At 36.7% G+C, this 57,671-nt stretch carries 54 protein-coding genes, 1 other RNA gene, 3 pseudogenes and 1 riboswitch (1 of these 59 running past the window's edge); of the genes and pseudogenes, 42 read left to right on the top strand and 16 right to left on the bottom strand.

Annotated elements, in window-relative coordinates; translation table 11 throughout:
- Positions 1–221, top strand: the 3' portion of a protein-coding gene (locus AB3I42_RS07930; RefSeq protein ID WP_010737168.1) for a hypothetical protein. 244 nt of this gene lie to the left of the window's left edge; 221 of the gene's 465 nt are visible here — the last part of the coding sequence; its start codon lies beyond the left edge, outside the window; its stop codon occupies positions 219–221.
- A gap of 706 nt (positions 222–927) precedes the next feature.
- Positions 928–1,554: a hypothetical protein gene (locus tag AB3I42_RS07925; RefSeq protein ID WP_010720766.1), complete on the top strand. Its 627-nt coding sequence runs from the start codon at positions 928–930 to the stop codon at positions 1,552–1,554.
- A gap of 171 nt (positions 1,555–1,725) precedes the next feature.
- Here AB3I42_RS07925 and AB3I42_RS07920 read toward each other — a convergent pair whose 3' ends face one another.
- Positions 1,726–2,835 carry an ABC transporter ATP-binding protein gene (locus AB3I42_RS07920; RefSeq protein ID WP_010720765.1) on the bottom strand — a complete coding sequence of 370 codons (1,110 nt, stop codon included), beginning with the start codon at positions 2,833–2,835 and terminating at the stop codon, positions 1,726–1,728.
- Between the two features lie 173 nt (positions 2,836–3,008).
- Between AB3I42_RS07920 and mgsA the strand changes: the two genes are divergently transcribed.
- Together mgsA and AB3I42_RS07910 are read left to right on the top strand one after the other, a co-directional pair.
- Positions 3,009–3,434: a methylglyoxal synthase gene (gene mgsA / locus AB3I42_RS07915; protein ID WP_014834468.1), complete on the top strand. Its 426-nt coding sequence runs from the start codon at positions 3,009–3,011 to the stop codon at positions 3,432–3,434.
- Positions 3,435–3,590: 156 nt separating this feature from the next.
- Positions 3,591–3,689, top strand: a riboswitch (THF riboswitch).
- 37 nt (positions 3,690–3,726) lie between these two features.
- Complete coding sequence (locus AB3I42_RS07910) at positions 3,727–4,263, top strand: folate family ECF transporter S component (RefSeq protein ID WP_010737169.1); 537 nt, start codon at positions 3,727–3,729, stop codon at positions 4,261–4,263.
- 330 nt (positions 4,264–4,593) lie between these two features.
- Here AB3I42_RS07910 and AB3I42_RS07905 read toward each other — a convergent pair whose 3' ends face one another.
- Both AB3I42_RS07905 and AB3I42_RS07900 read right to left on the bottom strand, forming a co-directional pair.
- Complete coding sequence (locus AB3I42_RS07905; RefSeq protein ID WP_010737171.1) at positions 4,594–5,025, bottom strand: thioredoxin family protein; 432 nt, start codon at positions 5,023–5,025, stop codon at positions 4,594–4,596.
- 13 nt (positions 5,026–5,038) lie between these two features.
- Positions 5,039–5,761: a hypothetical protein gene (locus tag AB3I42_RS07900; protein ID WP_228012216.1), complete on the bottom strand. Its 723-nt coding sequence runs from the start codon at positions 5,759–5,761 to the stop codon at positions 5,039–5,041.
- Positions 5,762–6,181: 420 nt separating this feature from the next.
- On the opposite strand from AB3I42_RS07900, the gene AB3I42_RS07895 reads away from it, so the two are divergent.
- Positions 6,182–7,072 carry a helix-turn-helix domain-containing protein gene (locus tag AB3I42_RS07895; RefSeq protein WP_010737173.1) on the top strand — a complete coding sequence of 297 codons (891 nt, stop codon included), beginning with the start codon at positions 6,182–6,184 and terminating at the stop codon, positions 7,070–7,072.
- 283 nt (positions 7,073–7,355) lie between these two features.
- Here the strand turns inward: AB3I42_RS07895 and AB3I42_RS07890 are convergent, their stop codons facing one another.
- Together AB3I42_RS07890 and AB3I42_RS07885 are read right to left on the bottom strand one after the other, a co-directional pair.
- A complete protein-coding gene (locus tag AB3I42_RS07890; RefSeq protein ID WP_010737174.1) occupies positions 7,356–9,122 on the bottom strand; it encodes an ABC transporter ATP-binding protein in 1,767 nt (588 codons plus the stop codon).
- Between the two features lies 1 nt (position 9,123).
- Positions 9,124–10,839, bottom strand: a complete 1,716-nt coding sequence (locus AB3I42_RS07885; protein WP_010737175.1) for an ABC transporter ATP-binding protein — start codon at positions 10,837–10,839, stop codon at positions 9,124–9,126.
- Positions 10,840–11,225: 386 nt separating this feature from the next.
- Between AB3I42_RS07885 and AB3I42_RS07880 the strand changes: the two genes are divergently transcribed.
- From AB3I42_RS07880 to AB3I42_RS07850, 7 genes are all read left to right on the top strand, one after another.
- Positions 11,226–13,994, top strand: a complete 2,769-nt coding sequence (locus tag AB3I42_RS07880) for a sigma 54-interacting transcriptional regulator (protein ID WP_010737176.1) — start codon at positions 11,226–11,228, stop codon at positions 13,992–13,994.
- A 76-nt stretch (positions 13,995–14,070) separates the two neighbouring features.
- Positions 14,071–14,490 (top strand): PTS sugar transporter subunit IIA, encoded by a 420-nt coding sequence (locus AB3I42_RS07875; RefSeq protein ID WP_010720759.1) that lies wholly within the window; start codon positions 14,071–14,073, stop codon positions 14,488–14,490.
- A gap of 12 nt (positions 14,491–14,502) precedes the next feature.
- Positions 14,503–14,973 (top strand): PTS sugar transporter subunit IIB, encoded by a 471-nt coding sequence (locus AB3I42_RS07870; RefSeq protein WP_010737177.1) that lies wholly within the window; start codon positions 14,503–14,505, stop codon positions 14,971–14,973.
- A 17-nt stretch (positions 14,974–14,990) separates the two neighbouring features.
- The gene (locus AB3I42_RS07865) at positions 14,991–15,770 is read left to right on the top strand and encodes a PTS mannose/fructose/sorbose/N-acetylgalactosamine transporter subunit IIC (protein WP_081123357.1); all 780 of its coding nucleotides are present in this window, start codon (positions 14,991–14,993) and stop codon (positions 15,768–15,770) included.
- A complete protein-coding gene (locus AB3I42_RS07860) occupies positions 15,757–16,578 on the top strand; it encodes a PTS system mannose/fructose/sorbose family transporter subunit IID (RefSeq protein WP_010737178.1) in 822 nt (273 codons plus the stop codon). The genes AB3I42_RS07865 and AB3I42_RS07860 overlap by 14 nt, the downstream gene beginning before the upstream one ends.
- A 16-nt stretch (positions 16,579–16,594) precedes the next feature.
- The gene (locus AB3I42_RS07855) at positions 16,595–17,644 is read left to right on the top strand and encodes an SIS domain-containing protein (protein ID WP_010737179.1); all 1,050 of its coding nucleotides are present in this window, start codon (positions 16,595–16,597) and stop codon (positions 17,642–17,644) included.
- 12 nt (positions 17,645–17,656) lie between these two features.
- Positions 17,657–18,658, top strand: coding sequence for an SIS domain-containing protein (locus tag AB3I42_RS07850; RefSeq protein ID WP_010737180.1), 1,002 nt, complete (start codon positions 17,657–17,659; stop codon positions 18,656–18,658).
- Between the two features lie 170 nt (positions 18,659–18,828).
- Here AB3I42_RS07850 and AB3I42_RS07845 read toward each other — a convergent pair whose 3' ends face one another.
- The 3 genes from AB3I42_RS07845 to AB3I42_RS07835 form a co-directional block, all read right to left on the bottom strand.
- Positions 18,829–19,473, bottom strand: a complete 645-nt coding sequence (locus AB3I42_RS07845) for a lytic polysaccharide monooxygenase (RefSeq protein ID WP_010737181.1) — start codon at positions 19,471–19,473, stop codon at positions 18,829–18,831.
- Positions 19,474–19,816: 343 nt separating this feature from the next.
- Positions 19,817–20,464: a lytic polysaccharide monooxygenase gene (locus tag AB3I42_RS07840; protein WP_010737182.1), complete on the bottom strand. Its 648-nt coding sequence runs from the start codon at positions 20,462–20,464 to the stop codon at positions 19,817–19,819.
- A 132-nt stretch (positions 20,465–20,596) separates the two neighbouring features.
- On the bottom strand, positions 20,597–21,469 hold the full coding sequence (locus AB3I42_RS07835; protein WP_368022420.1) for a helix-turn-helix domain-containing protein: 873 nt from the start codon (positions 21,467–21,469) through the stop codon (positions 20,597–20,599).
- Positions 21,470–21,686: 217 nt separating this feature from the next.
- On the opposite strand from AB3I42_RS07835, the gene AB3I42_RS07830 reads away from it, so the two are divergent.
- The 15 genes from AB3I42_RS07830 to AB3I42_RS07760 all read left to right on the top strand — a co-directional run bounded on the left by AB3I42_RS07830 (position 21,687) and on the right by AB3I42_RS07760 (position 39,442).
- Entirely contained in the window at positions 21,687–23,420 is a 1,734-nt protein-coding gene (locus AB3I42_RS07830; RefSeq protein WP_063627460.1) for a glycosyl hydrolase family 18 protein, read from the top strand.
- Positions 23,421–23,981: 561 nt separating this feature from the next.
- Positions 23,982–25,001: an NAD(P)H-dependent glycerol-3-phosphate dehydrogenase gene (locus tag AB3I42_RS07825; protein ID WP_010737185.1), complete on the top strand. Its 1,020-nt coding sequence runs from the start codon at positions 23,982–23,984 to the stop codon at positions 24,999–25,001.
- 31 nt (positions 25,002–25,032) lie between these two features.
- On the top strand, positions 25,033–25,902 hold the full coding sequence (galU, locus tag AB3I42_RS07820) for a UTP--glucose-1-phosphate uridylyltransferase GalU (RefSeq protein WP_010737186.1): 870 nt from the start codon (positions 25,033–25,035) through the stop codon (positions 25,900–25,902).
- A 169-nt stretch (positions 25,903–26,071) separates the two neighbouring features.
- Positions 26,072–26,428: a hypothetical protein gene (locus tag AB3I42_RS07815; RefSeq protein WP_010720747.1), complete on the top strand. Its 357-nt coding sequence runs from the start codon at positions 26,072–26,074 to the stop codon at positions 26,426–26,428.
- A gap of 781 nt (positions 26,429–27,209) precedes the next feature.
- Positions 27,210–27,809, top strand: coding sequence for an SIS domain-containing protein (locus tag AB3I42_RS07810; protein WP_081125232.1), 600 nt, complete (start codon positions 27,210–27,212; stop codon positions 27,807–27,809).
- A 679-nt stretch (positions 27,810–28,488) separates the two neighbouring features.
- Entirely contained in the window at positions 28,489–30,228 is a 1,740-nt protein-coding gene (gene yfcC, locus AB3I42_RS07805) for a putative basic amino acid antiporter YfcC (protein WP_368022419.1), read from the top strand.
- Between the two features lie 244 nt (positions 30,229–30,472).
- Positions 30,473–31,657 carry a beta-aspartyl-peptidase gene (gene iadA / locus AB3I42_RS07800; RefSeq protein ID WP_034867459.1) on the top strand — a complete coding sequence of 395 codons (1,185 nt, stop codon included), beginning with the start codon at positions 30,473–30,475 and terminating at the stop codon, positions 31,655–31,657.
- Positions 31,658–31,753: 96 nt separating this feature from the next.
- Entirely contained in the window at positions 31,754–31,978 is a 225-nt protein-coding gene (locus tag AB3I42_RS07795) for a CsbD family protein (protein ID WP_010720743.1), read from the top strand.
- Between the two features lie 758 nt (positions 31,979–32,736).
- The gene (locus AB3I42_RS07790; protein WP_010720742.1) at positions 32,737–34,416 is read left to right on the top strand and encodes a ribonuclease J; all 1,680 of its coding nucleotides are present in this window, start codon (positions 32,737–32,739) and stop codon (positions 34,414–34,416) included.
- 154 nt (positions 34,417–34,570) lie between these two features.
- On the top strand, positions 34,571–35,044 hold the full coding sequence (locus AB3I42_RS07785) for a YbaK/EbsC family protein (RefSeq protein WP_010737189.1): 474 nt from the start codon (positions 34,571–34,573) through the stop codon (positions 35,042–35,044).
- Between the two features lie 153 nt (positions 35,045–35,197).
- The gene (locus tag AB3I42_RS07780; RefSeq protein WP_010720740.1) at positions 35,198–35,878 is read left to right on the top strand and encodes a metal-dependent hydrolase; all 681 of its coding nucleotides are present in this window, start codon (positions 35,198–35,200) and stop codon (positions 35,876–35,878) included.
- A gap of 9 nt (positions 35,879–35,887) precedes the next feature.
- Positions 35,888–37,219 (top strand): DRTGG domain-containing protein, encoded by a 1,332-nt coding sequence (locus AB3I42_RS07775; protein ID WP_081123351.1) that lies wholly within the window; start codon positions 35,888–35,890, stop codon positions 37,217–37,219.
- 14 nt (positions 37,220–37,233) lie between these two features.
- Complete coding sequence (locus tag AB3I42_RS07770; RefSeq protein ID WP_081123350.1) at positions 37,234–38,184, top strand: bifunctional oligoribonuclease/PAP phosphatase NrnA; 951 nt, start codon at positions 37,234–37,236, stop codon at positions 38,182–38,184.
- A 140-nt stretch (positions 38,185–38,324) separates the two neighbouring features.
- Positions 38,325–38,657 carry a zinc ribbon domain-containing protein YjdM gene (locus AB3I42_RS07765; protein WP_010720737.1) on the top strand — a complete coding sequence of 111 codons (333 nt, stop codon included), beginning with the start codon at positions 38,325–38,327 and terminating at the stop codon, positions 38,655–38,657.
- Between the two features lie 77 nt (positions 38,658–38,734).
- The gene (locus AB3I42_RS07760; RefSeq protein ID WP_010720736.1) at positions 38,735–39,442 is read left to right on the top strand and encodes a zinc metallopeptidase; all 708 of its coding nucleotides are present in this window, start codon (positions 38,735–38,737) and stop codon (positions 39,440–39,442) included.
- 201 nt (positions 39,443–39,643) lie between these two features.
- Here the strand turns inward: AB3I42_RS07760 and AB3I42_RS07755 are convergent, their stop codons facing one another.
- The 4 genes and pseudogenes from AB3I42_RS07755 to AB3I42_RS07740 all read right to left on the bottom strand — a co-directional run bounded on the left by AB3I42_RS07755 (position 39,644) and on the right by AB3I42_RS07740 (position 41,105).
- A complete protein-coding gene (locus AB3I42_RS07755; protein ID WP_306690457.1) occupies positions 39,644–40,207 on the bottom strand; it encodes a hypothetical protein in 564 nt (187 codons plus the stop codon).
- Positions 40,174–40,518 carry a hypothetical protein gene (locus AB3I42_RS07750; RefSeq protein ID WP_306690459.1) on the bottom strand — a complete coding sequence of 115 codons (345 nt, stop codon included), beginning with the start codon at positions 40,516–40,518 and terminating at the stop codon, positions 40,174–40,176. The genes AB3I42_RS07755 and AB3I42_RS07750 overlap by 34 nt, the downstream gene beginning before the upstream one ends.
- Before the next feature lie 147 nt (positions 40,519–40,665).
- Positions 40,666–40,755, bottom strand: a pseudogene (locus AB3I42_RS07745) (M protein trans-acting positive regulator); the annotation flags it as partial.
- Positions 40,731–41,105 carry a hypothetical protein gene (locus tag AB3I42_RS07740; protein WP_258924812.1) on the bottom strand — a complete coding sequence of 125 codons (375 nt, stop codon included), beginning with the start codon at positions 41,103–41,105 and terminating at the stop codon, positions 40,731–40,733. The pseudogene AB3I42_RS07745 and the gene AB3I42_RS07740, both read right to left, overlap by 25 nt.
- Positions 41,106–41,550: 445 nt before the next feature.
- Here AB3I42_RS07740 and AB3I42_RS07735 point away from each other — a divergent pair, with 445 nt between their 5' ends.
- Together AB3I42_RS07735 and AB3I42_RS07730 are read left to right on the top strand one after the other, a co-directional pair.
- The gene (locus tag AB3I42_RS07735) at positions 41,551–42,093 is read left to right on the top strand and encodes a hypothetical protein (protein ID WP_010720734.1); all 543 of its coding nucleotides are present in this window, start codon (positions 41,551–41,553) and stop codon (positions 42,091–42,093) included.
- Positions 42,094–42,252: 159 nt separating this feature from the next.
- On the top strand, positions 42,253–42,588 hold the full coding sequence (locus AB3I42_RS07730) for a hypothetical protein (RefSeq protein WP_010737193.1): 336 nt from the start codon (positions 42,253–42,255) through the stop codon (positions 42,586–42,588).
- 106 nt (positions 42,589–42,694) lie between these two features.
- Here the strand turns inward: AB3I42_RS07730 and AB3I42_RS07725 are convergent, their stop codons facing one another.
- Positions 42,695–43,555: a helix-turn-helix domain-containing protein gene (locus tag AB3I42_RS07725; RefSeq protein WP_010737194.1), complete on the bottom strand. Its 861-nt coding sequence runs from the start codon at positions 43,553–43,555 to the stop codon at positions 42,695–42,697.
- Between the two features lie 108 nt (positions 43,556–43,663).
- On the opposite strand from AB3I42_RS07725, the gene tadA reads away from it, so the two are divergent.
- The 10 genes and pseudogenes from tadA (at position 43,664) to AB3I42_RS07675 (ending at position 51,806) form a co-directional block, all read left to right on the top strand.
- On the top strand, positions 43,664–44,155 hold the full coding sequence (gene tadA / locus AB3I42_RS07720) for a tRNA adenosine(34) deaminase TadA (protein WP_181914335.1): 492 nt from the start codon (positions 43,664–43,666) through the stop codon (positions 44,153–44,155).
- Between the two features lie 40 nt (positions 44,156–44,195).
- An RNA gene (gene ffs / locus AB3I42_RS07715) (signal recognition particle sRNA small type) lies at positions 44,196–44,280 on the top strand.
- 431 nt (positions 44,281–44,711) lie between these two features.
- On the top strand, positions 44,712–44,834 hold the full coding sequence (locus AB3I42_RS07710; RefSeq protein WP_256734524.1) for a hypothetical protein: 123 nt from the start codon (positions 44,712–44,714) through the stop codon (positions 44,832–44,834).
- 444 nt (positions 44,835–45,278) lie between these two features.
- Positions 45,279–45,650 (top strand): phage holin family protein, encoded by a 372-nt coding sequence (locus tag AB3I42_RS07705; RefSeq protein ID WP_010737197.1) that lies wholly within the window; start codon positions 45,279–45,281, stop codon positions 45,648–45,650.
- Positions 45,651–45,913: 263 nt separating this feature from the next.
- Positions 45,914–46,747: pseudogene (locus tag AB3I42_RS07700) on the top strand (phage tail tip lysozyme); the annotation flags it as partial.
- A gap of 660 nt (positions 46,748–47,407) precedes the next feature.
- A pseudogene (locus tag AB3I42_RS07695) lies at positions 47,408–47,875 on the top strand (hypothetical protein); the annotation flags it as partial.
- 439 nt (positions 47,876–48,314) lie between these two features.
- Positions 48,315–49,700 (top strand): bifunctional UDP-sugar hydrolase/5'-nucleotidase, encoded by a 1,386-nt coding sequence (locus AB3I42_RS07690; RefSeq protein ID WP_010737199.1) that lies wholly within the window; start codon positions 48,315–48,317, stop codon positions 49,698–49,700.
- A gap of 36 nt (positions 49,701–49,736) precedes the next feature.
- On the top strand, positions 49,737–50,396 hold the full coding sequence (locus AB3I42_RS07685) for a YutD family protein (protein WP_010720726.1): 660 nt from the start codon (positions 49,737–49,739) through the stop codon (positions 50,394–50,396).
- Positions 50,397–50,398: 2 nt separating this feature from the next.
- A complete protein-coding gene (locus tag AB3I42_RS07680) occupies positions 50,399–51,163 on the top strand; it encodes a TIGR01457 family HAD-type hydrolase (protein WP_010720725.1) in 765 nt (254 codons plus the stop codon).
- 1 nt (position 51,164) lies between these two features.
- Positions 51,165–51,806, top strand: coding sequence for a TIGR01906 family membrane protein (locus AB3I42_RS07675; RefSeq protein ID WP_010737201.1), 642 nt, complete (start codon positions 51,165–51,167; stop codon positions 51,804–51,806).
- Between the two features lie 578 nt (positions 51,807–52,384).
- Here the strand turns inward: AB3I42_RS07675 and AB3I42_RS07670 are convergent.
- A complete protein-coding gene (locus tag AB3I42_RS07670) occupies positions 52,385–52,894 on the bottom strand; it encodes a phosphatidylglycerophosphatase A (protein ID WP_010720723.1) in 510 nt (169 codons plus the stop codon).
- Positions 52,895–53,014: 120 nt separating this feature from the next.
- On the bottom strand, positions 53,015–54,013 hold the full coding sequence (locus AB3I42_RS07665) for an NAD(P)/FAD-dependent oxidoreductase (RefSeq protein ID WP_181914337.1): 999 nt from the start codon (positions 54,011–54,013) through the stop codon (positions 53,015–53,017).
- A 327-nt stretch (positions 54,014–54,340) separates the two neighbouring features.
- Between AB3I42_RS07665 and AB3I42_RS07660 the strand changes: the two genes are divergently transcribed.
- Positions 54,341–54,925, top strand: coding sequence for a peptidylprolyl isomerase (locus AB3I42_RS07660; protein ID WP_010720721.1), 585 nt, complete (start codon positions 54,341–54,343; stop codon positions 54,923–54,925).
- Positions 54,926–55,066: 141 nt separating this feature from the next.
- On the opposite strand, the gene AB3I42_RS07655 is transcribed toward AB3I42_RS07660, so the two are convergent.
- Positions 55,067–56,233 (bottom strand): MalY/PatB family protein, encoded by a 1,167-nt coding sequence (locus tag AB3I42_RS07655; RefSeq protein WP_010737204.1) that lies wholly within the window; start codon positions 56,231–56,233, stop codon positions 55,067–55,069.
- Positions 56,234–56,324: 91 nt separating this feature from the next.
- Here AB3I42_RS07655 and AB3I42_RS07650 point away from each other — a divergent pair, with 91 nt between their 5' ends.
- Complete coding sequence (locus AB3I42_RS07650) at positions 56,325–56,705, top strand: CvfD/Ygs/GSP13 family RNA-binding post-transcriptional regulator (protein WP_010720719.1); 381 nt, start codon at positions 56,325–56,327, stop codon at positions 56,703–56,705.
- Positions 56,706–56,778: 73 nt separating this feature from the next.
- Positions 56,779–57,141, top strand: coding sequence for a hypothetical protein (locus tag AB3I42_RS07645; RefSeq protein ID WP_010720718.1), 363 nt, complete (start codon positions 56,779–56,781; stop codon positions 57,139–57,141).
- The last annotated feature ends 530 nt before the right edge of the window (positions 57,142–57,671 follow it).

Here is a 57,671-nt window from a genome sequence, read left to right as displayed (position 1 = left end):
ATAGACAACCAACTCCTCGCTGGAAAATTGCCGTCATTAAAAAGATAGCCAAATGGTTAGTAGCTAAAACAGGTGAAAAAACGGTAAGTGATGTTACTAATTACTTATTCGAATGGCAAGATAATTTAGAACAAGGTGCAGAAAATTGGTTAGTGAATCATGGATGGAATAGAACCGCAGCTCATTGGATTGTTAAGACTGCTAGCTTCATTTTCTTATAGGATGAGTGTAAGAAAATGAAAGGAACAAAGAGACTGATTTTTTGGGGACTGACACTATTTTTTTGTGTATCTAATTTCATTAGATTATTCATTCATGATGATTTTGGAAAAACAATAAGAGTTTATTTCAGGGATGTTCCTGTCTATTTAAAAGTAATTTTTTTTATCGTGTTCATACTGTTGTTTTGGTGGAGCTATCCTTATAAAAAAGAAAAAAATTTTTTTGATTGAAGTAAAACAACCAAAAATAAACCTGTCATAAACTTCAGTGAGGGTGGACGGGTTTATTTTTGTATTAAAATCAGCAACCATTAAAATGGACTATACTTCAAGAGGGTGAGCCCAGTGTATCTCGTTGTTTTAGTGTGTATACCTTAGGGTAGGGAATTAGAATGATACTGGGGCTAAATAGGGTTCCAGGAAATATTGTTGTTGATATGTACATAGGGCGTACTTCTTTTTTGTATTTATCTTTCATCTATATAGACAAAAATTGAAGGAGAGGATGTAGCTAGCAGAGACTGTAGTTTAAAACATATTTCTTGTATAAGCTTCATTCAAAATTTACTTTATCTGGTGTCGGATAATTGAATACATGAAAAAGGCTCATTCAACATTTTTCTGATTGATGTGTCTTGACACATCTTGTTGTTAAAGTTAAAATAAGACATCATAAAGGTGTCAAGACACATTAGGAGAGAAAAAAATGAAAAAAAAATCAGTACGATCCCTGACTATTTCTGCCTTGTTGATAGCTATGGGGGTTATTATTCCAATGGTTATGCCAAAAATCATGATTCCACCTGCTTCTTTTACTTTGGCTTCTCATGTACCAATATTTATTGCGATGTTTTTTTCACCAGGAATTGCGATTACCGTTGCTTTGGGTACAACATTTGGCTTCTTTTTGACCACACCAGTAATTATTGCGCTGCGTGCATTATCTCATTTGATTTTTGCTGTGATTGGTTCTTGGTATTTGCAAAAGAAACCAGAAATCGTTTTAAAAAATGGCCAATTTACTTTAGCCAACTGGCGCTTCCAAAGTTTCAATTTTGTGATAGGTATCATTCATTCGATTGCGGAAATGTTAGTGGTTAGTGTCTTTTTCTTTGTAGGGAACATGCCAGAAACTTATTATTCTGAAGGCTATTTTTATACAGTCTTTATCCTAATGGGAATTGGTGGATTGATCCATAGTTTAGTCGATTACAATATTGCTTATTTTGTAGCCGGAACATTGAGCAAATACTTTGATATTCCAGTTTTCACTAAAGCTAAGCAAGTAAGTCAGAAGACACCTTCAACGAAATCAATCAAGAAAATGGCTTGAAAAAAGTACCATTATCAATCAGTTTTTCCTCTTTAACTAGAGATAACTCCTTTAAAATGAATAAGCCGAAAGTGCTGTGTATGAACACAGCATTTTCGGCTTATTTGTTATAGTTCTAGCTTTTGGCATAGTTTCTGCCAAAATTTACATCAAAAGCTGATTTTTTAATTTTTATGGCAATCCGATCACTTCTTCAGTTGATTTGTCAAAGAAATGTCCTTTGCTGATATTGAATGCTAAGTCGACCATTTCCCCTGGTTTATGGAAGTCACGTGCATCGACTTTTGAAATAAATTCAGTTGTACCTGTTCGGGTATAAAGCATGGTTTCTGCACCTAACAATTCTGATACAACAACTTCTGAATGAACAACTGCTTCGGGTTGTGCTTCTAACACCACTTGTTCACTGTGGATATCTTCTGGGCGAATACCAAAAACAACTTCTTTTCCTTCATAGCCTTTTTCAACTAAGACTTTGTTTTTTCCTTCAGGGATTTTTAATTTTAAGCCATGACCGTCACTGATTACCCCATTGTTTAAAGTGACATTGAAGAAGTTCATTGCGGGTGAACCGATAAAGCCTGCGACGAACATATTGACTGGTGTGTCATACACTTCTTTTGGCGTACCGATCTGTTGGATAAAGCCATCTTTCATGATAACGATACGATCTGCCATCGTCATTGCTTCTGTTTGGTCATGGGTTACATAGATGGTTGTCGTTTCTAAACGTTGATGGAGTTTGGCAATCTCAGCACGCATCGCTACCCGTAATTTTGCATCTAAGTTTGATAATGGTTCATCCATCAAGAAAACTTTTGCATCACGAACGATGGCACGTCCTAAAGCAACCCGTTGACGTTGGCCACCTGAGAGAGCAGCAGGTTTACGTTTCAAATATTCAGTAAGCCCTAAAATTTCAGCAGCATTTTCTACCCGTTTTTTGATATCTGCTTTGTCATACTTTCTCAACTTCAACCCAAAAGCCATATTGTCAAATACAGTCATGTGTGGGTATAACGCATAGTTCTGGAATACCATAGCGATATCACGATCTTTTGGTGCTACATCGTTCATTACTTTACCGCCGATGCTTAATTCTCCTTCCGAGATATCTTCTAGCCCAGCAATCATTCTTAATGTAGTTGATTTTCCACAACCAGAAGGTCCAACAAAGACAATAAATTCACGATCATCGATTGCTAAGTTAAAATCCGTTACGGAATAATTTTCTGCGTTGTCATATTGTTTGTATACATGTTTCAGTGCCATTTCTACCATGATTCATTCCACGCTTTCTGTTTAGTTTTAATGTTGAATTAAGTATAAATGAAAGCGTTATCTATGATCAATGGCAACTTGAACAAGAATTGATTGTCTTTTTGGGCAATATGCTACACCTTGAGGTAGAATAGAGTAGGAACAAGATGTTGAGAGAGGAAAGGATGATCAATATGAAAATTGCTTTAATTGCTCATGACCGCAAAAAGCCCTTGATGATCAAGTTGACAACCGCCTATAAGGCAATCCTGGAAAAACATGAATTATTCGCAACTGGGACAACAGGTGGTAAAATCACCGAAGCAACTGGCTTAAAAGTCCATCGCTTTAAATCCGGTCCTTTAGGTGGTGACCAACAAATTGGTGCAATGATCTCAGAAGATCAATTAGACCTCGTGATTTTTCTGCGAGATCCGTTGGCTGCACAGCCTCATGAACCGGATGTGACTGCACTGATCCGCTTATCGGATGTTTACGAAATTCCTTTAGCGACCAATATTGGAACAGCAGAAGTACTGTTGCGAGGACTAGAAGCTGGCTTTCTGGATTTCCGTACTGTAGTTCATGAGTTAGAAAATCGACCGTTGTCTCTGGAATAAAATTCGTTATTTGCTATTGATCGTCCATTTATGTTCGTTGAATGTGTGATTTTTCACGAACATGAATTACTTTTTATTCGGGAATGTATGTTTTTTTTATTTACAGTCGTGTGTGATCTATGCTATAGTTTTGCTGGGAATGACTTCCCAAAAATAAACAGAGTAGAAAATAAAGCGTTAAGTGCTGAGAGGATAGGATGTTGCCTCTTTGACGAAGGACAAGTTGTTCGCGGTTTTATTTTCGCATTCGCTGCATGTAGGATGTAGCAGCTCTTAAAGGAGATGCTAAGAAATGAAGAAAAATCGGTTAGACGCACGCATGATCGCTATCATGGGATTGTTGATTGCTTTGATGGTCACTTTATCCCGTTTGGTATCGATCGAAACCCCTTTTGTGAAGATCAGTGTCACATTTATTCCACAAATGATCATGGGGATTTTATTTGGCCCGTTTTGGTCTGGAATTGGGGGTGTATTAGCTGACTTAGTAGGAATGGCGTTATTTTCAAAAACAGCTTTCTTCATTGGTTTTACTTTGAATGCCTTTATTGAAGGAGCAATTTATGGTTTCTTTTTTTATCGAAAAGAGATTACTTGGAAAAATTCGCTATTAGCTACACTTTCGGTCACGCTGATCATTAATTTGCTATTGACTCCTTTGTGGCTAGCGATGATGTATCACGTTCCATTATTTAGTTGGATCGTCTGGGCACCAAGGTTATTAAAAACAGTCGTTTGGATTCCTATTCAAACCATTGCGATGTATTACGTCGGACGTAGTATTCCATACAAAAAGATTTTAAGAAGTATGACTCTTTACGCAAAATAGTCAACTCAGAAACCAAAGAAGCAACCTTCCCATCCCAGAAGGTTGCTTCTTTTGCTTATTTATTGTAAAAAAGGAGACGTTTATTTCTATAAAATAGTGAACAACGATTGAAAGAGATGATATATGGCCATACCACCTAGAATACTACTGATGATGGTCAAAAGGATTGTGACACTTTTAGAGGGCTTTGTTAATGAAAGATAGTAATAGGCAAGCCCAATTTGAAGATTGAAGTAGAAAATAGCACTTCCAGATCTAAAATTAGGGAAAAGTGTCATAATAATATTTATACACAGTGATATCTTTAACAATTATTTGTACCAATTCTTTTTAGCCATTTAGGATAAACTCCTCGATTGCTTTTTCATTTTTTAGGCCAATTATTCGATCAATAACTTTCCCATCCACAATTTTTATTATGGCCGGGATAGAATTAATTCCTAAGCTGTCAGCCATTATTTCCAACTTATCCTCATTCTCTTTACGAGCGTGATCTGTATTATAATATCCCATAGATTGGTGCTGGTTGTTTAGTACTTTTCGCAAAATAGGCTCAAATTCTTTACATTGGGGGCATGTAGGTCTCCCTACATAAACAAATAAAGTATCCTTTCCATTCATTATTTTTTCTAAAGAAATACTATCCACTTCATATAAACCCTCTTTAGATGTTGCCATTTGAGTATAGACATATAAAATAGTAGGTAAACTACAAATAATTAAAATGAAACACATCAATTTTTTTGGATTAATATTTATCATAAACACAACCAGTTTATAATTTAAAACATGCGACTACTCCACCGATGGCACCACCAGCAAGAGCGACAAAACCTGTTATACAAGCAGCACATACTAATGGAACTGCAAGACAAGCAGCAGCACATGTAGGGGCAATGATGTTAGCAACTGCACGGCTTATTCCTAAAACAATTGCTAGACAGGCTGCTTTTTCAGCCATTCCACGGGCTTGCTTCAAATGAAGAAACTCCCTTTGAACTTCTTGTAACTGTTTTTTCAATTCATTATTTGGTATAAATTTATCTTCAAGAATTTGGTGAGTCATTTCTTCGCCATTGGAAAATGTTCTAATCTCGAAAGTATCTTTTTCTGATTGAGTGATCAAAGATTCTTGGACTCCCTTAATGTTGTACATCATATCAAAGATTACCGTAACACTGCTGAATAGATTATAGTGTTCATTTGTGATTGGTACAGTCAATGAATAATAATCTTTATTTTCTCCATTTTCACTTATAATTTGTAACGCTGTAGCATTGTCCAATGTTAAATATTTTTCTGAAACATGTAATTGAATAGTAGAGTCAAGTTTAGATGAAAATACGTCCATTAGTTTGTTTTTTTCTTTCGAGCTAATTTCTTTTGCTGTTTCAGACAAAATGACCATATTTTTAACGATTGATGTAGCTTCTTTCGAATTTATACCAGGAACCGTCACTGGATTACTTTCAAAATAGGTACTAATCGTTTGTGTCATTGGCACATAGTCAGTCTCTTGAATCATCTCTGTATTGACAATCATAGAAAAGTTAGGAATGATAAAGGAAGCTAGAGTTATAACAGCAATAAGACTTATAATGAATTTGTTTTTTTAACATATTTTTTTAATTCCTTTCGATGATCCAGTTTAAGTAAAAAATAGTTACTCTTAGTCGTGTGAATTCTTACATAACATTTCTTTTTTGTACTTTGCAGTAAAAATAAGCACTTTATAACAATTTAGTGAATAAAACATAATCACCAAATAACTATATTCACAAATCTCCTGATATTTTCTCCTTTACTATTATTTAAAGCGCTTTTATTACTTGTATCCATAGTATAGAATGAAAACGAGTAAATTATTTTATATGGTATCAATAGTCACATTGAATTTAAAAAAGGAAGTGAACGACGAATGGAAATTCATGAATTACTACGTAAATTTCGAAAGGAAAGGGGGTTATCTCAAAAAGAGTTAGCACATAAAATAACTTCTAGAGAATCTTTAGTAAAATACGAAAGTGGTAAAAATCAGATTCCATTGATTCCTTTATTAGCTTTTTTAAAAAAGATGAACATTGAGTTAGACGAATGTTTATTTTATTTAAATAAAATAAACGGAAATCATCCAAGACAAAAGTTAAATCAGCTACTTAGTCAATTGGAAGATGTCCAGTTACCAATTGACGACCGATTAAGAAATTTAGAATTAGATATCAAAAAAACAAAAAGCATTGTTGATAAGCGGAATTATCTAATAGCTAAAGGCTATCAATGGCATTTACTACCGAATGATGAAAGAAAGTTTACCCTACATGATAAGGTTTATATCAAAGCGATCATGAACCATCTAGAAAAAGTAGCAGAATATGGTCGTTTTGAAATAGTCACATTTACTTCACTGGCTTTTCTTTTTACAACAGAATTTATTCAAATGCAAGCTTCGAAAGTAGAAAGAATGGGTGATAACGAAAATTTTCTCTCTTCACTTTGCACGTTGTATCATGTTCTCTTTCTTTTAATGCTAGAAAGAAAAGAAAGCGGCTATTCAAAAGAATATCTAGAAAAATTAAAGATGGTTCGAGGTAGACTAGTGACACCACAAAAAACAGAGGTACACGAAAGGTTTGACGATTTGCTACTGAATAGCTTGGTCGAGCGTACAGCTAATCCTAAGCAATTAACAGATTTTTTTATGGGGATTAGGTTAATTGGTGCAACTCAACTTGAAGAGGAGTTTCTTTTAGCTTTAAAAAAATATGAGAGACTTTATGGTCTTTCTCTTTTACCTTCAATTATAGAATAAAAACCGTTGGTAGTAAGGAAGTTTTGGGCAGCTAAGCTATTTAAAGATGAGCTAGGGATGAAATGTTTTGCTTTTGTTTTTTTATGAAGAAGTATAGTTTTGATAACCATTTACATATAAAGTGAGTCATGTCGCAAAGACGTTGTTCATGTTTTAGGAGTGAATGAATAGGTTCTTTTAATGCTTTTCTCTAATAAAATAATAACTGTCCCACAAAAGTTAGTGAAAAACTAGCTCTTGAGGGACAGTTACACTGATTTATTACAACTACTTTTTGATTGAGTTAACTATTTTTAGTAAACTGCGCTTGATATAGTTGATGATAGTACCCGTCTTTTTGTAGTAATTCATCGTGGGTACCCATCTCAACGATGGCGCCTTGCTCCATGACTAAGATTTGATCGGCATTTTTGATTGTCGATAAACGGTGGGCAATCACAAAGCTCGTTTTGCCTTCCATCATTGTTAAAAAGGCATCTTGAATTTTCTTTTCCGTCAAAGTATCGACTGAACTAGTTGCTTCATCTAGGATCAACATGGGAGGGTTGCTGATCATTGTACGGGCGATCGTTAACAATTGTCTTTGTCCGTCAGAGATTTTCAGACCTTGTCCGCCGATTTTTGTTGCTAACTTTTCAGGCAAGCGTTCCACAAATTCATACATATACGAAGCTTTGAGTGCTTGATTGATTTCTTCATCACTAGCATCTGGATTGCCATACTGTAGATTTTCTTTTAACGTACTGTCAAAGAGCCAAGTATCTTGTAAAACCATACCAAAGCTTTTTCGCAAGCTATCTCTTTGGATATCTCGAATATCATACCCGTCGATCGTAATGGTTCCACCTGTCGCATCATAAAAACGCATCAACAGGTTAACTAACGTGGATTTACCAGCACCAGTCTTACCTACAATCGCAATCGTTTGCCCTGGTTTAGCAACAAAACTGAAATTTTCGATCAATCGTTGACTTGGTTCATAAGAAAAGGATACATGATTGAACGCTACTTCACCTTTGATTGTTGCTGGATTCAACGCATAAGCATTAGGTTCATCTGGCGTTTCTTCGGGTTGATCGATGAGTTCAAAGGCACGTTCTAATCCAGAAAAAGCGGTTTGGATCTGTGTCGTGATTCCAGAAAGTTCAATAAACGGTTTAGAAAACTGACTAGAATAGATCGTGAAACTAGAGATCACACCGACTGTAATGGCTGAGCCACTTCTTAATGCTAGTAAACCACCAACTAATCCAATCGAAAGATAAGCTAAGTGATCCACAAAACGAGAAGACGGATTCGTCAAAGAAGAAGAAAATTGGGCACGTTGTCCTTTTTGATAAAGATCAGTGTTCAATGCTTGGAATTGTCGTTGATTCATTTCTTCTTGTTGAAAGGCTTTGACGATTTTTTGATTCCCAATCCGTTCGGTAACAAAGCCAGAGATATTCCCGATAATCTTTTGTTGATTGTCAAAGTCGTTTTGTGATGCACGGGCAACGATCCAACTCACAAGAAAAATGATCGGTGTGGAGCAAATCACGACGAGTGTCAATAACGGGCTAAGGCGTAACATAAATATAAAAGACAAGACGATGATAGCCACGCCGGCAAACATTTGGTTAAACGCCGCAGAGATCGCAATGGAAATATTATCCATATCGTTGGTAAAACGACTAACGATATTCCCGTGTGAATTTTGATCATAGTAACGAAGCGGTAATTTATTCAAACGTGCAAAGGCATCTTTTCTTAATTTTGCTACGGAAAGATAAGCCAAGCGATTACTTAAGACTTGGATTAGCCATTGACTGATCACGTTGATCAATACGATCCCGCCAAATAATAATAAGAGGTGGAACAATTGAGCAAATCGAACTTGACCTGCGCCGATCATTTGGTCAATACTTTGACCAATCTGTAAAGTCATTACCACAGTAGCGATCCCGTTGATGATCCCTAAAAGGATCGCAAACCAGATATCTTTTGAATAGGCTGTAAGGTAAGGAACGAATCGTTTGAGGGTTTTCCAGGATAATTTTTTTGTTTTCATCTTATTCTTCCTCCTGTGATGCGACGATTTCGCGATACTCAACGGAATCCTTCAATAAATCTTCATGTTTCCCTTGCGCAACGATCTTTCCTTGATCCATCACGAGGATCTTATGTGCTTCTTGAATCGAGCGGATTCGTTGAGAAATAATAATGACTGTCGTATCTAATGAGGTTTGTAATGCTTTTCTTAAGTTAAGATCGGTTTGATAATCTAACGCGCTTAAAGAATCATCTAAAATCAATAATTCAGGTTTGGCAATTAACGCACGTGCAATCGTTAGCCGTTGTTTTTGACCGCCAGAAAAGTTTTTTCCGTTTTCCATTACCTTTGTTTCTAATCCTTTAGGAAGTTGTCGAACAAAATCTTCTGCTTGAGCAATTCTAAGAGCTTCCCAACATTCTTCATCTGTGGCATCTTCTTTTCCCCATTGAAGGTTTTCACGGATGGTTCCAGTGAATAGAACAGCGGTTTGAGGAACTTGTGAGATTTGGCTTCTTAAAGGATCAAGTTTCCATGAGCGAACATCCACGTCATCAAAAGCGACGGAACCTGCGCTGACGTCATAGAAACGTGGAATCAATTGAGTTAAAGTTGTTTTTCCGCTACCGGTTGGTCCAATGATCCCCAAAACCGTGTTTCGTTTCAAAGCAAAAGTAATGTCTTGTAAAGATAATCCTGATTTTTCAGTATAACGAAAGTCGACATGTTCAAATTGAACGATATTTTCGGATTGGAAATTCGGTGTCAAGGCATCTTCTGCATCTGTCAGTGTAATGTCAGTTTCTAGGACTTCTTTGACCCGATTACCTGAAGCTTCGGCCCGGGTAAAGATAACGACCAGGTTAGATACGACGATCAATGCCAGTAACATTTGATTCATGTAATTGATCAACGCAAGGACTTGACCTTGTTGTAAATGTCCGATATTGACTTTGATCCCACCAACAGTCAATAAACAAATAATACCGATATTCATGATCAATGTGGTAGCCGGTGATAAGAGAGCTGAGATGTTTGAAACACGTAAATAGTTTTTAGCTAATTCATCGGTGTCCTCATCAAAAGTATCAATTTCTGTTTTTGTGCGGGAGAATGCCCGAATTACACGAACACCGCTTAGATTTTGACTAACCGTTTCATTTAAACGATCCAGTTTTTCTTGGACTTTTTGGTACAGTGGAATTGTTTTTTTGATGATAAAGTATAAAATGATTGAAAAAATCGGTAGGATAGCTAAGAAAAACAAGCCGATTTCCCAGTCAATCACAAAGGCCATGACGACTGAACCGATACTTAGAAATGGCGCACGGATCAATAAACGGATTACCATGGCTAATGCTAATTGGAGTTGGTTGATGTCGTTCGTCATTCGAGTGATCAATGTATCTGTACCAAAATGATTTAATTCACTATGTGAAAAGGAATTGATTTTCTTGATTAGTTGATTTCTAAGCTCAGTACCAAATCCTTGTGAAGCTATTGAAGCATAATATTGACAAATGATCGCACAAATCAATCCAACAACTGACATCACGACCATCCAGATCCCCATTTGGATGATCACACCACGATCATTCATCTTTAGACCGTTATCAATCAATGAGGCCATCAATAATGGCAAAATCAATTCAAAGACAGCTTCTAAGAATTTAAAAACGGGACCCAGAATGATTTGTTTACGGTAATCTTTTGCATAACGCAATAACTGAATCATATGATTCCTCCTAAAATATATTTACCATTAGCTAAGAGAATTTTTAAGAAAAAGCCAAATAAATTTTCTCGAATTTCTTTCTTAGCTACTTAAACGGTAGGCACGGATTTAAGAGAAAGGGGAGTCAGTTGAAAGAAATTTCTGTCTATTTTACATTGATGACCCTTTTTCTTAAACGAGTACTTTCCTATGTATAAGTAGGTACTCTCACATTGTATCTTATGAAATTTAGAATGAAAAGTGAATAAGTCTTTTCATAAATGAAACTTTGAAGTGAATTAGCAAAAAAAGTCATTGACGAATCTCGTTTGTTTCTCCTTCTTTTTAGATAAAAATAGCTATTGACAAAATGAATGCGTTTCCTATGATGGAGAAGAGGTGAGAGAATGTTAAAAGAAGAAATCCAAGATTATTTAGAAAATCAAACGGCATTTATCGATTTAGCACAATTAAGTGATGTTTTTACAGCGAAATATTTAGCAGCATACTTTAAAGTGAAACGTAATACGGTCAGTCATTATCTTAATCAATTAAATGAAGCTGGCATTTTGGTTAAGATCAATTCTCGTCCGGTCTATTACTTTCATAAAATGGCTTTTGAACAGCAATTTTTTGCTTTAAGTAAAACGTATTATGCCTCAACTGAAGAAATTAGGGCTGAACAGCCTATTTTTTCAAGAAGTAAAGATCTTTTTTCTTTAGTGATCGGTCACGAAGCAAGCCTGAAAGAAAGCATTGAACAAATCAAAACAGCTCTTTTTTATCCAGATGGTGGGCTACCTGTGTTATTAACTGGAGAAAGTGGTACAGGGAAAAGCTTCTTAGTCAATATCGTTTATCAATACTGTTTAGAACATGATCTCTTACCAGAAAATGCGCCTTTCGTGACGTTGAATTGTGCTCAATATGCCGACAATCCAGAATTGTTGACGAGTAATTTATTTGGATATGTCAGTGGAGCATACACCGGTGCGACACAAGATAAGGTTGGCGCTTTTGAGGCAGCCGATGGGGGATTATTATTTTTAGATGAAGTTCATCGACTTAGCCCTGAAGGACAAGAAAAATTGTTTACGTATCTGGATCAAGGGATTATTTATCGAATGGGAGAAACGAATCAGGGGAAAAAAGTCGATGTTCGGCTCTTCTTTGCTACGACTGAAGAAGTCACCAAACATTTTCTGCCCACTTTTATGCGTCGGATTCCTTTTAAGATTGATCTGCCTTCTTTACGTGCTCGTGGAAAAGAAGAACGATTGGAGCTGATTTATTCTTTTTTCTTAAATGAACAAAGAAAAATCGAGCGTCCAATGAAAGTGAGTGGTCAAGTGCTATCATTATTGACGAACCAAAGTTTTTCAGGCAACATCGGTGAATTGAAAAATAGCGTAAAAGTAGCTGTAGCCAAAGCATTCGCTGAACAAAAAGAGGAAGAGAGCCTATCGATCAAACTCCAACATTTACAAAGATATCTTTTGAAGGTTCCCCATCAAGACAGCCCAGCCCAATCAGCTGTGTGGATCACTGAGAAAAAAGAATTAGCTCATTTGGTTGAAAAAAGACAACCAGAACAGGAGCGAATGATCCGCTGCTTTGAACAACTATTATTGACCTTTAAGAAAAATGGCGCAACAGTAAGTAACTGTGAGGAAAAATTAAAAGAAGAAGTCGTTTATTTATTTGATTTTTTACTCTTTGAAACGAGTCGCCAAGAAAAACATGAACTACTAGTCTACTGGTTGCACTCCATTCGAGAAACGCTAAAACAAATGGAAAGTGCCTATCAGATCAAGTTTGATGGTAACAGCGTATATGCGCTAAGTTATTATCTCTATCAAAGAAGCACAGTAAAGTGGTTACCAGAAGATGGAGAAATCGAACAATTGATCAAGGAACTAGACCGCCAGTTAGAACTAATGTATCCAGCAAACTATCACTACGCCCATCGGATCTTGGAATTGACACAAGCTAAGTTAGATTTAGAAGTTACTTTATTAGATCATATTTTATTAACGATCTATTTGAGACGGACGAAATGGACAAAAGAACAAAGTGTGCCTAAAGCAATCATTGCTGCTCATGGTTATGCTACCGCTAGTAGTATGGCAAACGTCGCTAATCGACTGTTGGGAAATGATCTGTTTGAATCCTTTGATATGCCCTTAGATGTGACACCCCAACAAATTGCGGATGAAATGATCGATTACAGTAATCGTCATGATATCTCTAATGGACTGATCATTTTAGTTGATATGGGCTCGCTAAAAGAAATCCATCAACTATTCAAAGATCAGGTCTTTGCCCCAATCGTTATTTTGAATAATGTGACAACACCATTAGTTATCAGTATTGGAGAAAAAATGCAAAAAATGACTGATCTGGAAGAAATCGTCAAGGAAGCGGTGGCCTCCTTGGAAGCAGAGTGGACGATCATTTACCCTCAAAAAAATAAACAAAAAGCATTACTGATCACTTGCATGACGGGGATCGGAACGGCTGTCCATATGAGTGAACTACTTGAAAAAAGTTTACCAGCAAACAGCGCACTTAAAATCATCCCTTATGAATACCAAGTATTAACACAAAGAAAATTAACGGAATCGGTTTTTTCGATGTACGATGTGATTGGCATCATTGGGACAACGAATCCTCAAATCGACACGATGCCATATCTTTCGTTAGAGTCATTGATTTCAGGAGAGAAAATGGATGAACTTGTTCAATGGCTGGCTCCTATTTTTTCATTGAAAGAACAAGCTAACTTTGATCAGCAATTTGTCCGAAATTTTTCATTAGAAAAAGTACTGGAGTCGGTGACGATCCTTGATACAGAAAAAGTGATGACAGAAATCGAGTTGTTTATGCGTGAATTGGAGATGCGTTTTGATAAGAACATCACGACGCCACAAAAGATCGCCCTTTTTGTCCATGTCAGTTGTTTGATCGAGCGATTGATCAGGCAGATCCCGATTGAAAGTTACCATGGTCAAGAACAGTTGTTACAGTGTCAAAAAGAAACCTTGGATCGAATCAAAGAAGCATTTAGTGTCATCGAAGAACATTATAGTGTCACGATCCCACCATCAGAAGTCGCTTATATTTATGATATTCTCGAAAATGTAGAGGATAAAATAGGCTCAGAAGAAGAATTTTAATCGTAAGCAAGATACCGCCACTATGTTGGCACGTATCTTGCTTTATTTGTAGTGAGAGTAAGAAAGAGGTGGAAACATGGAAAGAACAATTATTCTAGCCTCCCATGGACGTTTTGCTTCAGGGATTTTAGATTCTTTGGAACTTATTTTTGGTAAAACGCATTCGATCCTAGCGTTAGATTGCTATGGAACTGAAACGTTTGATTTAGCAAAATCAGTGCAGCAATTGATCAACGATCATCAAGGGCAAGAGTTGATCATCATCACTGACTTATTTGGTGGCAGTGTAAACAATGAATTTTTGCAGTACATTAACCGACCGAATATCTACTTGATTGCTGGTTTGAATCTGCCATTGTTGATCGAGATTGCCACAAAAATTGAGACAGCTGATTCAATCGTTGAATTGATCCATCAGGTATTGAATGATTCAAAAGAAATGATCCAATTTTGTAATGAAAGTATCGAAAAAAAAATGGAAGAAGAAGAATTTTAGGAGGGATTGGAAATGATTATTTTAACAAGAGTCGATCATCGTTTATTGCATGGTCAAGTCGCTTTTTCTTGGACACAATCAATTGGGGCAGATTGTATTTTGATCGCAAATGATGATGTGCCAAACAATGAAATACGCAAAACAACCATTAAGTTGGCAAAGCCACAAGGAGTGAAACTAGTGATCAAATCGATTGAAGATTCGATCGCTGCATTACAAAGTGGCGTAACGGATAAATATAAACTATTTATCGTAGTAGAGTCTGTGAGAGATGCGTATCAATTAGCAAAAGCTTGTCCACAGATCAAGCAAATCAATTTAGGTGGGATTAAAGCAAAGGAAGGAACGCGGAGTCTAGGTAAAGCGGTCAACGTATTACCTGAAGAAGAAAAATTGTTGGAACAAATGATCGCTGATGGGATAGAAGTAGAAATTCGTCAAGTACCAGCAGATAAAAAAATAGCAGCAAAGGAAGTCTTATGAGAAAGGAAGAATAAAAGATGATCCTACAAGCAATTCTTTTAGGTCTGGTTGCCTTTATTGCGCAATCAGAGTATGCGTTAGGAACTTCCCTGCTTTCTCGTCCGATCGTAACGGGATTATTTACAGGGATTGTTTTGGGAGATGTAAAAACAGGTATTATTATGGGAGCAACTTTGGAATTAGCTTTTATTGGTTCATTTTCAGTTGGAGCATCGATTCCACCAGACGTTGTGACCGGTGGAATCTTAGGAACTGCATTTGCCATTACTGCAGGAGCAGGAACAGAAACAGCATTACTATTAGGTTTACCAATTGCGACACTTACCCTTATTTTTAAAAATGTTTATTTAGGACTATTGATTCCGATCATGAACCACAGAGCAGATCGTTATGCGGAGGATGGGAATTATAAAGGGGTCGAACACATGCACTTATTAGCTGGTTTCGGCTTGTCATTGATGCTTGGTCTGGTAGTCATGATTTCTTATTTAGTCGGAAGTCAAACGATCGGGAATCTCTTAGCGAAAATACCAGATTTTGTGCAAAACGGCTTGACCGTTGCAACTGGGTTGATTCCAGCACTTGGATTTGCCATGCTGGCACGTTTATTGATCAATAAAAAAGTAGCACCTTATTTCTTTTTAGGCTTTGCTGTAGCAGCTTACTTAGAGATTCCAGTAACAGGTATTGCCATCTTTGGGGCGATCTTAGCCGTCATTGTCGTCAATATCATGAACGTACGTCAAGTATCCGTTCAAACTTCAGCAGGGGAGGTAGAAGAGGATGAAGACTTCTAATCAAGAAGAACACAAAGTGACCAAAAAAGAATTGAATCAGGTCTTTTGGCGCTCATTTCAAATGGAATTTTCATGGAACTATGAAAGACAGATGAATATGGCCTATGTCTTTGCCATTATTCCCATCTTGAAAAAGCTCTATCATACCAAAGAAGAAATGTCAGCGGCGCTTAAACGCCATTTAGAGTTTTTTAACACGACACCACATATCGTGACCCTGATCTTAGGGATCAATGCAGCGATGGAAGAAGAAAATAAAAATGACCCAGAATTTGATGTAACAGCTATCGATAGTATCAAGACCTCACTGATGGGACCTTTAGCAGGGTTAGGCGATTCATTCTTTTGGGGAACGTTGCGTTTGATCGCGACGGGTGTTGGGACTTCACTAGCACTACAAGGAAATATTTTAGGACCAATTTTATTCCTTTTGATTTTCAATATCCCTCATGTTTTGTTTCGTTACTTGGCAACAAGTTGGGGCTATCGACTAGGTACTGGATTTTTAAAGAAAATCCAAGCAAACGGAATGATGGAAAGTTTAACGTTAGGTGCTTCAATCATTGGATTGATGGTAGTTGGCGGGATGACTGCGACGATGATCGATATCAATATTCCTTTGAAAATCGGAACAGGTGAAAATGCTGTCACGGTTCAAAGTATTTTTGATGATATCGTTCCTCATATTTTAAGTTTAGGTGCCTTTGGAGCAGTCTTTTATTTATTGAAAAAAGAAGTCAAACCATTGATGATTTTGATTGGATTAGCTATTTTTGGGATTGCTGGTTCATGGATTGGTATCTTTTAGAAAAGGAGAGAACAAGATGGTCACAATGCTTGATTATATTCATGAAGAAAAAACAGCTTTATCAGCGATTCTTGAAAAGAATGATTCGTCACTTCATGTGTCTTATCAAAACATGCAACACGTTCTGATTCTGGCGACAGGTTCTTCGTATAATGCTTGTCTTGCTGCAAAGCCGGCACTAGAAAGCTATGGAGACATCACTGTGGATATCCAAGAACCTTATCATTTTAATCATTATGGGAAATTGTCAGAAGAAGTTGATACAGTCATCGCTGTTTCTCAAAGTGGGAAAAGTGCTTCGACAGTCGATGCCATTCGAAAGATCCGATCATCAAAACGACGGACGATCGCTTTAACTGGAGATGATCAAAGTCCGATCACCAAAGAAGTGGATCAAGTGATTGACTTGAATATGGGCGTGGAAAAAGTGGGGTTTGTTACCAAGGGCTATTCAGCAACCGTTCTTCAGTTGATTCTCTTAGGTCTAGCGATTGGAACCAGTAAAGACAGAATAACAGCAGCGCAAAAAGAAGAAAAACTAGTTCAACTAAGAGAAATCGTGATGAAAATTCCTCAGATCATTGCGCAAACAGAACAATTTTTTGAAAAAAATGAAGCACTCTTTCGTGTAGCAAAACGATTTATTGCGATCGGGTATGGACCGAATTGGGGAACAGCAAAAGAGTTTGAAACCAAGTTTACAGAAACTGTTCGGGAACCTTCCCAAGGCTTTGAATTAGAAGCATACATGCACGGTCCGTATTTAGAAGCCAATCCTGGTCACATCCTATTCTTCCTGGAAACCGATAGTGATAGTCAAAAACGTTCCCAGCGATTAGCACAATACATGAAACAATATGTTGGACAGGTCATTGTTGTAACGACTGAAGGAGAAACGACTGAGAATCAGCTTAGTCTGGGAATCACTAGCGAAGAAGATCTTTCTGTTTTAGCTTTAGTTGTACCGATCCAAGTTTTGGCTTATAAAATTGCGACTGCCAAAGGGATCGATTTAGGACAAAGAATTTTTGATGATTTTGATGAAGTATTAAAAAGTAAAATTTAAGAGGTGGAGACTATGTTAAAATTCAATGAACAAAAACAAATCGAGGATATCAATGGGGCGCTAGCTTTACGTCCGCAAGTGGAACAAATCATTGACGGATTGGGAGAGGGATTCGATGCAATTTATTATTTAGGAATCGGCGGAACCTACGCGTCAGCGATGCAAGCTGTGACTTATATGAATGGTAAAAGTAACCTACCTGTTTATGTCCAACATGCAGCAGAATATTACACAACTGGCAACAAACGCCTAACAGAAAAATCAATTGTTGTCTTGTCTTCAGTTACTGGTACCACGCAAGAAGTCGTGCAAGCGGTCAAAGAAATCAAAACAGTGGGTGCGACACTGATCGGGTTTATTGATACAAAAGAGAGTATTCTCGCTGAACTTTGTGACCATACGATCACTTATCCTGCACCTGGAACCGAACAAATCAAATTCTTTATGGTCGCAGATCGTTTGATGTATAATCATGGCGAATTTGAAGACTACGAAACCTATTATCAACAATTAGAAGAGCACTTAGCAGTTGGCTTAGTCGAAGCCGAAAAACAAGCAGATGCTTTTGGATTAGCGTTTGCTGAAAAACATCGTCACGATTCGATGCACTATTTTATCGGTGCTGGGAACCAATGGGGCGCTGTCTATTCTTATGCGATGTGTTATTGGGAAGAGCAAAGTTGGTTGCCTTCTAAATCGATCCACGCTGCTGAATTTTTACATGGTACGCTAGAAGTGATTGAAGAAACGACACCAGTGACGTTGTTCTTAGGAGAAGATGAACAACGTGTACTTGCAGAAAGAGTCGCAAACCTATTACCAAAAATCTGTGCAAATTATACATTGATTGATACAAAAGACTATCCAATTGAAGGAATTGACGAAAGTTATCGTGGACGTGTCCTTTCTTATTTGCTGATGCATGCGGTGACGCAACGAATCGATGCGCATATCGAGCAATTAAATTGTCACCCCTTAGAAATCAGAAGATATTACCGTCAATTTGAGTATTAAGCGACACAATCAGTTCTAAGAGGAACGATTTCGTAAAATAATAAAATAAAACATACCAATATGAATCGTCTGTCAGTGAAATAAACGGTTCATGCTGGTATGTTTTTTGGTTATGACATGGATCAAGTGAGCGATTTGATCCGTGTGTTGATATGTTGATAGAAGAATTTTTATGAATTGTTTGATAAGTCAGTTAAGAGATTACGAGGTTGGATATTCGCATCAATCACATTGTAAAAGGCATTTGAAGTATCATTCACATCCCAAACGGCTAAGATGACATGATAACCGAGATGATCACTTGGAATAGTGATCGTGTGTGTTAGATTTGTGTCAGCATCTTTCCCGTGACCGTCTACCTCACCTATAAATTGAAATTCATCGCGGGATAATGGTTTGTTTGGATTCCAATTATTTTTCGTGATATAGTAATGCCATTTAGCTGTTTTATGCGCGGCAGTATAAGACCAAGTGAATTTCGTTGGACCAGTTGAAAGGTTTTGTTTTGTCCAAATAGTAGCAGTTTGTTTGTCTAATTCAAATCCTTTGGCACCATTTGCGGAAGCAATTTTTCCATCTGCAGGTCCACCATTTGGGAATCCTTTAGGTGCTTCTAGTGATTGTGGCTCAGTAATTATTTCACCGTATTTTTCAAGAGCTGCATGCCAATTCTTCCTACTGTCTAATTCTCCTTGATAGGCACGACTGATAGGTTTCTCCACATAACCGTGAGCATCCACATTAACTGTCGATAAGGCAGTTAAACCAGTTGTTGCTAAAACGAGTCCTAATCCTACGACTAAACTTTTTTTCATCTTGATTCCCTCCATCAATTGCTTATTACGTGAAATAAATTTTTTCACAAAAATAGTATAAAACGATAGGAGAAGAGGGTTAAATATTGTTTGTTATTGCAACAAAAAAAGTATGGTTCCTAAAAAAGTTCGCTCAGTTCGCTATCATGAAAAAGCGTTCGATAAAAGATAACTTCTTTCTGATACGCTCTTATTATTGATGAGTGGCAAAAGTGAAACGAAAAAGATCCCACGATGTTGAGCCTAGCAATACTAGAACTACCCATCGTGGGAAAGATTGAGCAAATGTTTTCAATAAACAGTAAAGAAAATGAAGAATGATTGATTGTTCAGTTAAAGAGAATCACATGGATTCATTTAAATCATTTAAGATACTACGAGGTTGGATATTCGCATCAATGACATTGTAGAAGGCATTTGATGTATCACTTACATCCCAAACTGCTAAAATCACATGATAACCTATCCGGTCATTTGGAATCGTAATGGTGTGAGTTGGACTCGTGCTAGCTTGCGCACCTTTTCCTTGGACTTCGCCGATCAATTGAAGTTCATTGCGAGAAAGTGGTTTATTCTGGTTCCAACCTGGTTTAGTGATATAGTAATGCCATTTACTAGTTGGGTGTGATTGCGTATACTTCCAAGTGAATTTTGTCGCTCCCCCTGTTAAATTTTGTTTCGTCCATAGACTAGAAGTTTGCTTATCTAATTCAAATCCTCTTGCACCATTTGCAGAAGCGATTTTTCCATCTGCTGGTCCACCTTTAGGAAATCCCTGAGGAGCTTCTAGTGATTGTGGTTCATTAATGATCGGACCATATTTTTGAACTGCGAAATCATAGCCAATGTTTTCTTTATCCAATTGACCTTGATAGGCACGGCTAATTGGCGAGATAACATAACCATGTGCTGAAACATTGACGGAAGATAATGTTGTCAATCCTGTCGTTGCTAAAACCAAACCTAACCCTAATAAAGAACTTTTTTTCATATTATAACTTTCCTCCAAATAATTTTTATGAAAAGGTTTTCTTTTCATGGATTTAGTATAACGGGGAGAACAATAAGCTTAGATTGTTTGTCTAGCATTACAACAAAAATAACATCTTCCGGTTCGTAATTGTTAATTAGCTTTGTTTTGTAAACTGCTTTCAATCAATGAATTTTTGAGATTGCTAAAATATTCTTTAGCATTAGTCAAATCTAACCACTCAAAAAAACGAAGACCCTTTTCGATTTCCGAGATGGCTGAATGATCGCCATCTGCTAATCGATCCAAAGCCGCAAATAATTTATACTGGGCAAGATCAACTGACTGTTTGTGGTTTTGCGTTAATCTTTTCAGTTCGCATAGAAAAAGTTTTCTAAGAATCGCAGAATGACGGTTAAATGAGAGGCGTAAACCATTAAGAATAAAATTAGAGAAAAGTTCTGAATAGTAGGTAGCGTCTATGTACGTTTTCATTTTTGATACACTGGTTTGAAAGAGATGGATGATGTATTGATCATCAAAAATAAACAAACAGTTTGAAAAAATCGTTAGTTCAAAATGTCCCCAGGTTTCAATTTTTTCAAGATAATTTTTGATCACAAAAATTTCTTCTTCTATTTTCAAATTGGTATCAGTATGGTTGTAGAAGTAGTTCATAATCAATTTTCGTTGGGCATAAATCAAACGATAGTAAATGCTGCCTGTTTTTTCGTATTCGTTTAGTAGTTCTAATTCTTGTTCGTGAGTGATTTTTTTGGATGAGATGAGATAGTTGGTCAATTTTTGTTTATTCGTAAGTGAATTGCTATTAAGAAGAAATTGATACTCTTCTAAAGTAATGTTCATTCGTTCAAGGTAGTTAACTAATAGTTCAAAACTGATCTTTGTTCCTCTTGATTCAAACGCAGCAAGGGTTCCTCGTTGTGAGATACCTCGTGTCAACTGTTCTTGTGTTAAGTCACGTTCTTTTCTTAACTTACGAATCAGAGACGAATGGTTAGTCATATTTTTATCCTCCTAGTGTTTTTTTATATATATTATAAATGTTTTTTTAAATATATCACAAATGTAATAAAATTTAAATAAAGCGTCATTTTTGCGCGCTTTTAAAGAAAAAGTTCGTAATCGATTATTTGGGTGTTGCAATACTATACAAATAATTGTAATCGTTTTAATCGATGGTTTAATATGTTATGTAATAAAGAATAATGGAGGCGGTTTGATGAAGAAAAAACTAGTATTATTTTCTGTAGGTGTGTTTAGTGCAATAGTAAGTGGAGGTACGACGGTTTTTGCAGCTGATGCAGCAGACACGATGCCTGACCTCGCGAATAAACAAATTGCAGTCGGATACTATCATAACTGGCAAGCGGAACAAGGCGCAGGCTATCAAGGAGGTCGTCCAGCCGACATTGATTTGGCCAAAATAAATCCTTTTTACAATGTAGTGACGGTTTCGTTTATGAAAGGAGAAGGGATTCCTACTTTTAAACCTTATAATATGACGGATCAGGCCTTTCGTGAAAAAGTAGCAACATTGAATGCGCAAGGGCGAGCAGTCATTATTTCTCTAGGAGGAGCAGATTCACATATTGAATTACATCGTGGCCAGGAACAAGCTTTTGCGAATGAAATCATTCGGTTAGTAGAAGTATATGGCTTTGATGGATTAGATATTGATTTGGAACAAACTGCGGTGGCTGCTGGGGATAATCAAACAGTCATTCCGGCGGCATTAAAAATCGTTCGTGAGCATTACAAGAAAGAAAACAAACATTTTATTATCTCAATGGCGCCTGAATTTCCATACTTAAGAACAAATGGAGCATATGTACCATATATTACAGCTTTACAAAATGAATATGACTTTATTGCCCCTCAATTGTATAATCAAGCAGGCGATGGGATCAGTGTTGGGACGGAATGGATTGCCCAAAACAATGACAATAAAAAGTATGAATTTTTGTACGGGATTTCAAAATCATTTAATGAAGGAAGCGGTGGCTTTATCCAAATTCCGGCAAGTAAACTAGCTCTAGGGATCCCAGCTAACGAAGATGCCGCAGCGAATGGCTATGTTAAAGATCCTTCAAAGGTCTACCAAGTATTTGAACAAATGACAAAAGATCAAACGCCATTAAAAGGAATCATGACATGGAGTGTCAATTGGGACGAGGGCAGAAATAAAGCTGGGATTGCCTATAATCAGTCGTTTGCGAATGCTTATCAAGGATTGTTCAAAGAGCAAGTACCAGATACTGAGAAACCTTCTAAACCAGAAAATTTAAAAGGAACTGCAACGCAATCAAGCATTTCATTAAGCTGGTCAGCTTCTACTGATAATGTGCGTGTTTCTCATTATAATATTTATCAAAACAAACAACTCATTGGCACTAGTAACACAACCAATTATACGGTGAGCAACTTATCCCCTGACACAACCTATTCATTTACGGTTGAAGCAGTCGATACATCAGGAAATCGCTCAACATCGTCTGACGTATTAACGATCAGAATACAAGCTGGTTCACAATTACCAGCCCCTTCGATGCCAACTGGTTTAGTAGTAAAAGGTGTATCGCAAAACTCTGTGACACTCGGTTGGTCTGCAAATGATCCGAAAGAAGAGGTCATCGGCTATGAAATCTATCGAAATGGAACGCTAGTGACAATAACGAAGTCACCAACTTTCGTAGATACTGGTTTAACTCCTGACACAACGTATACTTATCAAATAGCAGCTGTTAACATTTCTGGTATTTCTAAGAAAAGTCAACAAGTGACAGCGAAAACGACAGCAGATAATCAAGCAGAAGAATGGAAAATTGGGAAATTATATAATATCGGTGATATTGTGACCTATAAAGGAAATCTTTACCGTTGTCGTAACATCCACATGGGACAAATCGGTTGGGAACCTGATGTAGCTTTAGCATTATGGCTGAAGATCAGTTAATAAAGTTAACAAAATAAAAAAAGAGTCAGAGTGCAGTATGTCAGGGCTATTACAATGAGGATGTAATGAGGACATAGACATATAAGGCGCACTCTGATTTTTTTACATAAAATTGTCAGAATCAAAATATAAGATAAGCCACGCAACCATTTTACATGCTCTGATCTAAATAGTTATTTTCAGTTGTTCAGGATGAGAGAATAAACAAAAGAAGAAAACACACAGTTCAATCTGAATTCTGGTGTTTTCTTCTTTTATCATTTAGTAACGATCGTACAAAAGTGATGGGACAAACGATGCAACCCATATCGCTGGAATAAAAATAACTGAAACATTAATTAAAATGACGGTGTAACAGACCACATATTCTAGCCCCCCTTTCTAGTTGATTCAATGATTATTTATATGATAATTATAACGCTTTGAATGACATAAAATTAAAATGTATCTTAATACAACAATGTCAAGTGTTAAACAAACTGTTAAAACGGGAAAAATAGTTTTCAACATTTAGAGTATCTATACTATAATAGTTACTATCAACTATTTGGAGGAATATCAATGAAACAAAAAATTGCAGTTTTAGGCCCAGGCTCTTGGGGGACTGCTTTAGCGCAAACCTTAGCAGAAAACGGACATGATGTTCGTATTTGGGGAAATGTTCCTGAACAAATCGATGAAATGAATCAGTATCATACAAATAAACAATTTTTACCTAACCTAAAAATTTCCGAAACGATTATCGGTTATAAAGAATTAGCAGAAGCAGTGAAGGATGTCGATGCGGTTTTATTCGTTGTACCAACGAAAGCCATTCGTTCAGTTGCTCAAGAATTGATTGAGAAAATGAATACTAAACCAATCATCATTCATGCAAGTAAAGGGTTAGAGCAAGGAACACATAAACGCATTTCTGAAGTTATTGCTGAAGAGATTCCAGAGGAAAAAAGAAAGGCAATCGTCGTGCTTTCTGGACCAAGCCACGCGGAAGAAGTTGCTGTTCATGATATTACGACCATTACTGCTGCAAGCATTGATCAGCAAGCGGCAATCTATGTGCAAGATCTGTTCATGAATGATTATTTTAGAATTTATACGAATAATGATGTCATCGGAGTTGAAACGGGTGCGGCTTTAAAAAATATCATTGCTATCGGTGCTGGTGCCATCCATGGATTAGGTTTTGGTGATGATGCAAAAGCGGCGATCATGACTCGAGGATTAGCGGAGATTAGCCGTCTAGGAGTGGCAATGGGTGCCAATCCATTGACATTTATTGGCTTGAGTGGTGTAGGTGACTTAATCGTGACTTGTACAAGTGTCCATTCTCGTAACTGGCGAGCAGGAAATTTGCTTGGTCAAGGACATAAATTAGAAGAAGTACTTGAGAATATGGGAATGGTGGTTGAAGGAGTCTCTACTACTAAAGCTGCGGTTGAATTAGCGGAACAACTAGGGGTAGAGATGCCGATCACACAGACAATCTACAATGTATTATATAATGGAGAAGACATCAAACAAGCAGCCAAAGAAATCATGTTGCGAGATGGTAAAATAGAGAATGAATTTTCATTAAGCTAAGGGCTTATATTGAAATGAGAGGACGGGGTGTATGAAAGTTAAGAAAGCAATCATACCTGCAGGTGGTTTAGGCACGCGTTTTTTACCTGCGACAAAAGCAATGGCTAAAGAAATGCTTCCTATTGTTGACAAACCAACGATCCAATTCATTGTTGAAGAAGCATTAAAATCTGGGATTGAAGATATTTTAATTGTTACTGGGAAAGAAAAACGTCCGATCGAAGATCATTTTGATGCTAACCTTGAATTGGAATTAAATCTGCGTGAGAAGGGAAAACTCGATTTATTAAGTACCATCAAGGAAACAGAAGCTGTTAATCTTCATTTTATCCGACAATCTTACCCCAAAGGATTAGGGCATGCAGTTCTTCAGGCCAAAGCATTTGTAGGAGATGAACCATTTGTTGTCATGTTAGGGGACGACTTGATGGTGGATCAAGTCCCTTTGACAAAACAGCTAATGATGGACTTCGAGGAAACTCATTCATCAACGATTGCAGTGATGGAAGTTTTGCCAGAAGATACAGGAAAATATGGAATCATTGATCCTGGAGAGGAAGAAAAAACTGGGTTATATCGAGTAAGAAAAATGGTAGAAAAACCTACTCCTCAAGAGGCGCCTAGTAACCTTGCCATTATTGGACGCTATTTATTAACACCAGACATTTTTCCAATACTCGAAACGCAAACACCAGGTGCGGGCAATGAAATCCAATTAACGGATGCGATTGATACATTAAATCGCCATCAAAAAGTCTATGCAAGAAATTTTAAAGGGAGACGATATGATGTTGGTGATAAATATGGTTACATGCGAACCAATATTGATTATGGGTTACAACATCCAGAAATCGGCGCTACCCTTAAAGAGTATCTGATACAACTTAGTAAAGAGTTATAATTTCTAAACTAAGGTACTTTTACTTGGTCTTATCTAGTTCGTTGCTTAAATTTTAGTAAAATACTTTTTGTTAGCTATTAAAATAAACGTCATTTTGCTTATTATGTAGTAATATAAAAGAGTTATGGCAAAATTGACTTTTAAATACAGAAAAGGTGTGTAGCTTTGTATGGGAAAATTGATTACAATCGGTCAAACACTTCTTGATGGATTGAAATGGCTGATGGAAGGAAATAACTGGTTGTTTTTGACTCCATTGGTGCTAATTTGTGGATATGTTTTCATTCAAATGGCTAGAAAAAAAGAGAAATTATTGATTTTTATCTGGTATTTAGCAACAATTTCTATTTTAAGTGTTATGCTTGAACTTGCTTTAGGTGCGTGGGAAGCTATGATTTTTGCTTTGATATTTATCATAGGTTATTTCATCATCTTTATCCCTTATTTCTTTAGAGGCGTTCATATCGGCAAAAAAGGCAGACACACGGCTTCTCATCGCAGAACAAAACGATCAGATAAACGCTAAAAGCAGTGAGTTAAGAAAGTTGATCTATGTAGCTTGCAACTACGGTTATTGCTCGCTTGAGTTTTTCGTTAGAACAAAGCAATCGCTGGTTAAATCCATTTTATTTGGATGAGCGGTTGCTTTTTTGTCTGGTTTTAGGGTCTGAGTATACCATTTAAGGAATGGGAGTTAGCAAAAAGCAGTAGGGGAGAGTCATCCTGGTAGGCTAAACAAAAAAATGATCATGACATGTCTAATTGTGGACGGCAAATTTATTTATTTAAGTAGATATTGGCTGTTATCATTGATAAAAAATAAATCTAAAAACAAGAATCCTATCACGATAGGATTCTTGTTCAGTTAAAAAAAGTTGATTTATATGTCAAGAAAACAGACCATGGTTTTTTTATTTTTTCGGACTTGCACTTGTCTGATAGATTACTTAAAATGATTGAAGATAGAAACAGCAGAATAAAAAAAGGCTCCCTAATAGTTAGCGGCAACTAACTATCAGGGAATGACCAGTCACACGTATACACCCTGACCGATCATTTGCCATAGTCAATGCAAGGCATCGACCGTATTTATTGTACCTAATTTCTGGGGAGATTTCTACCCTTGTGTCGGTTTTTCGATGGTCGGTAGCTCGTTTATTTACTATGTCAAGGTATTGGGCAGTATGCTCAATGCCTTTTTTTATCTTTCATTTTCAAGCAAAAGGTTGATACGTCTTAACTGATTTCTTTTTTTATGTTTTAGCACACTTGCTGTTTTTGTTGTGAAATTAAAGGTGGAGAAATAAATGAGTTTACGCTATTTTGATTATTATCAGCAACTAGAAAAGAAATTAAGAATCGAAGAACCCTTGATGGTTCAAGCTGCTTCTTTAATTGCTCGTCAAGTTTCATTAGGTGGACGTTTACAAATCTTTGCTAGTCGTACACTAAACGGGATAGCATTTGAGTTTTGGGAGCATTTACCTGAAATGATACCGGGCAAGTTAATTGAAAATCCGGCAAATGGGATATATGAAACTTTGGAAGGAACAGGAAAAGCGATCATTGATCAGCTCTCTGTCAAACAAGCAGATATTTTTCTACTTCTTTCCAATGAAGGTAGGGATCCAAGTATTGTGGAGTTAGCTCAATGGATCAAGTCAAATGGTCATTTACTGATTATTGTTACTGGATTTGATCTCTCGCGAAGTATCAAATCACAACACAGTAATGGGTTGCGATTGTTTGAATTTGCTGACCTAGTATTGGATAACCATGCACAAATGAATGATACCGCTTTATCATTGTCAGAAGTTGAGCTTGCTCTTTGTGATAGTTCCTCTATCGCTACCATATTACTATTGCAGCAAACCCTATATTTTACAGTCTGCCAGCTGATTCGTTAGGGAACGTAAAAATAGAATGAATGGAAACATTGCCTTGAAGTAGATGAAAAAGGGACACCTTTGAATAAAACTAGGAACATTCGGCGATTTCTAAGTGTTAGTGTAAAAATTAGAGCAAGGTAACATCTTTTTTCAATAGTTAAAACAAGCAAAATATCACAAAGAAGAGACAAAAAAGAATTCACTTGAATTCTTTTTTGTCTCTTAATACACGTTGATGAAAGAGTCTTCCCCAAAACTCTTTACATTGCAATTATAGTACATTAGTTATGATTATTGCAATGAAGATTGTTTATAGATTAAAAAAAGTCTGAAGCAGCTATTTTTTCTAATACACTATCTGTTTTTTTATTCGTTTTTTTCGGATAAATAATGAATAAAAAATTCTATTTATATCGAATGTTGAAAAAATATACATATTTTAAAAATGATAAAATGTAATTGGTTTTTCTTCATAAATAATAAAACAAGTAAAGATATCATACGAAACTAATTGATTATATGCTTGCGTCACAAAATACAAGAGAGTTATTTAACTTTTTTTGGTTGTTTTTAACAAAAATAAAAAAGATTGCTTTAATAGATAATTAATGTGTTTAGCGTTTTTTTGCTGTATAATCTAATCTGATATTGATTGTTTTATTCATAAAAATTTAAAGATAGAAAGGAAGACTTCATAGTGAAGAAGCAAGTGTCTTCGGGGAAATCCAAACGGGATCTCACAAAAATGACGACACCTCATACTTATGTCATCATTTTTGGAGTGGTCATCCTTGCTTGGTTGCTGACATTTATTGTACCAGCAGGAAAATTTAGTACACAAGATATCGAATACCAAGATGCAAATGGAGAAACAAGTACGCGAACTGTATTACGCCAAGATTCATTTCGTTATGCTTATGCCTTGGATCGCTCCTATGTATTTGATCAATTAGAGAAGTTACAAAATGATCCGACGGAAAGAGAGAAATTAAAAGTCCCTGAAAAAGGGTTAGAAGAAGTGATTTCTGAAGGTGAAAAGAAATTAACGCAAGAAAAGTTAGATGAAATCTCTTTAACAGATGATGTACTTTATGACCAATTTGGCGAACGCATTTATGATACTTCAAAAAAACTCCATAAAACGGCTCGAGTATGGGGGACCGATGATTTTGGTGGTTTCGGATTTTTGAATTTTGTCTTTGAAGGGTTAGTTTCAGGAGACAAGTATGGATCGGCTGTCGGAATCGCTGCGCTTATTTTAGTTGTTGGTGGTGCTTTTGGAATTATCATGCGCACCGGGGCAATTGATGCAGGGATCTATGCTTTCATCAGTAAGACAAGGGGACTGGAGCGTTTAGCCTTACCGCTATTATTTTTTGCTTTTTCATTCGGTGGCGCGACATTCGGCATGGCAGAGGAAGTCATTCCTTTTTCTATGGTGATGGTCCCATTTGTGATAGCTCTTGGTTATGACTCGATCGTTGCAGTAACAGTCACGTATGTCGCCTCTCAAGTCGGAAATGCGACTTCCTGGATGAGTCCGTTTAGTGTAGCAGTTGCTCAAGGGATCGCTGGCATTCCAGTGTTATCGGGTGCGACGTTCCGATTGATCATGTGGGTCGTTATCACAGCGTTATCTGCTGGCTATTTGATGATTTATGGGGAGAAAATCCGTAAAAACCCTGAAAGCTCATTGACGTATAAATCAGATGATTATTTCAGAAGTCATTTGAAAAAAACAACCGACGAGAAAAAAGCGTTTATGTTGGGACACAAATTGATTTTACTTGAAATGCTCATCGTATTGATTTGGATCGTTTGGGGTGTTACGCAAGAAGGGTATTATATCCCAGAAATTGCTTCACAATTTTTTGTTATGGGATTAGTCGCAGGGATCATTGCAGTAATCTTCAAATTGGATGGCATGCGGATCAATGATATTGCCTCTTCTTTCCAATCGGGTGCTGCTGATTTAGCTGGAACAGCAATCGTTGTAGGGATGGCAAAAGGGATCTTATTAGTATTAGGTGGCTCAGATGCTTCTGTTCCTTCTGCTTTAAACACCATTCTACATGGTATCGGTACAGCTTTAGCAGGAGTACCAGCGGCTATCGGAGCGTGGGCAATGTATATTTTCCAAAGCCTGTTTAATTTAGTCGTGACATCCAATTCTGGTCAAGCGGCGTTAACGATGCCAATCATGGCACCACTTGCTGACTTAGTAGGGGTCTCTCGTCAAGTAGCTGTATTAGCTTATCAATTAGGCGCTGGATTTATGGATGCCTTTACCCCTGTATCAGCTAGTTTGATTGGTGTCTTAGGTGTTGCACGTATCGAGTGGGCAAAATGGGCAAGATTCCAAATCAAAATGCAAGGATTCTTTTTTGTCCTAGGTACTATCTTTATCATGATTGCGATAGCAATCGGCTTACAATAGCGAAGTAAGAATACTATTTATTAAGGTCAGGGTTAGTGAAGTATGCACGGTGTTTTTTCTGATGACAGAGGAACTCGATGCTTTTTCAAACTTACTAGCCAAAAAGTTGACTTATAGAAAGCAAGCCGAAGAGACTGAAAATAGTTTGTCTTATTTTCATTATTCTTCGGCTTTTTTATACTAAAAATAGTTACTTTTGAAACAAAGAAAACCAAAATATCGGTATCAGAAAGGATGAAGTCAAATGAAAATCATTCGTCAAATTGAGGTCTATGCACCAGATTATTTAGGGGTCATGGATGTATTGATTGCTGGGGATAAAATTATTGCGCTTGAAGAAGCGTTGACCGGTGGCTATGCTGAGTTAGAAGTGGAAGAAATTTCCGGTAGTGGGAAAGTGTTGACACCGGGCTTTATTGATTGCCATTTTCACCTTTTAGGTGGAGGTGGAGAGGGCGGTTTTCAAAATCGTACGCCAGAAGTAACTTTAAGTCAATTGACGACAGCGGGTGTAACAACAGTTGTTGGGTGTTTGGGAACAGATGGTGAAGGTCGTGACATGACTGCGCTTATCAGTAAGGGAAAAGGCTTAGAAGCAGAAGGGATCTCAACTTACGTCTATGAAGGTTCTTATCGGTTACCACTCAAAACGGTTACGGATTCAATCATCAAAGATTTTTTGACAATTGATAAAATCATCGGAATTGGCGAAATTGCTGTTTCTGACCATCGATCATCTCAGCCCACATTTGAAGAATTTTCTCGAGCAACTGCTGATGCCCGAGTAGGAGGCATGTTGTCTGGTAAAGCTGGTATCGTCAATGTCCATTTAGGTGGAGGAAAACGTAAACTAGAGTTATTAACAAGGGTAGTTGAGGAAACCGAGATTCCGATTACGCAATTTTTACCTACCCATGCCAACCGCACGCCAGAACTTTTAACAGCTTGTATCGAGTTTGCGAAAAAAGGTGGGACAATTGACTTCACAGCGAGCGAAGATCCTGATTTTTGGGAACGAACAGATGGGGAAGTCCGCTTTAGTAAAGCTTTAAAACAGTTGATCGAAGCTGGCGTTTCCCTTGATCATTTTACGATGTCATCTGATGGACAAGGAAGTTTACCTTATTTTGATGAAAAAAATCACTTTCTTGGTATGGGTGTCGGAAGCGCAAAATCGCTACTGGTAGGTATCAAAGAAGCGGTAGAAAAAGAAGAGATTCCACTTGAAGTAGCCTTGCGAGCAATCACAGTCAATCCCGCTCGTGTGTTAAAGCTGGAGCGAAAAGGAACAATCAAAGTAGGGAACGATGCTGATCTATGTATACTTGACAAAGAAACCTTAGCCATCGAAACAGTGATCGCCAAAGGACAAGTAATGGTTGAAAACAAAGAAGTTAAAGTGTGGGGAACCTTTGAAAAAACGATCTAAGAGCATACTGTTTGTCTGTTTTTCAAGTTGATGATACCCTGATAATAGTTAGATAGTTAGATAGTTAGAAATGAGAAATTTAAGGGAGGAATTAAGATGGCAGATTTAAAAGGACGTTCTGAAGATGCAAAAGACAAAGTAGTTGGTAAAGGAAAAGAAGCTTACGGTAAAGCAACAGATGATAAAAGCAAAGAAGCTGAAGGAAAAGCACAATCACTTGGTGCTGATATCAAAGAAAAAGCTCGTAATTTAGGCGATGATATCAAAGAAGGCTTTGAAGATGTCAAAGAAAAATTCTCCAAAAAAGATGATAAAAAATAGTTTCTCCAAAAGAGAAGTTTGGTTAAAACTTTGAGAATGATCCTCTGGTTTTGTCCAAAGCGAGTTCTTAAGGAAGATTGATTGTAAAAGACGATAGATTTGGTTTATTGTGTTTTGCACCTCTTATAGTTAGTAAACGAACTTTTGAGGTGCGCCACGATACCGATTCTACCGTCTTTTTTTAGTATGCGTTCCAGCAAATCTGTTGATGTACTCTCTCGAATTATAATAAGTATAATTATAAGTCAATGAACTTAATAGAGCTTTGAAGTGATTGGTAGTAAGAAAGCCTTTATTGAGATCGAAAATCCTACTATAGTTATTCCTAAAAATATGGTAAAATAGACGGAGTATGTTTGTAACAGAAGAACGGATAAAAGTAGACAGTTTGTTAAATTGAGACTGTTTTAATCAATGATTTGAGGCAAGATTGGTTGTGCTTTATAAAACCAGGCTTTTTTTCTTGAGAATAGCAGATGCTAGCGATTTATCTAATTTGTTGTATAATGATGGGGAGTAGTCGAATCCATTGTTTTCGACTTTTGTGTTAAAAATAATCGATTCATCGCTTTAATGAAACTTATTCAAAAATGGCAGAAGATAAACAAGAGGACTGTCAATCAGCTGCTTTTTCTTGCTAAGCAATAGAAGAAGTCAGCTAAAATTTTGTGAGTTGCTCATTGAGATGAATCATCTATTTAGTTAAAGAAGAGAATCGATGTCTTTAAACTTGGACATCATAAGAAGAGGTGAAATTTGTGAGTACCATTAAAATTATCCCTTTAGGCGGCGTACGTGAAAATGGAAAAAATATGTACATCGCTGAAGTGGGAGAAGATATTTTTGTTTTAGACTGTGGTTTAAAATATCCTGAAAACGAATTGTTAGGTATTGATGTAGTCATTCCTGACTTTACGTATCTGGAAGAAAACATTGATCGGGTAGCGGGAGTCTTTTTGACACATGGACATGCAGATGCGATCGGAGCGTTACCTTATTTACTTTCTAAGCTCTCTGTACCAGTATTTGGAACCGAGTTAACGATCGAGCTTGCTAAATTGAGTGTGGGACGAAATGATGCAGCAAAAGGTTTCAAAGATTTCCATGTAGTCGATGAACACACGGAGATTGATTTTGGCGAGACGATCGTCAGCTTTTTCCGAACCACCCACACGATTCCAGACTCAGTCGGGATTAACTTGAAAACCAAAGAGGGCAGTATCGTTTACACAGGCGATTTTAAATTCGATCAGACAGCTATTCCAATGTATCAAACTGATTATGCTCGTTTGGCAGAAATCGGTAAAGAAGGCGTATTGGCATTACTTAGTGAATCAGCGAACGCTGAAAACTCAGTTCCTGTAGCATCAGAGCTGCAGATTGCGGATGAAGTCTTCGATACGATCAAGTATTGGGAAGGTAGAATCATCGTTGCTTGTGTGGCAAGTAATCTACAGCGGGTTCAACAAGTCTTGGATGCAGCCGAAAAGGCACAAAGAAAAGTAGTATTGACAGGGCAAGATTTTGAACGGATTATTCGAACAGCAATGCGTCTGGAAAAACTACAACTTCCGAGTGAAGATTTGCTTGTGACCTTGAAGGACATGAAGAAATACAAACCAGAAGAAATCATCATTTTAGAAACTGGACGGATGGGTGAACCAATTAAGTCATTGCAAAAAATGGCCAATAAAACCCACCGTAATATCAAAATCGAAGAAGGCGACTTAGTCTATATCACAACTACTCCAAGTATTGCGATGGAAACGATGGTAGCTAAAACAGAAGATATCATTTATCGTGCAGGTGGTACGGTCAAATTGATCTCTGAAAACATGCGAGTGTCTGGACATGCGAACCCTAACGATCTTCAGTTGATGCTTAATTTGATGAGACCAACTTATTTTATTCCTGTTCAAGGTGAATATCGTGAATTAGCTGCTCATGCTGATTTAGCTCATGCCGTCGGGATCCCTTACAAAAACATTTACATCACAGGACGTGGTGATGTGTTGGAATATAAAAATAAACGGATGAGTGTCGCTGGAACGATCAGTGCTGAAAATGTGATGATCGATGGTTTAGGAATTGGTGATATTGGTAATATTGTGTTACGTGACCGTAAAATATTGTCAGAAGATGGTATTTTTGTAGCTGTAGTTACTATTAGTCGCCGTGAAAAGAAAATCGTCTCAAAACCACAAATCACATCTCGCGGTTTCGTTTATGTCAAAGCTAGTCGTGACTTGATGAAAGAAAGTGGGACGATGATCGAAGAAATCGTGGAAAAACACTTGGAAAGTAACGACTTTGAGTGGAGTAAATTAAAACAAGACATTCGAGATCAATTAGGACGCTACCTATTTGAACAAACAAAACGTCGTCCAGTGATTTTACCAGTGATCATGGAAGCAACACAACGTAGAGGCAAAAAATAATTGAAACAATAATGGTGTGGAAAAGGTCGTAATCTTTTAAAGAGGTGACTTTTCCATACCATTTTTTGTATCAGTTGAACCAAAGTTCTTGCTCGTTCTTTTTTTTCTATTTTTTTGTAAAATAAAAGAGAAGGAAATGGAAGGAAGATAGTAGATGAAAACAAAAGTAGAAGAATATTTAGAAAAAGAAAGAATTTCTTACGAAGCTCTGACATTTAATCAGACAGAATTGAATGATTTTCAAAAAATACTCAAGCAAAAACAGATTGATCAAAACAGTGTTTGTAAAACATTAGTTTTGAAAGGGGATAAAACAGGTGTAATCATTGCCGTTGTTCCATTGTCGGAACATTTAGATTACAAAAAAACCAGGAAAATTTCTGGTGATCACAAAGTCGGTTTTCCCGGAATGGATTTTGTGATGGCATCTACTGGTTATCCACATGGTGCAAATACACCGATCGGCATTTATCTTAAACACCCAGATTATCTTTTTTTAGTTGATGCGTCTTTCAAAGAAAAGCAAGTGTTGGTCATGTCAAGTGGCGAAATTGGCAGAAGCATTAAGATCGCTAGAACAGACTTCGAAAAAATAGTTCCTTTTACGTATGCAGAGTTAGTGGAGTAGCGTACTTAGAGTGGTTTGAGCTGATTTGCCACTTGGTACAAACTGTATTATCTGTTACAATGATTACGTATGTACTGTACTATTATTTAGGATTATTCTCTAAATGAAATCGGTTTATTTAATGTATGAAAGAAAGTAAAAGGAGTGAGAAAAGTGAAAATTACTTATCACGGACATTCATGTGTGTCGATCGAAATGAAAAATGGTGAACGCTTGATTATCGACCCGTTTATTACAGGCAATCCGTTAACAGATTTAACAGTGGATAAGGTAGAAGTAGACTGGGTTTTAGTTACTCATGGGCACAACGATCATGTAGGAGACATGGTGCCGATTGCTAAACAAAATGATGCAACGATTATCAGCATTGTTGAGATTACCAATTATGCGGAACAGTTAGGTGCCAAAGGACATGGGATGAATATTGGTGGAAAATATGAATTTCCATTTGGGATCGTAAAATTTGTTCCTGCTCAGCACAGCTCAAGTTATGAGGTAGCTGGCACACCGCTTTATATGGGCGAACCTAGTGGGATTGTGATCCAAGCGGAAGGAAAAACGATCTATCACGCAGGAGATACCGCTGATTTTAGTGATTTGGCTTTACTTGCCGAACAATTTACCATTGACGTTGCCTTTTTACCAATTGGTGATAATTTTACAATGGGACCAGAAGATGCAGCGAGAGCAGCAAAACGGATTGGCGCTAAGCTAGTCGTTCCTATCCATTACAATACATTTCCTGTTATCCAACAAGATCCTCAACTATTTATTGAGAAGTTGGCAGGGAACGAAGGAAAAATAATGAGCGTTTCTGAAACGCTAGAAGTGTAGGTTAAAGATATGGCGACGAAACATGACTTGATTTTAGAATATATCGAAAGCTTACCGGTTGGAAATCGTATTTCAGTCAGAAGTATAGCAAAAGAATTAAACGTAAGTGAAGGAACGGCCTATCGTGCCATCAAGGATGCTGAAAATATCGGATTAGTTTCAACGATCCAACGTGTCGGAACAATCCGGATTGAGCGGAAATTGAAAAAACATATTGAACGACTGACGTTTGGGGAAGTCGTCAGGATCATTGAAGGAGATGTATTGGGAGGTGCAACAGGATTAGACAAAGTATTGAATAAATTTGTGATCGGTGCGATGACGAAACATGCGATGGAACGCTATATCACACCAGGATCACTGATGATCGTCGGTAACCGCTCGGAAGTTCAAAAATTAGCTTTAGAAGATGGAGCCGCCGTGCTGATTACTGGTGGATTTGACACTACCCCTGAGATTGCTCGCTTAGCAGACGAATTAGCGATGCCGATTCTTCGTACGACTTATGATACCTTTACCGTAGCAACGATGATCAACCGTGCTTTGAGTGATCAATTGATTAAAAAAGACATTATGCTTGTCAGTGATATCTATATGTCAGCAGAAAAGACACACTACCTGCTACAAACAGATACGATCGCCGATTATCAAAAACTATCAGAGGAAACGCACCATTCACGATTTCCAGTAGTGAACCGTCACATGCGCTTGATGGGAATTATTACTGCTAAAGATGTACTTGGTAAAGCAGATACACAAGTAATTGAGCGGGTCATGACAAAAGACCCGATCAGTGTGAAAAAAAACATGAGTGTTGCTTCTGTCAGCCATCAAATGATCTGGGATGGTTTAGAAGTCATGCCAGTCGTTTCGGATGATTTGACACTTGAAGGGCTGATTACTCGGCAAGATGTGATGAAAGCCATGCAGTTAGTTCAGCGACAACCGCAAATTGCAGATACGATCTCTGACCAAATCTCAGGAGGAATCCAAACGATCGATCGAGACCGAGACGGGAATCTTTTGGCAAATCCAAAGTTTAAATTTATGGTTACCCCTCAAATGGTCAATGGGGTCGGTACGATTTCATTTGGTGTATTAAGTGAGATCCTTTCTGATGTTGCACAAAAAACCATGGTATTAAATCAACGCAGAAATATCATGATCGAACAGATGAGTCTCCATTATCTACGTTTAATCCAACTTGAAAGCGAATTGGATATTCGTCCAAGAGTGCTTGAAATTGGTCGGAGATCAGCCAAACTAGACATTGAAGTATATATCGAAAATACGATCGTTTCCAAGGCAATCGTTGTTTGCCAAGTAATGGAACGTTCATAGAAAGTAGGGAAATAATGACTGTCCAATCTGAAATTTTAGCAGAAATAAAAACATATGATCGAATCATCATCCATCGACATCAACGTCCTGACCCAGATGCTTTAGGTTCTCAAGTAGGTTTAGCAGAGATTTTAAGAGCAACGTTTCCTCAAAAAGAAATTTACCAAGTCGGGGAAACTGTGGAGGGCTTGCGCTTTTTAGCAGAAATGCAAATAGTTGATGATCAAGTGTATGAAGAAGCTTTGGTCATCGTCACTGATACAGCAAATGCACCTAGAATCAGTGATGATCGTTTTAAGTTAGGTGAGAAATTAATAAAAATTGATCATCATCCAAATGATGAACCGTATGGTGATCTGGTCTGGGTCGATACGAAAGCCAGCAGTTGTAGTGAGATGATTACGGAGTTTGCCCTCATGTTTCCAAATGAGTTAACGTTGAATACTAGTGCAGCGCGTTTGCTTTATGCTGGGATTGTAGGAGATACAGGACGCTTCCTATATCCAGCTACAACCGCCAGGACGTTGGAAATTGCAGCAGATTTAAGACGTTATCCTTTTGATGCCAGTGCATTGAATCGTGAAATTGAACAAATGCCGATGAAAGTTGCTAAACTTTCAGGTTATTTATACCAAAATATCCAGGTTGATGAAAATGGCGCAGGAAAAGTGATTTTATCACAAGAACTCCTTTCGCAATACGGAATTGATGATTCTGAAACAGCAGCTGTTGTTTCCTTGCCTGGTGTCATTGATGAGGTATTAGCTTGGGGAATCTTTGTGCAACAACCTGAAGGATATTACCGTGTACGGTTACGTTCGAAAGGCCCGATCATTAATGAATTAGCGAAAAAGCATCATGGTGGTGGCCACCCGCTCGCAAGTGGCGCAAGTGCGAAAGATTTAGCGGAAGTGGCAGAAATTTATGACGAAATCAAAGAGATTTGTCATGCGTATCAAAGATAGTAACTATTTTAGAAGAGAGAGTTGTTCGTTGTAAAAAGGATTTTTACTAAACTTTGTTTTAAAAATCACAAGTCTCTCTTTTCAAAAGACACGTTATCCGTTACAATAATGCTCAACGCTATTTTTAAAGGAGAAAGAAGATGACATTACCAAACTGCCCACAATGTGGCTCTGAATACACTTACGAAGATCGAGGATTATTTATTTGTCCTGAATGTGCAAATGAATGGACAAATGAAGAACAGGACCAAGTAGATGGCTTGATCGTTCTTGATGCTAATGGTAATCCTTTGGCAGAAGGCGATAGTGTGACAGTGATCAAAGATTTAAAAGTGAAAGGTGCATCTGGTGCCATCAAACAAGGAACAAAAGTGAAAAATATTCGTCTAGTGGAAGGCGACCATAACATTGATTGTAAAGTCGATGGATTTGGACCGATGAAATTAAAATCAGAATTTGTTAAAAAACTCTAATACACTCAAGGTATTTTCACCTTCTTTTTAGATCACTCATGGTAAAATAAGTTAAAATAAAAAGGAGTGGATTTATCATGTATGGATATGGCATGTATGGCTTTTTTGATCCTACATTTTTGTTAGTGATCATCGGATTAGTTATTTCCGGTATTGCCTCAGCTTATGTGAACAGTACTTTTCGTAAATATGACAAAATCAGAAGTAAGAATAACGTGACGGGTACTCAAGCAGCGCAATACATTTTACAAAGTCAACAAATTAATGATGTCGGTGTCCAACAAATTGCAGGAGATTTGACCGATAATTATAATTCAGGAAATAAAATGTTGAGCTTATCACAAGCAACGGCACAGTCTACTTCGGTAGCTGCAATTGGTGTTGCTGCCCATGAATGTGGGCATGCGGTACAAGATGCTGTTGGTTATGCGCCACTAAAGATTCGTGCCGCACTGGTTCCAGTGGCTAATTTTGGTTCGATGATTTCATTTCCATTGATTTTGATTGGTGTTTTACTGAGCTGGAATGATACATTGATCAACATCGGTATTTTTGCTTTTTCACTTGCGCTTTTGTTTCAGCTAGTTACATTACCAGTCGAATTTAATGCATCCAGACGAGCCATTCAAATTCTAAGCGAAGGTGGTCTTCTGACAGCAGAAGAAGTACCAATGGCTAGACACGTACTCTTTGCCGCAGCATTGACATACGTAGCTGCAGCACTTGCCACTTTCTTACAATTGCTTCGTTTGATCTTATTATTCGGTGGTAATCGTAGAGACTAGTACATGGGACATTATTAAGGTCCTTACTAGCAATGAAAAATCGTAAGTAATCATCGTTAAACCGCTTTGACCTGGTTCAAACGCAAAGAGTTGAATAAGATAGGGCTATCTATCAAGATAATAGTTAAGTATAGGACAACAGGTTGTCCTATACTTTTTTGGCTTGTTTCAGCTATTTTCCAGCTTAAGGAAACAAAAGGATTATTTTTGGTGGAGTCTTTGTATCAGATGGAATAAATGGAGCCAAAGTTCATCTTCACGTTCAGGGTCAAGATAAAAGATATCTGCCGTTTGTTGTTGGGTATCGAACCAATCAGTGACGATTAAATCAGCTTCTTCAGGGTTTTCGGTGATTTGTAAAAACTGATGATTAAAAATATTTTTTAATAATTTTTCGATGTGGTAGTTTCCCGAAAAGACCTTGCTTATTTGTAGATGTATCGCTAATTTTTTATTTTCTTCCGATTTTAAAAGTGTATAGATCAGGCGACTAAGATGTTCGTGCAGTAAATTTTGGCTTGGTTGAGAAGTAAACGTGTCAGCGATGATCATTTGTATTTTTTTTAATCGTTGATCCGAGGCATCGATTTTCATATTTTCAGAAGGATAATAAAGTGCATGGAAGTAATCGATTTTTTCTTGGAATAAAAAAATAAACGTCGTCAGCATCATAATCAAATAATGGTAATAATATTTCTTTTCACCAGCAGATATCGAAGGGAATGACTCAGCTATTTTTTGATCAGAAAAGAAACTTGTCGACAAAGCGAATGATTACTTTTAGAAAACTCATAGCCAAAGAGTGTTTTTTGTTGTTCGGGAATGAGGTTAGGAAAAAAATAGCAAAGTAAAAAATTAAAGTATAGTACTTCATTTTGGACAAGACTTTCAGGCAAGGATTGGGACAATTGTTTTTTCAATTCGCCGCTAAAATCTTTTGTAGAAGTTAAAATTTTCATTGTTTCATAGCTTTCTAAGAGGCTAGCATCTGGTAATTGATGATGAGCAGATCGCATTAAAAAGATTGCCACTAATAAGTAAACTTTTTCTTGTATCTTTGATGTTTTCTTGGTCATCAAAAGCTCATTGGATAAATGAGTATGCTTTACTTGGGAAAGTTTCATATTTGTCAAAGGCCAATCAATCCCCTGAAAAGCATCAGAAAAAAAGAAATACATATAAATTCTAATCGATAATTCATCGCCTTTCAAAATGTAACAATTTTGGCGAGAGATGATTTGCAGATGGAACTTTTTAAGTGATTTGTTTAATTGATTAGTTAGTTTTTCTAAATAAGAAGGAGATATGTACAACTTTTCCAGTAATATTTTTTTTGAAACACGGCTGTGTGGCGAATCAAAAAGTAACAATAAAAATTAAAACGATTTGATTCGCGTAGGAAAAACAATTTTATATAATGAAAGATCGCCATTTTTTCATCTTTATGTTGTGAATCTAATTTCAATTCGCCTTTGGCAGTTGAGTAAATGAATCTAGGGATACTTAGTTGTTGAAAAATAGTCCCGTTTAATTTGCGGATGATTTCTTTGATCGTTCTCTTAGGGATTGATAGAACCTGAGATAATTCACGTAAGGAACATTTATTGGTTTGAACAATGGTATAGAATACTAACAATTCTTTCTTTTTTGCGTCCGTTAACATAAGTTGCTCCTTTTCCTTTTATTTTTTGTCCATGGGAGGACATAAACTGTGAGTGGAAAGAGTTTTTAATGTATGTTATTCTCACATAGTAGTAGTTGTTGTATGTACATGTTGTTATTTAAATGGTATATAACAATCGTTTATTCTATTGTTGTTTTTTTCGCTCATTTTGTCAAGTTATAACAGATTAAATAATCAATTTATATAACAAAAACATTGTTATTTAGCTGATTTTGTTATGTTGGGTTTTGAGTACTGAAGAAAGTTATTAATAAAATGAGCTTCTTGTTGAAATTGTACCTAAATATATTTTTTTGATGTTATGTTGTTATTTTTAATGGGGGATTAGTACTGTTCTCTAAATAATAATGCCTTTAATTTAGAGGTGACTAAAAATAATGTCTTTTTAAAAAAAAATGATCAAAAGTGAGAAAGGAAGAATTGTATGAGTAGAGTAACAAATTTTAGCAAAGAGTATTTACTCTTTAAAAGTATGGTATATGCTGAAGAAAATGGCTTATCAAAGATAACAGCTAGGAGTTTAGCTTCTTTTTGTGGCTGTTCCACTTATCCGATTTATGCCCACTTTAAATCAATACGTATATTAAAAGAAAAAATACTTGAAGAAATAACGATCTGTTTTGATCGCTATTTATCAGAATATGTCATTGATGATTTCTTCAGTATCGTCCATCTACTAAAAGAGTTCTTTTCAATCCATGAAAGCATTCGTGGAGTAGTGATTAAGTCTGAGTTAGATATGGCTTCCTTATTTAAACGTGCGTTTTCAGAATATGTCAAAGAACATACTGGGATCAAAGAGCCTTACTTATTAGAATTACTTTGGCTCAATGCATTAGGCAGTTTGAACTCAGATCGATCTTCTCATGAATTTTTTGAAACAATGACATTGATTTGGAATAAATTGGCTGAGTTGGAAGAGAACTTGCCTGAAGTATTAACAAATATTGAATATTCCCCTAAGTAAATGGATGAAACGATGCTGAAGCGTCCTTTCATATAGATGATCAGAAAAATTGGTGGTAGCGTTTTATCTTTCGGCGATTTTGAAAGTGAAAAAGGGTAAATAGTTCGTTTATCTTTTTATCTATGCTATGATTAATATAGATAAAAGGAGCTGATAATGATGAAAACATCAACAAAAGTAACAATTGGATTAGGTGTCGCAGCAGCAGCAAGCGTAGCGACAGCAGTAGTTGTTTCGGGAAAAGTCATTGAAAAAATCCATCATTTGACGAACCGGGCAAAAGTAAAAAAGTTCGTTAATGAGACATTTGATGGAAACGAAAAACTACTAGATATCGTTGAACATTTATCGGATAGTGATTTAGATTCTTTGATGGGAATCCTGGCGAAGATCAAGTCAGGCAAAAAGAAAATTTCTGTCTACGGAGATTCTCTAAAAGGATCAACGGAAGATGTGAAAGACCGTTTACTCCATTACGTTGATAAAATCATGTGATGCAACAAAAAAAGTAAAGTTAAAAGTACAAAAAGAGCGAAAGTATTAGAAAATGGGACAAACATTATTGGTTTGTCTCATGAACGAATACTTTCGCTTTTTGTGTTCAATGTGTTTGTTCTTGCAGTAAGAGCAAATGACAAAACAGTAAATCATTTGCTTCTTTTAAGTTGAACCCAGTTTGTTCTTGGAATTTTTCGATTTTGTATTTCAATGTATTTCGATGAAGAAAGAGTGATTTAGCTGTCGAACTAATATTACCTAAATTTTTCCATAACACTGAAATGATCTCTTCCATTTCTGTCCGTTTGACCATCTCCTGATAACTTGCAATTAACTGATTGTTGTTCATTGTTCCTTTTGTATAATGATGTAAAGCCACCTCCGATAATGAGATTGCGCCACCATGTAAAGCAAAGTGCTTTTTTTCTTCAAAAAATATTTTCCGCTCTTCAAAAAACAGTTCTGAAAAATTGGGAGAAGGCAAATGAAATGAGCCAATAAATACTTGGGTAGTAATTTCAAAGTCTGCATCTAATGAAAGAAAAATACCTCTTAGCTCAGAAATTTCTAGATAACTAGGATATTTTTTTTCAATCAGTACAGCATCGGTTTCTGTATAAAAGAAAAAATCTTCTAAGTGGAAAAACATTTCACCGATTGTTTCTTGCCATTGGCGCTTAAGAAATTCTCCTCTTGGATCAATGTGAAATTGAATCATGCGAAAGCTTTCTTCTGCTACTAGCGGTTTATTTTCAAATAGATAATGATACCACGGATGATTATCTTCGACAGTAGCTACAGGGAATAACGCTTTCAAAATATTTGTTTCTTGTGTCGAAATCGTCGATTGATCGATCCATAAAAAATAATCATCAATTGCTAAAGAGAGAATTCCTTTATCGGAAGCAGGAGAATTTTTTTTCTGTGCATTAGGATAAAGTGTTATCAGTTTTGTCAAGTCCATCAAAGTCACCTCAAGTTTTATTTTACCATAAGACAAAAAGCTAGTTACAACCTTTTTGTCTTATGCTAAAGTTAAGCAAGAAAATGAAAAGTAGGGGATCGATTGGAAATGAAGGAAATCGATAATGAAAAACATGAAAAATGGATGCGGTTAGCCATTGAAGAAGCTCAGAAAGCCCAACAATTAGCGGAAGTACCAATTGGAGCGATTGTTGTTTTAAATGATGAAATCATTGGAAGAGGCTACAATTTAAGAGAAACCACGAAAGATGCAACCACGCATGCGGAAATGATTGCGATCCGTGAAGCTTGTCAAAATGTTGGAAGTTGGCGTTTAGAAGAAGCCCAATTATATGTGACACTCGAGCCTTGTCCTATGTGTAGCGGTGCGATGATTTTATCTCGAGTCAAAGAAGTATACTTCGGTGCGTATGATCCAAAGGGCGGAACAGCGGGAACATTAATGAACTTGTTGACAGATGAACGCTTTAACCACCAAGCCCATGTAGTAGGAGGCGTTTTGGAAACGGAATGTGGCCAACTTTTAACGGATTTTTTTAGAGAGTTGCGCTTAAGAAAAAAGAAATTAAAAAAAGGCTAGCCAAATAAAAAAAAATCAGGTATACTATTATTTGCCGAAAGGCTAGGACAATGGCGGGCTTGTGAAGCGTGTCAGATCTGGAAGGAAGCAGCACTAAGCAGGATCCGCCATGTGTCTGATTAAAACGAATCTTAAAAGCGTGATAGGTAGTACTTTACTACTTGTTACGTTTTTTTTGTATAATGAACCAGTGTCTCTTTAGTTTTTTAGGTACTTTATTTGTATTTTATAGAGAAGTAAATAGATAGAGTATAATTGTTATTGGTAAAAAGACAGCATTCCATACCAATGACCTAAAAATAAATAATCGAAAGAGGTACATATTGATGGGAACGGAACACAAGCAAATGATATAAACGACGGTATACAGATGGCTAGTGACTATCTTGGGCTACAATTGTCTTATTATATTGAGGAAGAAAATAAATTGCCGTCTAGCTCAAGTATAAATAATATTAATGTAGAAAACTCTTTTCCTTTTGAGTAGACAAATACACACAATAAAGAGTATTTATTTGTCACGCTTGTTTCAGTTAATATAAAAGAGTATCTGGACATGGAAAAGAGAGAACGTAAAAATGTGTCTATTCCTAAATGGGCAGATAAATTAGGCAAAGAATTGAAGATCAATTTTTCTGAAACATTGACACATGCGATTTTAAGAAAGCAGAAGAAGTAAAAAATAATTAAAATAAATGACAAGAAAAAAGCCTAGAATAAAATTTAACTTTAAGCTGAAATATGGATTTTACAAATATTCACAACGAATATTTTGTGAAATTCTTTTTTTGAATATGCAGAGAACTTGATAAAATGACAGCTCTAAATTTAATAGTGAACGAATAAGTTGACTTAAGAACAGTGAAAAGTTGAAAGAATCATTTGAGTGATTTTGCTCAAATGATTCTTTTTTTTGTCACAAATTTTATTATTTTCCAACATATCTAAATGGAAACAAAAATCTTTAGCAAAGTAGTGAAAGGAAGGTCTGACAATGTAAAAAGAAGAATAGTGTATCAAACAAATGATGAAAGCTAAAAGCAAGGGACTCAAAACTGCAAACTAATGTCTGTTATTGAGGGCATTTCTTTCGCAGTCATTACGTTTAAAAGGAGGTGTTAGTATGACGGCATTAACGAAAGTCTTTGCTAATGATCAAGCATTAATTCACAGTTTTTTTCTAGTGGTTCTATTAGATCTCATAACAGGTTGGCTTAAAGCAAAAGTCAATCATGTTTGGTATTCAACGCTAAGTTGGCGAGGACTTTGGAAAAAACTCAGTCATTTTGTGTTATTGATCCTGACGGGAGTCGTTGATTTTGTGTTGATCCAAAACGGCGTTCATTTTGAATTTACGTTAGTAAAGGTTTTTACGACTTGCCTGATTTTCACTGAGATTGGGAGCATTTTGACCAATATTGCTGAGTCAGAAGTAACGACTTATTTTGAGGGGATTTTAAAATCAATTCAAGACAAAATGAAACCAAAACAATAACGAAACAGAGAACGATTAGGAAGGATCAAAGTGAATTTACTGAGATACTACGTGATAATGACTTTTTTATTTACTAACAAAGCAACCTAGGCACAGCTTTTTAGAAAAAAGTGAAAGATTTTATTTTTTCTGTCACAAATCACTAAAATAGCTCACATATCTATGTGATTCGAATCAAATGATCAAAATAATTTTTTAGGAGGATGAAAGATAACAGTAAGTAATAAGCTGTGTACATTTAAAGGCGCAACTAATATGAAAAAATGATTGAAAGTAAGGAGCGAACAATTATTATGGGACAATTTGAAACAGCAAAAACAATTTGGGATTACTTGGTCAGTCAAGGTTGGTCAAAAACCGCAGTTGCTGGATTATTAGGGAACATGCAATCAGAAAGTGGCATTATTGCCGACCGATGGGAGAGCGACATTGTCGGAAATATGTCTGGTGGATACGGACTAGTGCAATGGACACCAGCATCTAAATATATCAATTGGGCAAATGCGAATGGATTAAATTACAAAGACGTCATTTCTCAATGCAAACGTATTGAGTGGGAGGTAGCAAACAATCAACAATTTTATAATATATCTATGACGTTTCAACAATTTAAGACAAGTAACAAATCTCCAGAAGAACTGGCGAATATTTTCATTCAATATTATGAAAGACCGGTAAATGCAAACCAACCAGCAAGAGCGCAACAAGCTAGATACTGGTACCAACAATTAAACCGAACAAAAGTCGTGGATTGGTTCAATAAACATCGTGGACAGATAACCTATTCCATGACTGGCTCAAGAAACGGTACAGATGGAACGGCAGATTGTTCTGGAAGTATTACTCAAGCAGTCAAAGACAGCTCTGGAATTCCTTATAGCTATTTATATAATACGGTTACCCTTGGTGGTTATCTCCAGAGATGTGGTTATGTATTAGTTTTAGTCGGAAATTCAAACGCTTCCAATCTTTCTCAGCTGAAAGATGAGGATATTGTTTTACTTTCTGGTGGGTCCTCGATGGCTGATTCAGGTGGTGCGATTGGACATACAGGTGTGATTACTGGTGGTGGTAAAAACATCACTTCAACCTGTTACTATACGCAAGGAGAAAAAAATACTGCGATTCAAGAATTACGTTTTGATAAAAATTATATCGTTGCAAATGGGTTTCATTATTATGAAGTTTGGCGTTTTTCTGGCGGTTTTAATCAATCAAGTTCAACAGGAATGACTAATGACCCAACGCCACCTTCATTTTCGACAAATGTTCATTATAGTTTACGAGTGTTGGGGGGAGCTTGGTTAGGAGAAATCACTAACTTTAACAATTCAGATTCTAATGGTTTTTCAGGATTACCGAATCATCAACACGATATGCTATATATCAAGGTTGATAAAGGAACATTACGTTATCGAGTACACACGATGACAAGCGGTTGGTTAGATTGGGTTAGTAAAGGTGATCCAAATGACATGGTCAATGGATGTGCAGGGAATCCTGGAGAAGCGATTGATGGTGTACAAATTTATTACACAACACCTGCTGGAGAAACTTATTCACAAGCATATTACCGTTCACAAACGACCGCTCGTGCTGACTGGTTACAAACTTGTTGCGATGATGGAACATCGATCGTCGGTTATGATGGTTGGGCGGGGATGTTTGGCGAACCGTTAGACCGTCTGCAAATCGGGATTGCGAAATCCAATCCTTTATTTACTTATTCACCAGGGGTAAATAATGGGGGAAGTTTTTCTACCAATGTTCACTATGGGTTACGTGTGTTGGGCGGAAGTTGGTTAGGAGAAATTACCAATTTCAATGATGTCGATTCCAACGGTTTTTCAGGATTGCCAAATAATCAACATGACATGCTTTATATCAAAGTAGATGCGGGAACGATTCGTTATCGAGTCCATACGGTAAAAAGTGGTTGGTTAGATTGGGTCAGCAAAGGTGATCCAAATGATATGGTCAATGGATGTGCAGGAAATCCTGGTGAAGCCATCGATGGTGTGCAACTTTACTATACAACACCTACAGGTAAGACATTATCGCAAGCCTACTACCGTTCACAAACGACCGCCCGAGCTGGTTGGCTAGGAGTATGTTGTGATGATGGCACCTCTATTGCTGGCTACGATGGCTGGGCAGGGATGTTTGGCGAACCATTGGATCGTCTACAAATCGGGATAGCTGCATCTAATCAATTTTTTGATTAAAAAAACTTTAATTAGTTGTCTGAAAAGAGAAAAATGAGAAACTGATTACTACTTGATTATTACTGAAGAAGTAGTGATAGAAGAGTTAGTTTTAAGAAATAAGCCGAAGAATTCCGACATTCGTCCTGCGTATATTGGAAATTCTACGGCTTATTTCTGTCGATTTGATTGAAAGTTAGCTGACGAATGAATGGGCAATGCCAATAGAATTATGTCTATTAATCATGTTTTGCTGTAACGTATTTTTTCATCACTTTTCTACCCTAAATCGCTAGCTAGGGATAGACTGATTATTAGCTTGATCCGATATTATCCACAAGGCTAACGTTTAGAATGGGGTCTATTCACAGCGGAGGAATTTGATTTTCTTTAAAATCTTTCAAAGTGAACAAAGAAAAAGCCTATGGTATGATAAAGAAAAGTGAGGCGAAAGAATAAGATGGAAAAAATAGTTCTATTACATACGAATGATTTACACTCGCATCTAGAAAACTGGCCTAAAATCAGAAGGTTTATTGAGCAAAAAAAGCGTGAAAACGAAAAAAAAGAAAATACCACGACCATCACTGTTGATTTAGGTGACTTTGTTGATCGCTGGCACCCGCTATCAGAAGCAACCGATGGACAAGCAAATGTTGAACTAATGAATAACGTAGGTTATGATGCTGTGACGATAGGTAATAATGAAGGCGTGGGAAATGCCAAGGATCAATTGAATCATCTTTATGATCAGGCAAACTTTGATATTTTATTGGATAATTTGTTTGATAAACATCTGTTGCAACCGCCGAAATGGGCAAAAAAGTACAAGATCATTGAAACTCCTCAACAGACTAAAATCGGCTTACTGGCTTTGACGGCTCCTTTTCCCTTAACTTATAGTCCAAATGGTTGGGATATCAGAAACCCTTATGATATTTTGCCTGAATTAGTGGAAGAACTAAGACCAAAAGTAGACATCTTGGTATTGATGAGCCATCTAGGTATCCAAGACGATCGTCAAATTGCCCAAGAACTTCCATCAATCGATGTAATCTTAGGATCACATACGCATCATTTGCTGATTGATGGTCAAATCGTTAATGGTGTTCAGCTTGCAGCAGCGGGAAAATATGGACAATACGTTGGAGAGGTTCATCTCACCGTTGATGAGCATAAAAACATCATCCAAAAATCAGCTCGGGCTATCCCAACAGAAACGATGATGACGTTTATTGAAGATGAGCAGGAAAGCCAAGATTATTTAACTAAAGGGCACGAACTATTAGCGGCAAAAAAAGTAGCCAAGTTACCTTATGATTTATCAGTAGATATTTTTGCGGAACATTCTTTTATCTATGAGGCGTTAGAAGCAGTCAAGTATCGTGGGCAAACACAAGGCGCAATGCTAAATAGTGGGTTGTTTTTAACTGGATTACCAGCAGGGCTGATCAATCAGGATCAACTGCATACGGCATTGCCTCATCCAATGCATTTACTGAATGTCACACTTAAAGGAAGTGATTTGATTCGATTGGTATTAGAAATCGAAAAAAATCGTGCCTTTTTACGCAATTACCCAATCAGAGGTATGGGATTTCGGGGAAAAATTTTTGGACAAGTGGTTTATAGTGGGATCTCTTATGATGCAGTGAATCATCAAGTTCACTGGCTGAATCAGCCGATAGATAACGAGCGTCGATATACATTTACAACAGTGGATCATTTTATGTTTGTACCTTTCTTTCCAACGATTGAGATTGCTGGTGAAAATGAATTTTTATTTCCGGAATTTATTCGTAGCGTAGTAGGGGAATACTTAAATGCTCACTATCCAATAAAATAAAAACAAGGTATAATAGGAATGATAGGTGGTGAAAGCATGTCGGCAAAACAAAAAGAGCAACACGCCGTTGAAGCTAAAACAAAAGAAAAACAGACAGCGAAAAATGTCGAGGACCATACGGTGACAGAAGAAATCACCGCCGTGTTAGAAGAAATTATCGAAGAACCCAAACCGGAGAAAGTAAAGGGAGAAATCATTACTTTCATCGATGAGAAGAATTTTTTGATTGGCGAACAGCACTATCGCCTAGTAAAGGATCATCGAGAGGGGTTCAATCCAGAAAAACTTGGCGAAAGATATAGTGAAGTCTTGTCGCGTTATGACTATATCGTTGGTGATTGGGGCTATGAACAACTAAGATTAAAAGGATTTTTCCGTGTAGATAACAGACGTGCTCATCCCGACCAACGAATTGATGCTTTGGAAGATTATTTGTATGAGTATTGTAATTTTGGTTGCGCTTATTTTGTGATTGAACAAATCGGAGGTAAGAAGGAAAAAAATACTCCTCGCCGAAGAAAAAAGAAAAATCAAAACCAACATCGTGCGTACATTGATGAGAAAAAAGGACCCGTTTCTTCAAATCACAAAAAACCGGTCATCAAAAAAAGAAAAACAGAACAAAAAAAGACTGAAAAAACATCAACTAAACCAAAAGCCAACACTAATTTTACGATAAGACAAAGGGAAGAGTAAAGATGGATTATAAAGGATATTTGATTGATTTAGATGGAACGATTTATCGGGGGACTGAACCTATACCTGCTGGGAAACGTTTTGTGGAGGCTCTTCAGGCAAAAAAACAGCCTTTTCTGTTTGTTACGAATAACACCACAAAAAGTCCACAAGCAGTAGCAAATCGCTTGGCAGATGAATTTGATATACACGTTAGCCCTGAAACTGTTTATACAGCTTCTTTAGCAACGATCGATTTTATGCACGCTGCCGGGAAAGGAAACACGTTTTATGCCATAGGTGAAGCTGGTTTGATCGATTTGATTTTAGAAGCAGGATTTGTCTGGGACGAAGAAAATCCCGATTATGTAGTAGTCGGTCTAGATAATTATCTGACGTATGAAAAAGTAGTCAAAGCGACTCTTGCAATCCAAAAAGGGGCAACATTTATTGGAACAAATCCAGATAAAAATATTCCAACTGAGCGTGGGTTGCTGCCGGGTGCAGGATCGGTAATTTCGTTTGTGGAGACAGCTACGCAGACGCCACCGATTTATATTGGCAAACCAGAAGCGATCATTATGGATAAGGCGGTAGAAAAATTAGGTTTAACGAAAGCAGATGTCATCATGGTTGGAGACAACTATGAAACAGACATCCAAGCAGGGATTCGAAATGGGATTGATACGTTGTTGGTGCTCTCAGGATTTACGAAAGCTGAGGATGTACCTTTATTACCGGTACCTGCTACACACGTTCTCCGTTCGTTAGATGAGTGGAGTTTCTAGAATGAGAAAAACAAAATGGGTGTGGGGAGAATATGCTGGTTTGGTTTGTCTATTCTTCATGCTGATCAGTCTGGCGATCGCGATAACAATCAATTTTCGCTTTCTCTATGAACTAGACATCAAATATCTGAACATATTGGATCATACTACGCTTGATCAAGAAACTTTATTGAAAAATTTTGATCAATTAATGGCTTATTTAAATAATCCTTTTCAGAAGGAATTAAGTCTGCAAAATTTTCCTATTTCTACAAGTGGGGCACATCATTTTTATGAAGTCAAAAAACTTTTTTTACTTAACTATTTTGTGCTGCTGCTGACGTTGATACCTAGTATCTACTATCTTTTTTATCTGAAACGTCATAAGCGTTTTTGGCGTTTAGTTCAACCGTTTAAGATTGGAATGCTCGTACCGATTGTTTTTGGCTTTTTTATGTTGGTAGGATTTGATCGCTTTTTTATCTTGTTCCATGAAACATTTTTTAACAACGACGATTGGTTGTTTGATCCGACAACCGATCCAATCATTAACGTCTTACCAGAACAATTTTTTATGCATAGTTTTATTTTATTTTTTATTTTAATTGAACTCTTTTTTGCTTTTTTTGTGATCATTGGAAAAAGAGAGCTAAAAAGAAGTTAAAATCAAACATAGAATAGAACAAATCATAATGCCTATTTTGTTTCAACAGAATAAAAAAAGCCCGAGACAAGGAGATTGTCTCGGGTTTTTGCTTTAAACGGTGTTCAAAGAGCTGTCCTTCGGTATTAAGTCAAAAAATCTCAAAACATGAAAAGCTGTTTCGAGATTTTCGTCCTTAATACTCAGGACAAAACGCTCTTTTCACAACCTCTTTCTCTAAACGGTGTTCAAACATCAGCTCCTTGAAATAAGCCTGAATTTTTCAAAATATGAGAAGCTATTTTAAAAAATTCTTTCTTATTGTCATCGGAGCTATACGATGTTTTCACAACCTCTGATTCACGGTGTTCAAAGAGCTGTCCTTCGGTATTAAGTCAAAAAATCTCAAAACATGAAAAGCTGTTTCGAGATTTTCATCCTTAATACTCAGGACAAAACGCTCTTTTCACAACCTCTTTCTCTAAACGGTGTTCAAACATCGGCTCCTTGAAATAAGCCTGAATTTTTCAAAATATGAGAAGCTATTTTAAAAAATCCTCTCTTATTCGCTCGGAGCTGATCGCTTCTTTCACAACCTCTTATTGAGTCAAACGACTGCGTTTTTCTGGCTCTTGGTGAGCAAGACGACTGGCAGCAGAGGCAGCGATTGCACCCACGATGTCATCCAAGAAAGTATGCACATTTTTTCCGTCATGGCTATTTAATTTTTGTAAAATACCAGGCTTTACTTTATCGATATAGCCATAATTAGTGAAACCGATTGTCCCATAGACATTTACAATTGATAAGGCTAGTATTTCATCGATCCCATACAGTCCTTCATCATCTTCAATGATATGTTGGAGCGGTGACATCAACTTATTTTCTTCTGCTAAAATATCTAATTGAACCCCAGTTATGATCGCGTTATGGACTTCACGTTTGGTTAAGACAGCGTGAACACTTTGGATACAATCTGCTAAAGTAAGATCAGTAATGTAATCTTTTTGTAAAAACATCACTAGCTCAGCAATGTCTTCAAGGGTTACTCCACGCTCATTGAGCAATTCACGTGCTTTTTCTTCTAGCGTTTCAGTTTTGATAACCATTTTCTTCCTCCTTTTGCTTCTGTGAATCAACTATATTGTTAGCCTACCAAATAAAAAAGCAAGAAACAAATGTTGTCTCCTCTGCTTTGGACAAAATGGTCAAAAATCACACAAGCTATCCTATTTCGGAGGAACTTTTTTATCATATAAACTGGTACTATGTCCAGGTTGTGTGCGTTCTTTAGGGTTAATAAAGTGTAACGCATTATTGACAGCTGTAGGTGCTTCGCCAAATCCAGTAGCGATCAATTTTACTTTTCCTTTGTAAGAACAGATATCGCCAGCAGCATAAACGCCTGGTATCGAGGTTGACATATCTGAGTTTACTGAAATTGCATTTCTGGTACTTTCAAGTCCCCATGTTGAAAGATGTTCTAGATTTGAGGTGAACCCATAATTAACAATCAATGAATCAATCAGTAACTCAATTGTTTCCTCGCTTTTTACCCGTTTTAAGCGAACAGCAGTCAATTCCCCATTTTTTCCAGATAATTCATCAATGAGATAGGGAGTTAAAAGATTGACTGATGAAGCTTTCAATAAGTTTACACTATGCTCATGAGCTCTAAATTCTGGCCGGCGATGGATAAGATAAACTTCACTCGCAATCGGTTCTAGCATCAATGCCCAATCAATTGCTGAATCACCACCACCTGCAATTGCTACTTTTTTACCAGCATATTTCATTAAATCGTTCACAAAATAATCGAGACCGTGATGCTCATAAGTTGTTGCTTCTGGTACATTTAATTTTCTAGGTTGAAAAGAACCGCTTCCTAAAGTCAAAATGACTGCTTTTGAATACTGGATTCCTTTAGTAGTTGTGATTTCAATTATTTCATCTTCTTTAGTAATAGAAAGAACTTCCTCATTCAAATGAAAAGAGTGATTGAATGTGGTTAACTGTTTTTCCAGATTTGCTACTAAGTCACTGGCTTTCACGGCGGGATAGCCGGGAATATCATAAATATATTTTTCTGGGTAAAGCGTTGCTAATTGCCCACCTAGTTGAGGTAAACTGTCAATGATCTTAGTTTTTGCTTGACGCATACCTGCGTAAAACGCTGCAAACATCCCTACTGGTCCTGCACCGATAATTGTAATATCATAGATTTCCATAGAAAACTTCCTCCTCATACCCACACTATAGCAGAATTTAATTGAGAATACTTCTCAAACAAATGATTTATTTCTAATTCTTAAGGAGATTGGGGCAGAAGCGAAAACGATCTCTCGTGAAATCTACTGGTTCACATATTTAAAAATACTCGTGGATTATTTTTTAAGTCAGAGAAACGCAGAAAAGTATCTATCATTTGATAAAAAGTATATAATCATTTTTACATAAGGATGAGTCTTTTTGTTTTCTTAAGTTTCATGTAACAGCGAATAGAGAGAATATGTTATTATTACCAATGAAGGAATAATTTTTAGGAGGAAAAAGATATGGTATTCCCACAATTAAGCTTAGAAAATGAAAAAGGACCAAAGGCAGTAATAAAAACAAACCGTGGTGATATTACGGTCCAATTATTCCCAGAATTAGCGCCTAAAACAGTTAAAAATTTTATTGAACTTGCTAAAAAAGGATATTACGACGGAGTAATTTTCCACCGTGTCATCCCTGATTTTATGATTCAAGGTGGCGATCCAACTGGTACAGGTATGGGTGGCGAAAGTATCTATGGTGAAAGTTTTGAAGATGAATTTAGTCGTGAGTTGTTCAACTTACGTGGGGCGTTATCGATGGCTAACTCTGGACCAAATACAAACGGTAGCCAGTTCTTTATCGTGAATAATGAAAATGTACCAGCGAATATGCTAGATCAATTAGAAGGTGCAGGCTTCCCGGCTGAAATCATCGAAGCATACAAAGGTGGTGGGACACCTTGGCTAGATTTCCGTCATACTGTATTTGGTCATGTGATTGATGGCATGACTACCGTAGACGAAATTGCTAACGTACAACGTGGTCCACAAGATCGTCCAGTACATGATGTAGTGATCGAGAAAGTTGAAGTATCAGAATAATCACTCGCAATAGTAAGACATTTTAATTATTAACTAATCACAAAATAAACCAACTGGTTTCAATCATTGACCCAGTTGGTTTATTTTATTTCTAATTAGAATAGAACCTCGTTTAAAAGTCGTCAAAAATGCTTTTGTTTTTTATGTGAAGGCTTTTTTTATCCGCATCAATCCATCTAGTAGTGTTTCTTCCGGACAAGCTAAATTCAATCGCATATGAGCATGACCGGCAGGACCAAATGAGATGCCAGGATTTAAAACAACTTTTCCTTTGGTAATCAATGTTTGTTCTAGCAACTCGTCATTCGCTTCATAAGCAGAAAAATCTAACCACATCAAATACGTTCCTTCAATCGTCATCACACCTAGTTGAGGTAAATGTTTTTCAAAAAAAGAAGTGGCAGTGGCCGCGTTTTTTTCTATATAAGGAAGCAGTTGACTAAGCCATTCTCTACCCGTTTCGTAAGCAGCTTGTGTACCGATTAGACCAAAAGTATTTATATCTTGTTGCTGATTCATTAGTAACCGCTGTTCAAATTGTTCTTTTAATTTAGGATTTTTTATAAACACCATTGAGTTTTTAATCGCTGCTAAATTAAAGGTCTTGGTTGCCGAAGTAAACGTGATTAAAGACTGACTTAGTGTTTCATCAATCGTTAACATCGAGTTAAAATGGTTCGTTGAAAAAACTAAGTCTTGATGAATTTCATCACTAAAAAGCAGCACTTTGTGTTTCAAACATAGTTCGCTTAGTTGTGATAATTCTTCTTTAGTCCAAACACGCCCCCCTGGATTGTGGGGATTACAAAGGATTACCACTTTTACTTGTTGTTCAACGATCTTTTTTTCCATATCTTGAAAGTCCATCATGAATTTATTGTTTTGTTCAATTAATTGACTCCGTATAAGCTGACGGTGATTACTCTCGACGATTGCAGAAAAAGGTGGGTAAACGGGGTCATGGATCAGCACACTGTCACCTGGTTCAGTAAAAGTTTGAATTGCAACAGCTAAACTAGATAAAACACCGCTAGTAAAGACAATGTGTTCTTTTGTTAAAGATACCTGATGCTGTTGTTTTTCCCAATTGATGACTGCGTGATATAATTTTTCTGAAACGGTAGAGTAACCAAAAAGACCTTGAGAAACATAATTTTCAAAAGCTTTTTTTACTCCAACAGGTGATAAAAAATCCATGTCTGCAACCCATAAAGGCAATAAGTCGTCTCTTTGATAGGTTTCTTTAATTGAATCCCATTTTACGCTATCGGTATGTCTTCTTGAAACTTTCTTGTCAAATTCACTCATCTAAAGGACCCCTTTTTCTATTGAGTATTTTCAAAACTTCTTTTTTTAAATCATTTACAGTATAATGATAAATGCAAAGAGAGGGAAGTACATGACATATAAAATTGGACAAATAATTAAAGGAAAAATAACTGGAATACAGCCTTATGGTGCATTTGTGTCTTTAGACGAGGAAACACAAGGCTTGATTCACGTATCAGAAGTACAATCAGGTTACACGAAAAGTATTCACACATTGTTAAAAGTTGGTCAACCAGTAACTGTTCAAATCATTGATATTGATGAATATTCAAAAAAAATTAGTTTGTCGTTACGTACGTTGGAGAAGAAGAGCCCTGTTATTCCTTATCGAAGGAAAAGATACTTTACGAATAAAAATAAAAAGATCGGGTTTGCCACGATTGCGGAACAACTACCAAAATGGGTGGACGAAGCACTAGAAGAACTAGAACAGAAAGAAAATAAGAAATAAAAAGTGTATTTTTTCTGAAAATGTGCTAGAATTTTTATGTAAACCACAGAACAAGTTGATCGAGGTGGAAATTTTGGCAAGCAAAAAAGTAGCTGGTACAATCATGTTGCATTTGGAGGATGGATCAAAAAAATTTTTAGTCCATTCAATTGATGACAAGCTGGAGTTTGCATTAGCAGAGCTTTCAGAAGAAAAGACGGGGTTAGCAAACATACTTAGCTTTTTAAAAGAAATCGTTCATATTGATGTTAGCAAAATTAATTTGATGGAGTTGACCAATACACATATTAATCACGAAAATGTTCCATTGTTTGTTTTTGAAACTGAGCAAAAAAGTCAAAGTGAAGACTTAGGTAAAGGCTATCTTTGGGAAGACCCAGATCAAATGCGCTCTGTCCTTGGCACTTACGAAGTGGAAGGAGTTCCTTTCTTTTAATGTAGAATTAGACACCAAAAGAAACTTGAAAAAAATTCAAGTTTCTTTTTTTATGGTAACCGGTCCTCTTTAAAGGATGAAACGTTCAGTTTATCATGGATTATATTCGATAATGCAAACTTTTTTATGCTTCTTTTGAAGTAAAAGCGAATGATGATCTTTTGCTTGAATATTCTTTTGAAAAATTAAGTGAAAATGTTTGTTGACGTACCTTGGTTTACGTGATAAATTTATTAACGTTGATTTAAGAAACAGCGTAATGAAACTTTCTAAAAAAATAGCAGAAAAGTTCTTGACGTTTCTAAAAACACATGATAAGATAACTAAGTCGTTAAAAAACGACAGCTTACGAAGCTTGATTCTATCGAAAAAAAACTTCAAAAAAGTTGTTGACAAATAACAAACGACGAGTTATGATAAATGGGTTGCTGGAACACTTCTGAAAAACGAAGTCGAAAAAAACTTTTAAAAAGAGTTGACAAACAAACGTCGCTCTGATATGATATGAAAGTTGCTACGGCAATCTCAAC

It is taken from the genome of Enterococcus sp. C53 (assembly GCF_040887425.1).
GTDB lineage: Bacteria > Bacillota > Bacilli > Lactobacillales > Enterococcaceae > Enterococcus_B > Enterococcus_B hirae.
Note: the sequence above shows the minus strand (reverse complement) of the source record. Positions and strands in the feature narration are given on the sequence as shown.

Bases quoted from the DNA above. Each gene is read 5' to 3' on its own strand.
- AB3I42_RS07650 (WP_010720719.1), top strand. From the start codon at position 56,325: ATGACATATAAAATTGGACAAATAATTAAAGGAAAAATAACTGGAATA.
- AB3I42_RS07770 (WP_081123350.1), top strand. From the start codon at position 37,234: ATGACTGTCCAATCTGAAATTTTAGCAGAAATAAAAACATATGATCGA.
- AB3I42_RS07760 (WP_010720736.1), top strand. From the start codon at position 38,735: ATGTATGGATATGGCATGTATGGCTTTTTTGATCCTACATTTTTGTTA.
- AB3I42_RS07900 (WP_228012216.1), bottom strand. From the start codon at position 5,761: ATGACACAAACGATTAGTACCTATTTTGAAAGTAATCCAGTGACGGTT.
- AB3I42_RS07830 (WP_063627460.1), top strand. From the start codon at position 21,687: ATGAAGAAAAAACTAGTATTATTTTCTGTAGGTGTGTTTAGTGCAATA.
- AB3I42_RS07865 (WP_081123357.1), top strand. From the start codon at position 14,991: ATGATCCTACAAGCAATTCTTTTAGGTCTGGTTGCCTTTATTGCGCAA.
- AB3I42_RS07845 (WP_010737181.1), bottom strand. From the start codon at position 19,473: ATGAAAAAAAGTTTAGTCGTAGGATTAGGACTCGTTTTAGCAACAACT.
- AB3I42_RS07730 (WP_010737193.1), top strand. From the start codon at position 42,253: ATGAAAACATCAACAAAAGTAACAATTGGATTAGGTGTCGCAGCAGCA.
- AB3I42_RS07850 (WP_010737180.1), top strand. From the start codon at position 17,657: ATGTTAAAATTCAATGAACAAAAACAAATCGAGGATATCAATGGGGCG.
- AB3I42_RS07825 (WP_010737185.1), top strand. From the start codon at position 23,982: ATGAAACAAAAAATTGCAGTTTTAGGCCCAGGCTCTTGGGGGACTGCT.
- iadA (WP_034867459.1), top strand. From the start codon at position 30,473: ATGAAAATCATTCGTCAAATTGAGGTCTATGCACCAGATTATTTAGGG.
- AB3I42_RS07885 (WP_010737175.1), bottom strand. From the start codon at position 10,839: ATGATTCAGTTATTGCGTTATGCAAAAGATTACCGTAAACAAATCATT.
- galU (WP_010737186.1), top strand. From the start codon at position 25,033: ATGAAAGTTAAGAAAGCAATCATACCTGCAGGTGGTTTAGGCACGCGT.
- AB3I42_RS07685 (WP_010720726.1), top strand. From the start codon at position 49,737: ATGTCGGCAAAACAAAAAGAGCAACACGCCGTTGAAGCTAAAACAAAA.
- AB3I42_RS07710 (WP_256734524.1), top strand. From the start codon at position 44,712: ATGGAAAAGAGAGAACGTAAAAATGTGTCTATTCCTAAATGGGCAGAT.
- AB3I42_RS07680 (WP_010720725.1), top strand. From the start codon at position 50,399: ATGGATTATAAAGGATATTTGATTGATTTAGATGGAACGATTTATCGG.
- AB3I42_RS07775 (WP_081123351.1), top strand. From the start codon at position 35,888: ATGGCGACGAAACATGACTTGATTTTAGAATATATCGAAAGCTTACCG.
- AB3I42_RS07890 (WP_010737174.1), bottom strand. From the start codon at position 9,122: ATGAAAACAAAAAAATTATCCTGGAAAACCCTCAAACGATTCGTTCCT.
- AB3I42_RS07735 (WP_010720734.1), top strand. From the start codon at position 41,551: ATGAGTAGAGTAACAAATTTTAGCAAAGAGTATTTACTCTTTAAAAGT.
- AB3I42_RS07675 (WP_010737201.1), top strand. From the start codon at position 51,165: ATGAGAAAAACAAAATGGGTGTGGGGAGAATATGCTGGTTTGGTTTGT.
- AB3I42_RS07855 (WP_010737179.1), top strand. From the start codon at position 16,595: ATGGTCACAATGCTTGATTATATTCATGAAGAAAAAACAGCTTTATCA.
- AB3I42_RS07665 (WP_181914337.1), bottom strand. From the start codon at position 54,013: ATGGAAATCTATGATATTACAATTATCGGTGCAGGACCAGTAGGGATG.
- AB3I42_RS07795 (WP_010720743.1), top strand. From the start codon at position 31,754: ATGGCAGATTTAAAAGGACGTTCTGAAGATGCAAAAGACAAAGTAGTT.
- AB3I42_RS07880 (WP_010737176.1), top strand. From the start codon at position 11,226: ATGTTAAAAGAAGAAATCCAAGATTATTTAGAAAATCAAACGGCATTT.
- AB3I42_RS07765 (WP_010720737.1), top strand. From the start codon at position 38,325: ATGACATTACCAAACTGCCCACAATGTGGCTCTGAATACACTTACGAA.
- AB3I42_RS07840 (WP_010737182.1), bottom strand. From the start codon at position 20,464: ATGAAAAAAAGTTCTTTATTAGGGTTAGGTTTGGTTTTAGCAACGACA.
- AB3I42_RS07740 (WP_258924812.1), bottom strand. From the start codon at position 41,105: ATGTTAACGGACGCAAAAAAGAAAGAATTGTTAGTATTCTATACCATT.
- AB3I42_RS07910 (WP_010737169.1), top strand. From the start codon at position 3,727: ATGAAGAAAAATCGGTTAGACGCACGCATGATCGCTATCATGGGATTG.
- AB3I42_RS07655 (WP_010737204.1), bottom strand. From the start codon at position 56,233: ATGAGTGAATTTGACAAGAAAGTTTCAAGAAGACATACCGATAGCGTA.
- mgsA (WP_014834468.1), top strand. From the start codon at position 3,009: ATGAAAATTGCTTTAATTGCTCATGACCGCAAAAAGCCCTTGATGATC.
- AB3I42_RS07785 (WP_010737189.1), top strand. From the start codon at position 34,571: ATGAAAACAAAAGTAGAAGAATATTTAGAAAAAGAAAGAATTTCTTAC.
- AB3I42_RS07875 (WP_010720759.1), top strand. From the start codon at position 14,071: ATGGAAAGAACAATTATTCTAGCCTCCCATGGACGTTTTGCTTCAGGG.
- AB3I42_RS07925 (WP_010720766.1), top strand. From the start codon at position 928: ATGAAAAAAAAATCAGTACGATCCCTGACTATTTCTGCCTTGTTGATA.
- AB3I42_RS07920 (WP_010720765.1), bottom strand. From the start codon at position 2,835: ATGGTAGAAATGGCACTGAAACATGTATACAAACAATATGACAACGCA.
- AB3I42_RS07835 (WP_368022420.1), bottom strand. From the start codon at position 21,469: ATGACTAACCATTCGTCTCTGATTCGTAAGTTAAGAAAAGAACGTGAC.
- AB3I42_RS07705 (WP_010737197.1), top strand. From the start codon at position 45,279: ATGACGGCATTAACGAAAGTCTTTGCTAATGATCAAGCATTAATTCAC.
- AB3I42_RS07815 (WP_010720747.1), top strand. From the start codon at position 26,072: ATGGGAAAATTGATTACAATCGGTCAAACACTTCTTGATGGATTGAAA.
- AB3I42_RS07810 (WP_081125232.1), top strand. From the start codon at position 27,210: ATGAGTTTACGCTATTTTGATTATTATCAGCAACTAGAAAAGAAATTA.
- AB3I42_RS07750 (WP_306690459.1), bottom strand. From the start codon at position 40,518: ATGACCAAGAAAACATCAAAGATACAAGAAAAAGTTTACTTATTAGTG.
- AB3I42_RS07725 (WP_010737194.1), bottom strand. From the start codon at position 43,555: ATGGACTTGACAAAACTGATAACACTTTATCCTAATGCACAGAAAAAA.
- AB3I42_RS07905 (WP_010737171.1), bottom strand. From the start codon at position 5,025: ATGATAAATATTAATCCAAAAAAATTGATGTGTTTCATTTTAATTATT.
- AB3I42_RS07670 (WP_010720723.1), bottom strand. From the start codon at position 52,894: ATGGTTATCAAAACTGAAACGCTAGAAGAAAAAGCACGTGAATTGCTC.
- AB3I42_RS07870 (WP_010737177.1), top strand. From the start codon at position 14,503: ATGATTATTTTAACAAGAGTCGATCATCGTTTATTGCATGGTCAAGTC.
- tadA (WP_181914335.1), top strand. From the start codon at position 43,664: ATGAAGGAAATCGATAATGAAAAACATGAAAAATGGATGCGGTTAGCC.
- AB3I42_RS07895 (WP_010737173.1), top strand. From the start codon at position 6,182: ATGGAAATTCATGAATTACTACGTAAATTTCGAAAGGAAAGGGGGTTA.
- AB3I42_RS07690 (WP_010737199.1), top strand. From the start codon at position 48,315: ATGGAAAAAATAGTTCTATTACATACGAATGATTTACACTCGCATCTA.
- AB3I42_RS07660 (WP_010720721.1), top strand. From the start codon at position 54,341: ATGGTATTCCCACAATTAAGCTTAGAAAATGAAAAAGGACCAAAGGCA.
- AB3I42_RS07860 (WP_010737178.1), top strand. From the start codon at position 15,757: ATGAAGACTTCTAATCAAGAAGAACACAAAGTGACCAAAAAAGAATTG.